Origin of the sequence: Streptomyces graminilatus (assembly GCF_001418565.1) — a bacterium.
In the GTDB taxonomy this organism is placed as follows: domain Bacteria; phylum Actinomycetota; class Actinomycetes; order Streptomycetales; family Streptomycetaceae; genus Streptomyces; species Streptomyces graminilatus.
Genome location: NZ_LIQQ01000005.1, coordinates 1 through 47,876, shown reverse-complemented (window position 1 = coordinate 47,876; position 47,876 = coordinate 1). Strand labels below are relative to the sequence as shown.

The following is a 47,876-nucleotide window of genomic DNA, read 5'->3' as shown; positions in this document are numbered from 1 at the left end:
CCGCCGACTTCGCCGCGCTGCGCGGACTCCCCGAACGCCCCCCGCAACACCGCCCCGCCGCCAGCACGGACCAGCCAGTCACCACCACCCGCACGACGCCCGGCGGAAAGGTCCACATCCCCGCCCACCACGCATGGGCCTGGTACCGCGAGTGCTCCGAACCGCCCCTGCTACCCGCCTACACACACGAGCTGACCGACGAACCGGTATCAGCACTCCCGGCGCCGACTCCTCCCACACCCGCACCTGAGCCGGAACAGATCCACGCACTCATCCATGACGCCGCGGCACAGGCACGGGCTCACCTACGCGACGCCACCCAACTGGAGTGCGCATTGCACGAAGACGCACTCCGCCTGGCCGCCGCAGTTCCCGGAGTCCTGCTTCCCGAGACGGCCGAGCGCCTGGCCATCGACATCGCCGATCTACGAGAACAGATCTCGGCGTACACACCGGCCCTGCGGCGTCACTGAACAGGAACATGTTGTACGACTGGCGTCACGCGCCCCAGTAGGGCTCATGTGTCTCAGCGCTGCAGTTGCCCGACGGTACGTTCGCCCCGGCGATCGTGGTGAACATGACCTTCTGGTCCTGCTGACCCCGCGGGTACCTGGACCAGCCCGCCGGATGATCACCCGGCGGGCTGGGACGCACTGCGAAGCCCGCGATGCCAGCGAGAGCGTGGGGTGCGCCCGCCCCACGTGCCGACGTCAGTCGTCGTTGAACATAAATAGGCCACCGAGTTCAGGGCAGACCTAGTTGATCGAAAGCTCAGTCATCGGCAGCGCCGTGGCAGTCGTAAATTCTCGCCCAGAGTGCTTGCCCCAGGGCCCGGACCTGGGGCGTGTATTCAATCCCGCACTCGCGTGCGGCTTCCCGTGCCCGGGCTTCCTTCTCCTCATCGGTGAGGGCAGGCAGGTCGACGAATGGTTCCAAGATGTCACTGAGCCGGCCGGAAGCCGCCTCTTCGGGGCGGCTGTTGTTGGCGAGTTCCCGGCGGAGCCGGCGCTTGAGATCGCCGGCTCGGGCCCGCCGAGTAGCGGCCTTGTGGATATAGGCATTGAGGGGAACCTGGAGCTCGGCCGCGTGCTCGGCGATGGCCTCCCGCTCTGCGGCGGAGAACGTCACCACAACGTCAAAGCCCGATTCTTCTGTGCCGGTCATAGCGTCCATGATGACCGGGTTCGAGGCCGGATACTCCGTCACCTGCACCCCTTCGCCGTGCTGACCGACTGAGCGGCCCGGCTAACGCTGCTCCAGGAATCGGCGCCGGGCACACCTCGGTCACCCACCCCGGCCGGTGATCCACAGAGGGCTCCGGTCAGACGGCTGTTGACCGAAGCCCCTAGTCACGGTGTTCTCAGGCGGTGTCCTTCTCCTCCTTGTCTGAAGGGCGCTTGGGGGGCTGCATCCTCGGCAGGGTGCGGGAGGGCTCGGGGGTCTGCTTGTCCGGGACTGCGCTGAGGTGGGGGCGTGAGCGCGGGACGAGTTGGACAACCTTCTCGGCGGCGTCGCGTGCGAGGCCGTCCAGGACCGCCTGGTAGATGTCGCGGGTGATGCGGGTGTCCGAGTGGCCGAGCGTTTCGCTGACGACCTTGATGTCCACCCCGGCCGCGAGCATGAGCGTGGCGGCGACGTGGCGAAGGTCGTGGAGCCGGATCGGAGGCAGGCCGGCGGCGGTGACCAGTCGCTCGAAGAGGTCGCTGACCTTGCCCGGGTGGAGCAGGGAGCCGTCCTCCTGGGTGAATATTCGTCCGGTGTCTTTCCAGCCCTCGCCCCACTGCTCGCGCTCGCGCTCCTGACGAAGTTTGTGGGCCTGGAGGACGTCGAAGGTCTCGTCGTCCAGGGCGATGAGACGGATGCCCGAGTCGGTCTTCGGGGCGCCCTCGTGAATCTCCCAGCCGTCCTGGACGAGCTGCGTGGCGATGGCCAGGGACCGCTCAGCGGCCGACAGGTCCTCCCACCGGGCACCGCACGACTCGCCGCGCCGGGTTCCTCGGAAGGAGATCAGCCGCCACAGCGGGTAGAGCCGGTCACCCGCGACGAAGTCGAGGAACTTCCCCGTCTGCTCCGGGGTCCAGACCATGACGGGCGAAGGCTTGACTCCAGTCGCCTGCCAGCGAGCAATTCGCTCGTCGGTCCAGATCAGGGCCTTCGGCTTCGTGCCAGGGAGGAGCTCGACGTGCTCGGCCGGATTGAAGGGGGACATCACCTGCTGGGCGATGGCCACGTTCAGGGCGGCCCTGAGCGTGGCTTTGATGTGCGGCTGGGTATTGAGGCTGGTGATACGACGGAACGGCGGCATCGCGTCGAGCTGGGCCCTGAACCACCCCCGACGGGCCCGGTTCTCAGCACCCTTGTTCGGGGTCGCCTTGAGTTCGGCCTGGACTGCCTTCCTCTGGGCGTTCTGCTCCTGGATCTCGATGTTGCGCTCGTTGATCGAGTCGAACATCGTATTCAGGTGGTGGACCCTGAGCTTGTCCAGCCGAATGTTGCCCAGGTGCGGCTTGAGGTGGACACGGACGTCGCACTCGTAACGCTTGTAGCCGGTCACGCGAAGGCGCTTGCGGCCCGCCAGCCAGGTGTCGAGCCACTCGCCAACGGTGATCTTCGAGTTGAGTGCCTGGCCGGTCTTGAAGCGTCGCAGGGTCTCGTCGTAGTCCGGCAGTGGCTCCTTCGCCGCCGCGCAGGCTTCGAGGAGATCGCTGATGGCGAGCTGACCGGCCGGGTCGTCCTCGTCCGGTATCGCCATGAGCGCCGCGACCTTGGAGAGCTCCGTCTTCGCGGCGGTGGCGGTTTCGAATCCGCCCCGACGGAACCGGCGGCGGGTGCCGTCCTGGCGGGGGACAAGTTCCTGGATGGCGTACCAGAGGCCATGCCGAGTGTTGGATGCCTTGGGGCATGCCGTCCCGTACGGCTTGCCTGTGGTCGGGTTCCGGCAGGCGCACCGACGGGAGGTCGTACCGTTCTTCACTCGCTGTCCTCGGGGTTGTTCTCGGGGTGGTCGACATGGGCCAGTTCTGAGGGGAGCGAGGGCGGCACCAGATCCCGATCGCGCATGCGCCCCCGGAAAGCCCGCAGCTCGGCACAGTCCTCGAAGGCGTGCTCCTCGTAGCTGCTGGCCCGCTCCAGGAGCGCGGTCCGGCGTGCCCGGTCCAAAGTGGTGCTGGCCTGGCGGCGTCTCTCCGTGGCCAGCGCGGTGGACATCAACGCGGCGGCCACCAGGTCGCCGTGGTTACGGAAGACGTCGAGTACGTCCCGGGCGGTGCCCTCGGGCGCCGGTTGGTCCATGGGAGTCTCGCCCGTGAACCACGCGAGAGCGTCCCAGGTGGACACCTCTTTGCCCGGGAGGACCTCCACGGTGGCGGAGGTACCGAGTGGGAAGAGGAGAGCCACGGGCGGGACGCCTAGGACATCGGCCAAGACGACGAAGTCGGCGACCGTGATGCTCGTCTTACGCCCGGACTCCAGGTTCTTCATGGAGTGCTCGGTGAACTCCGTCAAGCCGCGTTCAGCGCAGCCATGGGCGACTTCGCCCATGGTGAGGCCGGCGGCCTTGCGCGCCTCCCGCACCGCCTGGGCGATCCGAGCGGTGAACACTGTCGGCCATTGATCAGGTGTCATGGAGGCACTTTAGGTCGAGAAAAGGTGCTGCCGCAACTACGTGATACATCTTTGGCGGCACCACGACACCAATCACCTTCAGGAGGGCATCGTGACGGCATCTTCTTCGTCCCGTGAGACGCGAGGGCTGACGAGCGACGAGCTACTCGCTTTTCCGGCGGTCATCGACCTCGACACCGCGAACCGGGCGCTGATGATCGGCCGCTCCACCGGGTACGGGCTCGCCAAGCAAGGGGAGTACCCGGTCAAGGTGCTGCGTCTCGGCAATGCCTACCGGGTGGTCACCGCCGACCTGCTGAAGCTGCTCGGCCTGGAGCGCCAGCAGTCGGGGGACGGGAAGCCTGAAGCCAGAGCTGACGAACACCGCAGCCACCCACGCAACACGCTCGGAGGCGACCCCTCCGAGTGTCTGTCTGAACTGCTCGCTGCTTGAGCATGCCAACCATGGGGGGATTCTCAAGCGAAGAATCCGGCGAAGCCGGCAAGTAACAACGTGACGGGTACGCCGTTCCGAAGAATGGCTTCGTTGTGACTCTCGGCGTCGGGTGAAATCCGATTCGGCCGAGCCGGGTCGGTGCCGTAGAGTTCACCGTACCGACGCGGGGTGGAGCAGCTCGGTAGCTCGCTGGGCTCATAACCCAGAGGTCGCAGGTTCAAATCCTGTCCCCGCTACTCAAACGTGAAGGCCCGGTGGATACCGGGCCTTCACTGTGTCTGGCCCCGCTCGAACAGCTACGGACTACAGCCATCGCGCACCGAACCCTGGATTTGCGCATTCACTGCGCATCCTCAGCCGACATTGCGCATCGGACCGCGGACCCTACAGCCGGGGCGGGTACACGACCGGTGCGCTCGTTCTGCAGATCCCACAGTTCGCGGAACAAGCCGTCCTGCTGGGCCAGCAGCTCCTCGGGGGTGCCGTGCTGGACGACGCGGCCTTTGTCCAAAACGACGATTCGGTCGGCGATGGTCACGTTGGTGAGCCTGTGCGTGACCAGGACGACCGCGCGGTCCGCAGCAAGCCGGCGCAGCCCGGTGAAGATGCGGTGCTCGGCCCTTGGGTCCAGGGCTGCTGTCGGTTCGTCCAGGACGAGCAGTCCGGCCGGCCGGTGGAAGGCTCGGGCTAGTGCGATCCTCTGCCACTGCCCGCCGGACAGTTCCTGACCACCCCACCATTCCTTGGCCAGCAGAGTGTTCAAGCCGTTTCGCAGTCCGTCGATGACCTCGTCGGCGCCCGCGGCATGCGCTGCGGCGAGCACTGCGGCGTCCCCGTCCTCGGTGGCCTGGCCGAGCGTGATGTTCTCCCTCGCCGACAGGGGCCAGTTCGCATAGGACTGCGGTACGACGGCAACACGCGCCCAGGTGGCATGCGCGTCCAGATCCCTGGTGTCGGTGCCATCCCAGGTGACGGCTCCTTGGTCGGGCAGATACAGAGCAGACAGGATCTTGCTGAGGGTGGTCTTGCCGGAGCCGTTCTCACCCACCAGCGCGACGACTTCGCCGCGCCGAACCTCCAAGGAGACGTCGTCCAGGGCCGGGCGGTCTGCGCTCGGGTACTGGAATGTGATGTTCTCGGCGCATACGAGCGTGGGCACGGCCGGCGTCTGGGGGCCGCGGTCGATGCGGTGTCCGCCGGCTTCGTCGATGAAGTCCGCCCAGTCGTCCAAGTACATGCCGGTACGGAAGAGTTGGGCTCCGTAGCCGACGATCCCGTCCAGTCCCGCGCTGACGCGGCCCAATGCGAGGAACGCGGTGCCGAGGGCGGCGACCGAGATCTGCCCGGCGGACACCAGCAGCGCCAGGGCCACCCAGACCACGGCGTGGGCGAGACCTCCCGCGGCTCCGCCGACCAGGGAGATCCTGGCGGAGCGCCAGGTGGCCTGGTCGGTCGTCGTGTCGATCCGCACCCCGGCCGTGCGGTACTTGTCGAGCAGGAACGGCGCCATGGTGCCGGAGCGGACCTGGTCGGCGGTCTGCTTGTCGACCAGGTGCCAGCGGAGCATGCCCAGCAGCCGCCGGTCCTTCGTGGTGGCGAGCGAGGCGATGTAGCTGATGCGGGCCGCCCGCACGCTGGCCACGCCCTTCGGCAATGCCGCCAGGAGGAGCAGCGGCAGCAGCGTCCAGTGCACGGCGGTCAGGACGCACGCGGAGGCGATCAGAGAGGTGGAGGCGGCGAGAATGTACTGAGCTTGGGTAAGAAGGTCCCTGGAGACCTCCACTCCCCGGTCGGCCGCGTCCCAGCGGTCGTTGTATCCGGGGTTGTCGTATGCGGCCAGTTCCGCTTTGGTCGCCGCGTCGAGGAGTTCGAGTTCGGCCTCCCGGGCAATACGCGGCGCCAGCCGGGCCGACAGCGCGGTGGAGACGATACCCAGCAGGGCACGCAGACCGATGGCGACCGACAGGACGATAAGCGACGGTACGGCTGAGCGGAGCTGGTCGCTGCTGATGTGCTGAGAGGCGATCAGCGGCTTGATCACACCGGTGGTGGCCATCAGCCCGAACGCCTCCAGCACCCCCGACAGGAGCTGGACGCCGAGCAGGGCGATGACTGCGGTGCGGTCGACCTGCCAGCCCAGCGCGAGGGATCGGCGGATCAGCTGGGGCAGGCGCCGGGCCATCGCGCGGGTGGTGATCGCGTTGGCGGCCTCGATGCGGCGGTCGCCGGGGATGACGAACTTCAGCTCCTCATCCGATGCCTCCGCCTCGTCGGTCGCTGCGGTTGTGGCAGCGGGCTTCGGGATGGTGGTCATCAGCTCCAGCCCTCCACCGACACGCGGTGCCCGGCCGAGGTCGTGCGGAAGCCCAGCACGGGCTGGTTACGGATGAGAACCAGGTACAGGCCGATCACTCTTCGATACGCCATGGCGTCCCCCTGAATGCCGTGTGCGGTTGAGGCCGTTCCTCAACATCCTTGGAATGCCGTGCAGTTGCTAGCCGCCGGATGGTCATGAGGTGTCCTCGCTCGCCCCGAGGGCGGTGAGCTCGTCTTCGAGGCCCTCAAGGTCACCGAGCAGGCGCCGGATGGCGGTCTGACGCTCGCTCCAGTGCCGCTTCAGATCCAGCTCGGCGTCCCGAGGCAGGTCGTACTCGGCGGTGGTGGCGCCGTAGAAGCTGAACAGCATGTACAGCAAGGCGATCCGAGCGCAGGCCTGGACCTCTTGCATGGGGAGGCTGGGATGCTCCGAGCGGTAGGCACTCACCATGGCCAGGGCGCAGGCAGTCGACTCGGTGCTGGTCGCGACGGTGCGTGGGTCGAACGCCGCTCGCCCCAGTTCCCAGGCCGGCATCGCGCTTGCGCAGCGGAAGTCGATGATGCCGGTGACGGCATCGGAGAGGGTGATCAGGTTGGTGCGGGTGAGATCCGCGTGCAGTGCTTGTTCCACGAGTGTCTCGGGCAGCTGTTCCCGCAGCGCGGCAGCGTGGGTGCTTAAGTCCGTACGCCGCTGGTCGAGGTCGACTCGCAGTTGGTCGAGACGGTCGTGGCCTTGCCGTGTGGCTCTGGTCATCACGGTGTCGCACTTCGCTACCGCGTCCTCGACGGACTCTGTCCGCCAGCGGGTCTGCTGTAAGCGCTTGGGCAGCGGGTACGCGGCGAGCGCACGGTGCATGCGCCCCATGACGACGCCGATGTGTTCGGCGAGGGGGACCGTCATGGCCGACGACGTCACCTGGCCCGGGGCCTCGTCGACGACGGCCCATGCGCTGCCTTCCGCGATGGTGACCAGGTTGTCGTCGGCGTCGGGCCACACGCGTGGAACGGGGAGTTCCGCTGCCCGGCAGTATTCCGACATGTCCCACGCGTTGCGTGCCTCGTCCAGGTCGGCCATCGCCGGGTACTGCTTGACGAACAACCGCAGCCCGTCGTCGGTCAGGACTCGTCGGTTGATCGTGTCCGTGCCCATGTGCACCGGCTCGACGAGGTCGACGACGAGTCCGTACCGGTCCTCCAGCACGTCAGCGGTCAACGCCGCACCCCGCTCTGCTTCGTCCATAGGGATCACAGGCCTTCGTGTGTCGAGGGACGACGTGCCGTGAGGACGGTGAACGCGTTGTCCTCCGTGAGCACTCCTCTGTCGGCGAAGGGTGTGAGGACGTTGGCAACGGCCAGCTCGAAGTCGTCGCGGCGGTCGCCGAACAGATGCGGGGCCGCGAACGATGTTGAGTACAGGTAGCCCAGGACCTGCGAGATCTTCCAATGGCGGTGGACGGGAACGACCGTGGAGGTGACGTGTGAGAAGGCGGAAGCACGGAGTACCTCCTCGTACGGCGGCCCAGGCGTGCTGAAGGCGCAGTCGCCTGCTCTCCGTTGCCCACCGAGGAAGTGCTGGACGACCTCGCGGGCGGCCTGCTGCCACGGGCTGTCGGCGGTCCACAGACTCTGGTCGCTGAAGACCGCGACCACCCCCTCGGGGGCCACGTACTCACTGAGCCGGTCGAGGAAGCGCGGCTGGTTCAGCCAGTGGAAGACACGGCCGCAGGTGACGAGATGCGGTCGCCATCCCTCCGGTGGCAGGAAGTCCTCCGCGAGCGCGTGACGGAGTTGCAGCCGGTGGGCGGTGTCGAGCGTGGGACGGAGCATAGCTTCGGCCTCCGTGAGCATCCCCGGCTCGGCATCGACCACGAAAAGATCGTCGAAGTACGGCAAGAGCGCGTGAACAACGAGTCCCGGGCCGGTGCCGATGTCCAGAAGGCGCCGTGGGCTGTTTGTTGGCGCGGCCTGGTCGAGAAGGGCCGCGAGGGCGACGGGGATGCCTGGGCGGAAGCGTCGGTAGCAGGCGGAGAGTCCGGCGAAGGTATTCACGCGCGCCACCCGCTCCACACGCTCTTGCCAGTCTCCAGGCGCAGGTTCTCCAGCATGGTGTGGGCTTCGTCGACCAGACCGACGTCGTGATGCTGGATGCCCCAGGCCAGGGAGTCGACAGCGTCCAGGGCCCCGTACGCCCGGCATGCCGCCGCTTCCTCCTCGGTGAGGGTGCGGCCGTACCCGTGGTGGAACGCGGCGTTCAGGTCCGGGTTGTGGTGCAGGATCCGGTAGCGCAGGCGGCTGAGATCCCGGCGTGGCGCGGGCTGGAGCTCGGCGCGTTCGAAGTCGATGACCCTCAGCAGTTGCTCGGACTCGTCCCACATCCAGTTCTTCGGCATGTAGTCGCCGTGCCCGGCGACCTGGGGCAGCCGTGGGGGCGGCTCGCTCAGGAGGGCTCGTACCGTTGAGAGTTCGTGCTTGGGCACGTACGCGGTGGCAGGCACCAGGACCTTCGACACCGTCTCCTCCCACTCGACCTCGGCCGTATCCGCAGTGGGTTCGCCGCTGGCCGCCGCGTGATGGCGAGCGAGGAGTTCACCAGCCTGTTCGTAGGCCTTGCGCTTCTGCTCGGCCGGCAGCCGGAGCGAGTCGAGGCTGTGTCCGGGCACAGCGGTCACCAGGACGGTGTGTGAGACGGCCTCGGAGGCGACGAGGTCGGGCGTCCGGCCCTCGCCGAGGGAGGCCGTCCACTTGCGGTAGGCATCGACCTCGCGTCGGTGCAGCTTGGGGCCCACGTGCTGCTTGGCGAACCACCGTCGGCCCCCGGGCGCGTGGACTTCCCAGAGGGACGGCCTGATGGTGCCGGGGCGGGGGTGCTCGGCAACCACGGTGTACGTGTTGGTTACCGACTCCACCAGTTGGTGGAGTGCGCCGGGCATGTTCGTCACCTCGGTGCGCCCTTTCGTTCGCCGAGCCACCCAGCCATATGCGCGCACAGTATGTGACTGGGTGGATTCTCTAGGTATTCGCGTGTGAGTGCGTAGCCTGCCAATAGGCACTGACAACGGGCGCTGAACTGGGCGTTTCCCACTCGATAGAGCCGACCCTCTACGCGCCCGTATCCCCGGCTCAGCCGGGTCGGCGCATGGGCTGCAGCCGCACGGGCACCGTGCGGTGCCCGTTGACTAGGAGGCTCGCCACCGGTTCAAGCTCCTCGGGCGGCACGGCGAGAGCCATGTCCGGGAAACCGTCGAAGAGGGCGGGCAGCGCGGCTCGCGCTTCGGCGCGGGCCAGGGGAGCGCCGAGGCAGAAGTGAGCGCCGTGTCCGAAAGCGAGATGCTGCTTGTCCTCCCGTATGACGTCGAAGGCTCCCGCGGTGGCGCCGTGCAGGTTCGGATGGCGGCTGGCGGCGCCGTACGAGGCGAGGATCGCCTCGCCCTGGCTGATCACGATCCCGTCCGGGAGGGGGATGTCCTCGACGGCGTATCGAAGCGGCAGGTGGCTGATGGGGGCGGCGTAGCGGAGGGACTCCTCGATCACGTCGTCCCACGATGCGCGCCCCGCCCGGACGTGAGCGAGCTGCTCGGGGCGGGTGAGCAGCGCGGTGACGGCTTGATCGAGCAGGTTGACGGTCGTCTCGTAACCGGCGCTGATGATCAGGAGCAGCGTGTCCAGGAGTTCCTGCTCCGTGAGAACGGAGCCATCGCCCTCTTCGTCGCGTACGTCGATGAGCGTCGACGTGATGTCCTCGCCGGGGGTGACCCGCTTCAACGCGACCAGTTCGGTGAGGATGCCGTACAGGGCCATGGTGTTGGCGCGGGCCTCCTCGCTGCTGAGCGTGGTGTCGAAGACTCCGTCGACCACGGTCCGGAAGCGGGGCCACACGTCCTCGGTCAGACCCATGAGATCGCCGATGACCTGGATCGGCAGGGGGAAGGCGAGAGCCTCACGCAGTTCGACGACCTCGCCGGGCTGGGTCCGGGCTATCCGGTCGATGAGGCGGGCCGTGATCTGTTCGATGCGCGGCACCATCTCGGCGGTACGTCGGGCGGTGAACGCCTTGCTGACGAGACGCCTCAACCGCCGGTGGTTGTCTCCGTAGGCGGTGAACATGTTGTCCACGCCGACCCACAGGGCCAGCGGCCACTTCTCGGTGATCTCGCCGCTGATGAACGCCGGCCAGTGCCTGCTGGCGTCCTTGGACACCCGGGCGTCGTTCAGAAGGCCTTTGAGGACGGCCGCGTCGCTGACTGACCAGGCGGTCACGCCGAGGATGTCCACGAGCGTGGCGGGACCGGCGGCGTGAAGGGCGTCTTCTTCGGCCGCGCGCGCACGGCCGGTGGGGTCGAGGACGAGGGGCAGGGTGCGGTCCATGTCGGGTTCTCCCTAGCTCAGAGTGAGGCGCGGCGACGGGGGGAAGCGGACCGGCAGGCCGGTCAGGGAGCGGTGGAACGGGCCCGGGCGGTAGGTGAGGTGGTCGGCGGGGACGGCGAGTTCCATTTCGGGGAGGGCGTCGAGGATCTGCTCGATGGCCACCTGGGCGATGAGGTAGGCCAAGGGCTGGGCGGGGCAGCCATGGGGCCCGGCGCTCCACGTCAGGTGAGAGCGGTTGCCGGCCCGCTGGTCGGAGATGACCGCGGGGTCGTTGTTACAGGCGGCCATGCTGATGACGACCGGCTGGTGGGCGGGTAGGACAACGCCGTCGATCTCGACCGGACGTGGCGGATACGACACGCAGAAGTTGGCCAGCGGAGGGTCCACGAAGAGCAGCTCATCGAGAGCGTCGCGGACGCTCAGGCTCCCCCGGAGCACGTCGCCGGAGTACCGCTCGTCGCTGACGATCAGCAGAAGGGTGTTTGCGATGACGTTCTGCTCAGGCTCGATGCCGGCGCCGTAGAGGGTGACCAGCTGGTGTATCAGCTCCAGCTCGTTCAGCTGCGTCGGATGCATCAACAGGCCGGTGGTGACATCCATCCCCGGATGGCGGCGCTTGAGGTCGACAAGTTCGCTGAGAGCCTCGGAGAGCATGGCGTTGCCGGCCTCGGCGTTCACGCCTTCGAAGATCGCGGCCATCCCGCCGGCTACACGCTGGCCGATCTCCGGCGGGCAGCCGAGGATCGCGTTGAGGACCTGGAAGGCCAGAGGTTGCGCGTACTGCGTCAGCAGGTCCGCATGGCCCACCTCGCACATCTCGTTGATCAGGGGAATGGCGATCCGTTCCACCATGGCCTGCAGTTCGTGCTGGCGGACATGGTCGAGGGCGGACGTGTTCGCGGCACGGTAACGAGCGTGAGCAGGACCGGAGTTGCGCAGCGCGTTGGGGCGGTGCTCCAGCATCGGCAGGACCGGGCAGTGCGCGGGGACGCCTTGTTGCCAGACCCGCGGGTCGGCGGGGAACCGTACGGGGTCGTGAAGGATGCGGACGGCGGTCTGGTATGCGATCACCAGCGTGGCGGGCACGTCGGGGTCCAGGTAGACCGGGGCCAGTGTTCCGTGTTGCTCCCGCATCTGCGTGTAGAAGCGGGAGGGATCAGCTGCGAACTCCCGCGCGTACATCGCGAACCGCGTCTGACCGACGTGAGCGCGGTGGCCGGCTTGCGATGGTGGTGGCGGCATGGTCACGACAGGCACTCCAGTCGGCTGGATCGGTGGAGGTACTCGACGAACGCGATCAGCGCGTGGATGGAGGACACTTCGTCGCGGGCGTCGCAGGACGTGACCACCACGTCGTCGTCTAGGGCCAGGGCCCGGCGGACCTCGTCGAGGTCGAACCGTTGAGCGCCGTCCCATTCGTTTACGGCGACTCCGAACGGCAGGCCGCGTTCTTCGAAGAGCGCGAGAACCGCGTCGGAGTCCTGGAGCCGACGGGTGTCGACGAGGACCAGCGCGCCCAGCGCCCCGTGGAAGAGGTGCTCCCAAAAGGGGGTGAACCGGTTCTGTCCGGGGGTGCCGAACAGGTAGAGGGCCAGCCGGGGGCTGAGGGTGCGGCGGCCGAAGTCGAAGGCGACCGTCGTCTCCGTCTTGCTGGGCAGGCCGGCGAGGTCGTCGATGCCGGTGCTGGCTTCTGTGATCGGCTCCTCGGTCCTCAGCGGTTTGATCTCCGACACGCTGCCCACCAGCGTCGTCTTGCCTGCCCCGAAGTGGCCGGCGATCAGGATCTTCGCTGACCGGGTCACGGTGGTTGGGAGGTATTGGTGCTCAGACGAGAGCACGGAGTCCATTGAGCACTTCCTCAATAACGCTGATGTCCGGCTGCTCGGCCGGTGCCGGGGTGTTGAGGTGGCCGGTGTCGAGTAGTCCGGAGACGACGATGAGAGCGACGGTGGGAGGCAGATCGAGGAGCGAGGCGATCTCGGCGATCACGATCGGCCCGTTGCAGATCCGCAGGACCCGCCGAGCTTCGACGTCGAGGCCGTGGAGCGGGCGGTCTGCGGCGCGAACCAGGGTCGTCAGGGTCAGGCCGTCGCGGGACGGTGACGAGTGCCCTCGTGTCCGGACATACGCTCGGACCATGTCGGGATCGCGCCGCAGAGCGCTCATGGCCGAGCGCCGCCTTCGTCACCCTTGTCCCGTGCCGGGCTGGACAGTTCCGCACCGAGGCGCTCGGTCAGTCCGTTCATCCGGTAGGTGAGGATTTCGGCGTCCACCGTCTCGGTCGTCGAGACCGCCAACAACGCGTTGTGGCCGACCGTCTTGACGAACAGGAGTCCCTCGTCGAACTCGGCGACGACCTGGCGCAGGCCGTTCTTCTTGCCACCGGTGTACGGGGCCAACGCGACGCCAATGGAGTGAAAGCCGCTGGTGGACGCGGCGACCTTGTCTGCCGTGTCACGGTCCACCGATTCCGAGTAGCCCAGGGCGAGACCGTCCGTGGCCAGAAGGACGGCGTAGCTGACATCCGGCATGCTCGTGAGGTCCCCGAGCATCCAGCCGAGCCTGTTCACCTGCGTCGTCATGAGTCGAGGGGCCTTTCTTCCTGGTCCGGGTGTACGTCGGTGTCCCCGGCGCGATCCTGCGGGGGTGCGGCCGTGCCGCGAGCCTGTCTGTTTGCCTGCTGCCAGGCGCCGATGACCGCGGGCCGGGCCGGTTCGGTACTCGTACGGCGCCCGGCAGAAGCCTGTTGCTGCGCATGCACCGGTTGGCGAGACGTGCGCGTCGGCAGTCCGTTCTCCGTCAGGGCGGGGGAAGAAGGCGCAGGCGCCGCGACGCGGGCGGGCCGCGGAGCTGGTTCGAGCTCAGCCGCAGCGGTGGTGAGAAGGTCCTCGGGCAGGAAGACCGAGGCGCACATCCCGCCGTAGCGGTTGGAGTCCGTGAGCACCACCTTCATGCCGTACCGGCGAGCAAGGAGCGCGATCACCGGGAAGCCGACCCTCGGATGCGCCTCCATGGTGAGGATGTCGACCCCCTGACGGCCGTCCAGGATGCGCCGCGCGCGCTTCAACTCCTCCTCGCTCATGCGCTTGCCAGCGTCGTCGATGAGGAGAGTGATTCCGTGGTGGCCGTGCTGGGCGCTCACCTCCACGTGAGTCTGAGGCGGCGAATAGCGTGCGGCGTTGTCGAGGAGGTGGCTCAGGATGAGCTTCACCGGCCCGACCATGCGGGCGATCACTGCCCGGTCAGACGCGTACGGGTGGACCCGTGCGTAGTCGGGAATCGCTCCCTGGGCCGCCCCTACGACGTCCGTGAGCGTGCTGGCGGGCCACCGCTGCCCGAGGAGCCCTCCAGCGAGCACGACGTACGACTGTGCCTGGTGGAGCATCTGCTGGACGCCGTGATCGATCTTGGTCAGCGTCGCGAAGACGGCACTGCCGTGATGTCGCCGGAGCGCCTGGGCCACCTCGCTGCTCACGTTGATGCCGGTGCTCACCATCGCGGTGGCGAACGCCTTGACGGCTGCCTTCGCCGACTCGCGCGCCTCGGCTTCGACTTGCTGACGTGTCGAGACCGCCGTCGCGCCCTGCACTCGATGCAGGTCAGCGACATACTCCTCGCCGAGGATCCGGAGATTCTCCACGAAATCCGAACCGGCGAGACAATCAGGGACCTCGAACACCGCCGAGGCCGGCTCTGTCGACTGGAGCGAGGCCGCGACCGTTTCGAGGCCCTGCGAAAGCAGCGCGACCAGGGCCAAGTCCTGGGCAACAGCGGTCTCTTGCCAATGCACGGCCTGGGCACGGTGCTTGGCGGAGAGCCATGCGAAGTATGCGGCCAGCCCGAGCGCGACAACGAGCACCGCGGCCAGACCAACGGATGCCACGACGGCTGTTTCGTGTCTCATCGGATCTCTCACTGGGGTCGAAGTGGACTGCGACAAGGCAACAGGACCGGCAAGTTGATGGACCGCCGGGCTGGCGACAGTTCGATGGAGCCCAAGGAGGCCCGCTCATGTCGCCCAGGTCATCGGCTGGGGCCTAGAACTTGATCCCGCCGATCATGCGCGCCAGGCTCGTTGTGGCCTCTGAGATCGTTGGCGCGATCGAGGAACTGGCGAGGTAGAAGCCGAGGAGGGTGCAGACCACTGCGTGCCCGGCTTTCAGCCCGCCCTTCTTGATGAGCAGGAACGTGATGATCGCCAAGAGGACGACGGCCGAGACGCTAACCGCCATGCAGAGGCTCCCTTTTGCGCACGCCAGCCGACCGTGTCAGGGCGAGCCAGTGACGGAGCGCGGCGCTGTCGGTGCCTTCTGGATGTCCGTCAGGGGGAAGCAGCCATACCGTCGAGCAGCGCGAGTACCCGGCGACCTGTCTGTCGAGGGCGCATTCCCACAGGCGCCCCGCACGGCACACCGTCTGTGGAGCGTGCCACCGGTATGCCGTGTCCGCTTCGACCGGGATGTGGATACGCGAGTGCGCGTGGCAGCAGAGCACCGGCCCCACAGGGAGCCCCCGGCTTCGGGCACCCTCGACCGCACGCAAGCCGACGAGTAGTCCCGCCTGCACGACATCGACGGGCCCGAGTCGCGGCAGCGGGTGTGACGCGAGCTGGATCCTCCAGGGCAGTTCTGTCTGCGCGAACGGCAATGCCAACTCCGGTGAGGAGGAGTGGCGTTGCAACCGCTGCCGGCCGTCCAGCGGCACCACAGGTGCGACCGGCCGATGGGCAGCGGGCGGATCAGGGACGGCTTCAACTCGGCCTTGCGAGGCAATCACCGGGATCTCCTGTGCGTCCGGACACACTGACTGAGCCGCTTGACCAAGCAACTGCTGTCACAAGGACGTTGGCTGATCCCCAAGACTGTTTACCGAAAGGCGATTACGCACATTCCGAGGGTGATATCACTGAGGTGATGCCGGTTCCAGGAAGACCAGGAACCGGATGCGCTCGGCGAGCGTTAGGCCGCGCTCGAAAGAGCCGCTGGAAGACCACCGCCAACAGACTCTCCACAGTGGGAGCCGGCGTTGTCCTTGACAGCCTCGAAGACGTCCCACGGCTCCTGGACGCGATCGTCACAACAACCCTCGGCCGCGCCTGACGGCGGCGGCCCAGAAGTATGTCTCAACTGCCCGTATTACATGAGTGATACCGGCACGCGCGTACCCCCGCCTACGCTGTCGGGCGCAGACGAGAGACGGGGGTGCGATGCCAAGAAACCCTCGCGTATGCGCTGACTGCGGATGCCGCTTGAGCCAGTACAACGACGAAGACCGGTGTGCTACGTGCGCGCGCGTCAGGTTTCTCGACACCCGCCTTCAACGCCGGGTTCCAGACACCGTCTGGCAGCATCCGGAAGTCCACTCCGCCATCGCGGCATGGGACTTCGGGCGCGCGAGCCGCCTTATCCGCGAGCGGGCGAAGCTTCGCCAGGACGACATGGCCCGCATGACGGGGCTCAGCCAGGGTTTCCTTTCCATGCTCGAAGCAGGAACCCGCCGACTGACGAGCCTCGACAAGGTCGCGAGGTTCCTCAACGGCATGGAAACACCGGACGCCTTGCTCCCCCCACCGTTCCGTGAGCATCACGCAGCCCTCACGCCACGGCCGTTGCCGCACCCAGGACCATCCGCCGTTGATCTCCAGGTCGCGACCGGCGAGCAGGCAGTGGACCTCTATGAGCTCGCGACACAAGCCGCGGCCCAGTCGCTGCGGTTCGCGGAAGCGGTCACGAGGAGCAACGTGAGCGACATCGAGCTTGAGGGGCTGGAATCCAGGATCACCCGGATCGCGACGGACTACGTCCACGCTCCCCTGTACCCGCTCTTCCAAGACCTGCTGTCGACGAGAGATCAGCTCTTCGCGCTGCTGAGCGGCCACCAACCCCCCGGCCAAACCAGGGAGCTGTACCTCCTCGCCGGCACGAGTTGCCTGCTCCTTGCTCACGCGTCACAGAATCTCGGGGACCAGGACTCCGCTGTCGCCCAACTTCAGACGGCCGGGACCCTCGCCGAGCATGCCGACCACGACGATCTCCGGGCATGGGTCAAGGGCACAGCCGCACTGATCGCGGAGTGGTCAACTCACCGGCACGCAGCCTTCAAGTACACACAACAGGCGATCCGGTTCGCCCCCGTCGGCGAGACCCGGGTCAGAACCGCGGCGATCGGGGCCAGGGCTGCGGCACGCGTCGGAGACCGGAACACGGCCCTGGCAGCGCTCAAGGAACTTGAGCAGGCCCGCGAACAGCGAACAGACCCCAACGGGCTCACCAGATTCGGAGGCCTGCTCACTTTCCCGGAAGCCAAGCAGGAGTACTACATCGGCGGAACGTACGCCCTCCTCGGCGAACACGGGAGGGCCGAGCAGCACGCCGCCGCCGCGATCGATCTGTACGAGATGGGCCCGAAGGAGCAGCGGTCGTACGGCGACGAGGCGCTGGCGCGCCTCGACATCGTCACAGCGCGCATCGCCGCAGGAGAGATCGAGGGCGCCGGCGAGCAACTCCAGCCCATACTGGAGCTGCCGGTCGACCGCCGTATCCGACAGCTTGGCGACGCTGTGCAGGGAGTGGCTACGCTTCTTGAAGAACCACGGTTCGCCCGAAGCCAGGTTGCCCGCGAGCTCGCCGATGCCACTCGCGGCTATCAGGTGATCGACACGAGAGCGAAGGCCCTCACCTCATGACAATGACGGCCTCTCCCGAGTCCGCCGCCCGTAAGGCCTGCCAGGCGTCAGGTCTGACAGACCGCTCCCTTGTCCCGCTTCACCACCACGCCACTTCCGTGTTCCTTCTTGCTGCGGAAGGCGTTGTGGTGCGCGTCAGTCCCGCCTCGCAGCAGCAGCGCTTGGCGACCGCTGTCTCCCTCACGCGCTGGCTCGTCGCGAACGACTTCCCGGCGACAGAGCCAGTGGATGTACCCCAGCCGGTGGCATACGACCCATATGTCGTCACGTTCTGGCGGCACTACCCGCAACCTGAACACGGCGCACCTCCGCCCGGACGGTTGGGCGATCTGCTGAGAACTCTGCATTCCCTACCATCCCCGCCGGTGTCACTGCCGCAACACCAACCGCTTGCCTCACTCAAGACCGCCGTGGAGGCCAGTACCTACCTAGCGCCGAACGAACGGGCGTGGCTCATGGAGCGCAGGCAGGAACTTCTCCACGCATACGAACAGCTGGAATTCCCCTTGGGGCACGGGCACATTCACGGCGACGCATATCCGGGCAACACGCTCTGGGACGGCGAGGACGTCAGGCTCGGAGACTGGGACGAGGCGGCATTCGGCCCGCGAGAGATCGACTTGGCTAATACGTTCCAAGGAGTCCGCTTCGGGCGAAGCGTCGGACAACTGGATGATTTCAGCGAGCGGTACGGCTACGACATCCGGCAGTGGTCTGGTCAATCGGTTCTCTGTGGAATCCGAGACCTTCACACCCTCGGGTCCTTCATTCGGCGTGCGGATCAAGAAGACACTGCTGCTACCCAGCAGTTGTCGTATCGTATTGAGACGCTCAGAAACATGGATGCCCAAGCTCAATGGGGCGCCGCCTGAAAGAGCGCAGACCGGACCGGACGGGGTGGACCGAAGCTCAGGCCCGTTCGGCCTCTTCCGGTACGAGTCGGCTCGTGAAGCCGTCGCGACGCAACCGTTCGAAAGCCGCCGCCACATCGTCGGGAATCTCCTGCTCGATCATGAACCCTTGCCGTGGGTACACCATGAGCCGCTGCTGGGCCCCCACCAGCATGTCGATGACCAGCCGGGCGTCCTGGATCGAATCGACGTACTCGGAGAGCTCCATGGGCGTGGAGGCGCTCACCCACTCGACGTCCGGCCAGAGCTTTCGCGCCGTCGCGTACGCCCGTCGCTCCTCGTACGGCTTGCTGACCAGCAGGACCGACGATACGGGAACACGCTGCTCTTCGAGCAGAGCGCGGGAGAAGCGGATGTTCTGGCCCGTGTTCCGGGCCTTCGGCTCGACGATGATGGCGCTCTCAGGAACCCCTAGCGCCATGGCACGGTCCCGATAGTGTTCGGCCTCGCCTCGGGGCATCCGCTCACGCGTCGTCCGGCTGGTCGCTCCGGTGAAGACGATGAGGGGCGCCATGCTGCGGTGGTAGAGGTCCGCGGTGGTGTCGGCTACTCCCAGGTCATGGCTGCCGAGTCCGATCGCCACGGAGCAAGGGCGCAGCTCGTGACCCATCTGCTGGAAGTCCCACAGCCGCCGAGCATCCGCCCATGCCTGCGTTGAGATCACTTGCTCTCGCCCTCCGTCTTCGCCGAGGACCTACTCCCCGCCGTTGCCTCCGCTGGGGTCAGCCTACGTTCCAGATCACAGGCACCCTCAGATGACGGTTCGCCTGTTCCCGCACACTCACGCCGTGTGAAACTCAATCGAGCAGGCTGAGGGGAGCAGGCCAATGCGAGGAATGACCGACCATCTTCCGTTCGGCAAGCGAGTCCGGTTCTACCGGAAACGCCGAGGTCTGAGCCAGCGGCAGCTCGGCGAACTTCTGGGACGCTCCGAGGACTGGGTGTACCGGGTCGAGTCCGAACGCCTACCGGTGAACAACGTGAAGATGCTCGCGGACCTGGCACACGCACTGCGAGTGCACGTTGAGGACCTTCAGGGAACGCCGACGCTCTTGGACGACCACGGTCGTCACGCGGCCAGCATCCCGGCGATTCGCACCGCACTCATGCAGTCGCGGCGGCTGGCGGGCTCGCTGTACGACGGCCGCGAAACCGTGCGCCTCGAACGCCTCTCCTTCGCAGTCGACGAAGCCTGGCGGCTCTTTCAGGATTGCCGGTTCGCGCGCCTGGGAGAGTGCCTGCCCGGGCTACTCGCGGACGCCCGGCTGGCAACACAGGAGCGCACGGCCGGCGCCGAACACGCCGAAGCACTCCGGTTGTTCGCACTGACCTGCCACGTGGCAGCGGTACTTCTCCGAAAGTTGGGTGAGACCAACTTGGCCTGGACCGCTGTAGACCAGGGCGACATGGCGGCTGCGGAGTCCGAAGACCCCGCCACGATGCTGGCGTTGCGCCGAGGTGTCGCGCATGTTCAACTCGGCGCCGGCATGGCAGCGGAGGCAGTGAACGTCACCCTTGACGCGGCGGACGATCTCGAACCCGGTTGGTGGCGCTCCACGCCGGCTTCTCTTTCCCTGTACGGGACCCTGTTCCTCAACGGAGCCGTCGCAGCGGCCCGCATGCGGAACCGGGCGCTGGCAGACCACATGATGGGTAAGGCCCACGAGGCAGCGAACCTGCTCGGCGGCGACTCCAACGCGATGTGGACCTCCTTCGGCCCCGGCAACGTAGAGATCCACCGGCTGGCGCTCGCCCTGGAATTCGAGGACGTCCAACTGGCCGTGGACGTAGCCCCGAGAGTCAGAGCGGCAGGACTGCCGGTAGAACGACGTGGGCGGGCGCGACTGGATGTTGCCCGTGCCTATGCTGAGGCCGGGCGGACGGATGAGGCGATAGACCACCTCAAGCGCGCCTACCGAACCGCTCCCGAACAGATCAAGGCACATGAGTTCGCGCGGGACCTAGCTCGTCGGCTCCACAAACGATCCCGTCGTCAGGATGTCCAGGACCTGGCCATGCGGCTCGGCGCTATCAAGTAGCGCTTGTTGTAGAGAGGTTCGTTGGCGGACCCGGAGAAATCCTCCGGGTCCGCCTCCCCGTCGGCTTCTACGGTCGTTGCGACCAAGCCACTTGTACGGGGAGGCATCGCAGTGCCTGTGACCTACCAGCCGGATGATGGCGTCGGCCCCAAGAGCAGAAGCGCGGTGGTGCTCCGCTGGAGTCGCCATCCGCGCTGCGTCGGCCTTGCGCGTCGTGAACTCCGTAAGGCGCTGGACGGTTGGGGCCTCTCAAGTATTAAAGACCCAGCTGTCCTCGTTCTCTCGGAGCTCTTAACCGACGCAGTACGCCACGGTAATGCGCGGCCAGGCGCAGAGATCGAGACTCGGTATCTGCGAGTCGGAATTGGCCTGCGCATCGAGGTGTCTGACACAGTCCACGAATTCCTCCAGTTGGCGGTAGGTTCCTCGGAGCCGGATAGAAATACCCGGCTGAGGCTCGTAGACGCATTGGCCGACCGGTGGAAAATGAACGACCCTATCGGGCTTGGCGCATCGGCGTGGGCAGAGATCTGCTTCCCGCCGCAGACCGGTGCCCCCGATGTCGACTGATGCCCGCCATCGCTTTCCGCTCGCCTTAGCAGTAGGCGAGGAAACCCGCAGGACCCCGACACTCGCAGGCGCAACGATGGTTGAGACGGAGATTCGGGAAGGAAGCCCTTCGTCCTTGTCCGAGACGGATGCCACTGAACGGCATGGACGCCAGTGTCGATGGTGTCGACGCCCCCTGAGTCGATACAACAATGAGCCGTTCTGCAGCGCTTGTTCGCGACATGTACCAGCTACCTCTTCGCCACCGCCCCAGGTGGAGCCAGAGGTTTGGCAGCGAGCGGACGTCCGGGAAGCTCTCTGGGCCCGTGACTTTGGCCGAGTGTGCCACCTTGTGCGAATCGGAAGCTCACTACGCCAGAGTGATATGGCGGAGCTCACGGGTCTGAGCCAGGCCTTCCTGTCCATGCTGGAGTCAGGAGTACGAAGACTTACCAACATCGACAAGATCGTCGAACTGCTTGCGGGACTCAACACTCCGGCGGAACTCACCGGCCCCATGCTCCAACCGCCGACAGCGGAAGGCCGACCGTGCGGCCCGTCACTCACAGGGAAGAAGGGGGGATGGCCGGCGTGACGCTCGGCCCGGTAGACCACTCCAACGACATCGAGAGGGTGCTGTTCGCGTAGAAGGGAAGGAGGGCCTTTTGGCCACTTCCGTGGCCAGAACCGTCGGAAGACCCGAGCGGTTGGCTATTGCACCAGGCATCCGAGGATTCAAACGAGATCGACGAAGATAGCTGATAAGCCAGCCGGTCAGATCGCACTGTCTTACGGCTCGCCGAGTCAGGCATCGATACCTTGCAAGACCCGTATGGGGACGTGGTCAGGTGCCCCGGACGATTAGATCGACGTGCGGGCCAGTGTGTCAGCAGTCGACGGATTGCAACTTAGCGTACTCACGTGATCCCGCGAATATCACCTCCGTGATATCACCCCCGAGATGTGCTCGCCCCGTGAATCCGGAGCACCCTCATGAGGGGCCCGAACTCCAGGCCTGCACAGCACGACATCAGATCCGAAATACGCCGCGCCAGCGACAGGAGATGAGTGCCATGCCGACACCACGACGAAACAAGAACGATCACCTGCTCTACGCCGACGTCGTCGATTCCAAGCAGAAGGCCGGAGTCTGGATGGGCGAGCGTGACGCCTTCCAGGCCAAGCAGGCCGAGATCCTGGAAGCGGTGAAGGACCAGGCGGACTGGGTCCCGGTCGAGAACGCCATCCTGGTGGTCAGCACCGAGCCCGCCGGCATCACGGTCATCGCCCCGAACCCGACCCTCCCCGGCGTGATCGTCCTCGCCGACGGCGGCTCGCCGGAGGCCTCAGCACAGCTGCAGGCCGCCGGCGAGGAGCTCGTCCGCAAGGTCATGGCCGAGCGCGGCATCCTCGAAGAGGAAGCCGCGTAACACAGGTGGTCACCTCACAGCTCCTGTGGGGGAAGTACATCCAGTACGTCCGGGATGGCGAGGGCGCCCTCCTCGACCCGGTCACGCTGGACAGTGTGTACCTCAACCGCGGGGAGGTCACTGACCTCTCCGCGGTTCCCCCGACCGCGACCCACAAAGCTCTCGCCGAGCTCGGCTTCACACCTGACAGCCCTCGCGCTGATCAGCGTGAAGCACTCCATAACCGGCTCCACCAACTCGACCTGAATCCCGTCCCCGTACGGATCAGCGGCTTACGTGTCGTCCTCACCGACGCCTGCAACATGAAGTGCAGCTACTGCTTCGTCGAGACCAACACCGGTAGTCCGGACATGACCGAGCAGGAAATCGCCGACGGCCTGACCTACCTCTTCGAGACGAACGCCGGTCGCGACGAGGTAGCCATCCAGTGGTTCGGCGGCGAACCGACGACCCGGTTCGACCTGATGCAGCACGGGGACACCCTCGCGGACTCTCTCGCCGCGCGGTACAACGTCAAACGGGTCCGCCGAACAGTCGTCACCAACGGGGCCCGCATCACCGACGCCATGATCGAGCACTTCGCCCGGTACGAGTACGGCGTCGGGATCTCGATCGACGGACCGCCCGCCATCAACGCCGAACATCGGCGGCTCCTGGGCGGGCAACCGGCCGACGACCGGATTCGGCGCAACGTCCGCCGACTCCTCGACGCAGGCGGCATCCACGTGGGCTGCAACCTCACCCCCACACCCGCGAACATCGGCCGCCTGGCCGAAACCGTCACCTGGATCATCGACGATCTCGGGTTGAAGTTCATCTACGCCAACACCCCGATACCCACCAGCGGACGCTGGACGGTCAAGGGCAAGGATCTGGCCAGGGAGCTGTACCAAGCACGCCTCGTCGCTCTCGGGCGGGGCGGGATGATGTTCTCCGTCCTCGACCGGGCATTCCAGGCCCTCGACCGGCGCCGCCCCATGCTCTTCGACCACATTCAGAGCGACCGGACCCTGAACGTTGCCCTGCTGCCCGGCAACCGAGTCAGCCTCTGCGACATCAACTTCACCGCACCCTCCTTCCTGCACACCCTCGACGAACTGCGTGCGGACCCGAACCTGCTGGGCGGCATCGCCAAGAACGTCGCCCCCATCCCTGAATGTGGCCAGTGCCCGGCTCTGGCGATCTGCGGGGGGCCCTCGCGCAACGAACAGCTCCTGATTCGCGGAGACCGGCCGGACCCGCAGATGTGCGACTTCTACGAGAGCACCGTGGAGATCGCCGTATGGGACAGCACGGGGGTGCAGTGAACACCGTCACCCGCCCCGAGCACCCTCCCTCGCCGGCCCGGCAGCGGTTCCGCTCCGCACTCATCAGCACCGCCGGCCACTGCAGGATCGCCTGCGGATTCTGCTTCCGAGCAGACCGGGCCCACGGCTTCCTCGACATCCCCACGTACACCCGGGCACTTTCCCGGCTGAAGGAGACGGGTGTCGAAGCGATCTGCCTGACCGGCGGCGAACCCACGCACCACCCCCAACTCCGCCAGCTCATACGGCTCGCCCACCAGTTCGGGATTCCCGTGTCGATCGTCACCTCGGCCCGAGACCCCGAAGACGTGGACCGGTTAGCTGGCAGCGCGCGCCTGCTCGCGAACGTCACCGTGTCCGCCGACTCGGCCGGTGCCATGGAACTCGGACGCACGACCCGCTCCGTGGCGTCGGCGATCGCGACGCTCGATCACGTCCCCACGGCAGAGAGAGTTCTCCACCTCACGTACTGGAAGCTCACAGCCCAGGAGTGCCAGGACATCTACAAGCGCGTCGACAAGTCAGGAGTCCAGATCCAGCTCAGCCCTGTGGCGCTCGACGACACGGCACTACAGCGGGCCGGCTCCACCTTCTACGGCTACCTTGCCCAGCAGAGGGAGGACGCCGATCTCCTCGGCCGCTACTTTCAGCTCACCCCGCGGTTCCGGGAGCACCTCACCGCCCTGCGAGCCATGCAGTTGTACCCGTGGCGACGCCCCTTCTGCGCGTCCGCGACGCTGTACGTGTCTGCAAGCGGCGAGATCCGCCGCTGCCCGTACGGCAAAACGGGGGTGAGCGTCCGCGCGCCTCGCGCGGAGATCAGTCGCTTCCTCGACGCCGAACCACAGGACCGGACCACCCCAGAGTGCGCGGCCATCTGCCGCGCCGACGACACCCCGTGAGTGGACGATGACGACCCCAGTCACCACACCAGAAGAGTTCATCGAACGGTGGCGGACCCCTCCCAACAAGCGTGTCAACAACGCCCTCACCGCCACCGGCTTCAGCTTCCCGCCCGCCCTTGAGGTCCTCGACGCCGTCCGACAGGACGAGGAAGCGCGCTTCACCATCCTCGGAGACGAGGACTGGTCCGTACGCATGGAACGTACGTCGGCCTTCCGCACAGCCCCGGTCGAAGAAGTGGCCACCTGGACGTTCCGCCTCGTCCACTTCAACCTCACCCGCTTCTACGACGGACTCCTCAGCGGATTCCAGGAGCAGGTCATGGTCCCCTGGCGTACCCAGTTGTCGAGCTGGGGGTTCACGTGGCAACGGTGCGCGCCGCTGCTGTTCATCTCCACGGGCGGTGCCTCGTCGACGTACCACAACGACAACTCGCACGGGCTCGTGTGGCAGGTCGAGGGCACGAAGACCTTCCACAGCTACAGGGACCCCGACCAGCACCTCACGGCCGAGGCCGCTGTGGTGGGCGAGACCACCGCAGAAGAACCGCCCGAACACGACCCAGCCGACCGCGAGTCCGTACGGATGGGGCCCGGTGACCGGCTGTGGAGCCACGCTCTGACCCCGCACTGGGTGACCACCGAGTCCCCGCTCGCGATGAGCGTCACCCTCTCCCACGGCGGCCTATGCCGCGAAGGCCGCTTCGCGGAGCGCGAATTGGCACTCCGCGCTTACTGGGACCAGCACCCAGACGAGGCGTGGAAGCTCGATCTGCGTAACGTCCGCTACTGACCGGGCCGGGGCCGCTGCACCCTTCAGAGGGTGCAGCGGCCCCGGCCTTTGGCGGTGACTACGGGGTGAGCCGGTTAGGACCACGGAACAGGAAGGTGGCCTCCCGGATCGACTCAAGGCCGAGCATCACCATCAGGACCCGCCCGAGCCCCATGCCCAGACCGCCGTGCGGCGGGCACCCGTACCGGAACGCGTTCAGGTAGTCCTGCAACGACTCGGTGCCCATACCCTTCTCCGCAGCCTGCTTCAGGAGCACGTCGTAGCGGTGCTCGCGCTGCGCTCCGGTTGTGACCTCCAGGCCCTTCCACAGCAGGTCGAAGCTGAGCGTCACACCCGGGTCGTCCGCCGGCCGCATGTGGTAGAAGGGCCGGATGCTTGTCGGATAGTGGGTAATGAACACCCACTCGTGGCCGGTCTGTTCTTTGATGTGCGCTGCGATCCCGCGCTCGCCCTCCGGGTCCAGGTCCTCCTTCACTCCCGCCGGGTCCCAGCCTTTGGATCGAAGGATCTCCTGTGTCTCAGCCATCGTGATCCGCGGGAACGGCGTCGTCGGCACCGTGACCTCGACACCGAACGTCTCCTGGATCGCCTCACCGTGTGCGTCGGCGACCTTGGCGATGGCATGAGTAAGCATCTGCTCCTCGAACACCATCACGTCCTCGACCCCGTCGATCCACGCCAACTCCACGTCCACGCCAGTGAATTCGGTGGCGTGCCGGGAGGTGAACGACGGCTCGGCGCGGAAGACGGGCCCGATCTCGAAGACCTTGTCGATACCGGCCGAGATCGCCATCTGCTTGAAGAACTGAGGCGACTGAGCCAGGTAGGCGGAGCGGTCGAAGTAGCCGAGCTTGAACACCTCAGCGCCGGACTCCGAGGCGGTGCCCATCAGCTTCGGGGTGTGCATCTCGGTGCACCCCTGCCGATAGGCGTACTCGCGCATCCCCTGCTCGAACGTGGTCTGCACGGCGAACAGCAACTGTGCCTGGGGCCGACGTCGTACGTCCAGGAACCGCCAGTCCAGGCGATGTTCGAGTCCGGTCTGGTCGTCGATGGGTAGTGGTGTCTCTGCCCGGTTCAGAACTTCGACTGATTCCGGGAGGATCTCCAGGCCGGCGAGTTTCACGATCGGGTTGTCCACCACGCGACCGGTGATTCGGACCGCAGACTCAGGTGTCAGCCCCTCCAGCGCGGCCTCGACCTCGTCGCCTTCGCCGCCGCGTTTGTGGGTTACCTGAACCATGCCGGTGTGGTCGCGCACTACGACGAATTGCATTTTGCGCTGCAGGCGGAGCGTGTTCACCCAGCCCGATACGGAAACGGTCTGTCCGACATGTTCTCGCAGGTCGGACACCAGTACACGGTTAGTCGTGTGGATCATCGCAGCCCTCCAAGGGGCGTCGTCATGATCCCTTGGGGGCGCGGACGAGAAGGGTACTCGCGGTGCCACCGCGCCTTTACCGCAGCTCAAAGAGCTACAGCCTCATTCATGCCCGATGACGGGGGCCAGCCGGCGGGGCATTAGGCCTTCCATGGGCCGTTCCTCCCCGCGCTCAGGAGGGTCTTCACCTCGGGACGCAAGGCCGCCTTCCCAGCTACCGGCGGCTCTCTCTGCTTGCGTGATCCCGCAGCTACTTGTCTCCTTCAACGCATTGGTGTTGAGCATAGCCGGGCAGGCGGGGATACGACAGCAAGATCACGCGAACGAGGCAGCCTGACACTAATCGGCCACCTTCGAGGGCCCATCCCGCACCCTTTGCTACGCCAGGCCCGCAGGAGTGGCGTACAGCCGTGACAGGGGCCCGCTGCCTTCCAGGATCTTCACGAGCCGTCGCTCCACGCCATCGTCACGGATCGAGTCCGGGGGTTCCTGGCGAGCCGACCGGGCCCTGGACTGCATCCCTTGACCAGGACGCCCCGCCCCCAGGGCCGCGACATTCCAGTCATCCGGCAGGCCACGCACCATCCTTGCCGCAGGTCTCACCATGCCGGCAGATCCGCGGACCTTTTCGCCAAGGATTTCTTGGGAGATATCACGGGAGTGATTTTTGGCAGATGTAATCGAGCTCTACGCTGTGTTGGTCAGGTTCTCGCACGAATTCTCCTCCCCCAGGGAGAGGGCGATCTCGGATGTGACTGCGATCTGTGCGACTCGGCATACGTTATTGCCCAGGCTAATATCGATCTGCTCTCGCGATAACGATCCTACGCACTCATAAATGATCGGCGAATGTGAACACCGGGTGCGAACTGTCGTCCCGACTTTTCATCGCCGACCCTGCATGAGTGAATCAGCGAAAGGAGCCCTCACGATGGAAGGAATATCCGCGCCCGAGAATTCGGTTGAGGTAGTCTCAACCTTGAAATCGGAAGCGCCCGACCGCAGTATCAAGTACGTTTTCAAGACGTCGGATAGGGCTACCTTCGAAGCCGTGCAGCTCTGGGAGGGAGAGCACCAAGCCTATTCAGTATGCATGTCGGCCCAAGCAGGATGCAGGTATGGCTGCACGCACTGCGCCACTACCTTCGCCCGCACGCCCTTCGTTCGAAATCTACAGGCGGAAGAGATCACCTCTGCGGTGGAGCAGTTGGACGACGAGGTGCGGACTGAGCAAGGCCCCCTCGCATGGGTTGATTTCGCCGGGGTCGGGGATGCTGCCGCCAACTGGACTCACGTCACTGCCGCCGCGAGAACGATCGTCGGCCGCGAGTTGGCGCGGGAGGTGAAGGTGACCAGCATCGCGCCGCAGGCTTGGGTGCGTAATCTCCTGAAGCCCAACGCTTGGCTCCCGGAGCGCTTCATGTTCTCGCTGCACGGTGCCGATGCTGCTCAGCGCAGGATAGTCATCCCACGCGCGGACGACCCTTCCACCGTCTTGCCTCTGTGGGCGGCCGTGGCTGAGATGCGTCCGGTGCGGCTGAACTACGTTCTTTGCGAGCACAACACGCGACCCGAGGATGAGGCGGCGCTGATCGATCTACTCGCTCCCTACGCCGGACGCTTCCTCCTGTTGCGGCTCTCCAGTTTCAACCCGGTACACGGCAGCCCCCTGCGCCCAAGCCCGCGAGAAGAAGCATTCATCACCGCTCTCTCCCATGGTTTGACCGGCTGGACGGTCTCCCACCACTTGTCTGCCGGCCGGGAGTCGGCGGCTGCCTGTGGGCAGCTTCGTTCAGACATCCTGGAACTCGCTCCGCCAGCTAGGCGCCCAGAGCTGTAACTACGACGAACACCATGACCTCATGCGCGATCAGGCAGCAGGCGATCCTGGGTAGGCCTCTTGCCTGTTCAGAGCCGCCTCTCACCCGCACGTGAGCACGGTCGCCGTCGGCTCGCCCGCCCTGGCCATTCACATTCGCCCAGTTGAGGTCAGCATGCGCCGGTGACCACTCCCTGATCGTTGCCGTCGAGGATTGGTGATCAGTATGTTCTTCTCGCCGAAGGTTGGGACGGCAGGGCCTCAGGGGGTTTGATGCTGGACACGCTTGTGACTACGGCCGCTGGTGCGCTTTCCGCCACAGCGGGTGTGCTGGTCGGCGGTATCGTCACGCGCCGTGCTCAAGATCGTCAGTGGACACGGGATCACCAGCTTGCCGCCTACCAGGAACTGTTCAACCACTACGCCAAGTTCACGATGGAGCTCAGGCGAGCGCATGGTGACCGGCGCGGCTGGGATTACGACTGGGGCGAGTGGAGCGCGGCCTTGATACGCGTAAGCCTGGTCGCCCCCGCGGAAGTTGCGGCCGAAGTCGACAACTTCGGCCGCGCCATCAACTCCTTCCTGGACCAGGTGGAGCGAGGCGAACGCACTCCGCTGCGTAACCCGCTGAGTCTAGAGGAGTTCGAACAGGCCAGGCAGGCACCCGCCAAGGCACAGGCGAAGCTGGTCAACGTCATACGACGTTCACTGCGCAATGATCACAAAGGGCTGTCCTTCGGAATCGGTGGGTAATACAACGTCTGCAGCTTGGTTGGCGGATCGCAGGGCTTACGCAGACTCGAACTCGGACTCTGCAGTTCGCTGGCCAGGGGGCGCTGTCGGGGCCTTGGGGCCACGAAGGATTGGGCCCGTGAGTTCGATCGGCACATCGAGGCCGTCGAGGAGCAGGACGATCTTGTCGATGTTGGTGAGTCTACGCACTCCGGATTCCAGCATCGATAGGAAGGCCTGGCTCAGGCCGGTCAGTGTGGCCAGATCATCTTGCCGGAGCGAACCGAGTCTTCGGACAAGTAAGCAGACGGTCCCGAAGTCTCTCTCCTGGAGGGCTAATTGGATGTCACTTGACTCCCAGACGTGCTCCGGTACACACGGTTGAGCCCCCGGGGCTTCCCCCCACGCTAGCCGGAGGCATGCATTGCAGTGTGCGTCGTCGTTGTATCTACTCAGGTGGCACCCGCAACCGTGACAGCGACGCGGATGTCCCGTCATCCCGGGCGCCTGGGCAGTGCGGAGTGCCGACACGGAGATCTTCTCCTTGGTGAACCGAGATACCGATGGGGGCGATGGGCCGCGTTCGCGCTGTCCCCGGCCGACGTTGTCCGTGAACAGTGGGAGCGTCGCCTTACTGGGGCGTTGGGCGGCACCGGCGGCGAGGTTGTTCCTGATCCGAACGTGCGCGGTCTACGAGGCTGGGTCTTCCGCGGACCCACGGCGCTCTCTGCGCGCTTTACTCAGGGCTCGACGCAACGCGGCGGGTTGCGTCAGAGCCCTGGGTGAGCTGGGCAACCTGTGCCAGTGGAGACCGGGAGGCTCGGTCTTGCCCGCTGGCGGGACGATAACGTGGCACTTCAGGCCAAGGGCGACCGTCCCAGGCTCTTCCCAGTCCGCGGCGGCACCCGCGGGGACGAGGAAGTAGAGACGAGGCTCCGGGTCTTCAGGCGCGAGAACCACTGGGCCCATGGGTTCGCCGGCGTCGGTGAGGATGTCCATCGCTCGGAGGCCGATGGCCTCGACTGCGCGAATGGCGTCCCACCACTGCCCTGCGGCACACAGTTCGGGCTCCTCGCCGATGGGCATCCATCGAGGCGGAGGGGCGGATGCTCTCGGGTCAGCATCAGACATCATGCGAATGGTCTCCCCACAACTGGTTGTGAGAAGACCATTCCATTCTGCAAGCTCCGTGAGCGGACAGACTGTCCGGGGGATCCCTCCGCGAACCCCCTTGACGTACCGTCAGGCTGTGGTAAGTCCCGCCCAACTCCCGAAGGCAGAAAGTTCGTTGGAAGGATGCGTCTCCAAGCGCAGCAGGGCAGACGTCGTCTCGCGGACAGACGGGTGGAACCTGACGTGGTTCGGTGCCACCTTGCGCGCCCGCTGAAGGTCAGCGAACGCCCCTGCCCTGTCCCCTGTCGTGAGCTTCGCCGAAGCCACGTCGATGAAGTGGTGGCTTGACCGCTCGCCAACCGTCGTTGAGGGCGGCATCCACTCCCCGCCAGAGGTGGGGGCCCACTCTCCAAGCCGCGCCAGAGCCTGCTCCGTGTCACCCATGTCGATCATCGCGTGCACTTCATGGATGCGGATGTTCGTCGGCCCGAACGACATCTCGTACGCGAGGGAATCACGGTCGCCGGCCATCCTGGACACCTGCTCCGCCTCCCGCAGGTACTCGCTCGCACGATCGGGGTTGTTCTCCCGCGCTTCGAGCACAGCGAGCTTGAGCAGGAGAGCGCCGTCCACTGCGAGCGCGTCCTCCGTGTACGAGCGTTCCGGCTGAATTCGCTCAAGCTCGCGTCGCAGCGCCAGCAGCTTGCGGCGAGCGGAACTGTAGGCGCCCTGGCGAAGCATCGCGCCGGTAACCAGGTAGGCGGCAGTGACCTGCATCAACGGGTCACGGGACTGGTCCGCGGCCCAACGGACGCGCTCCAACGCGGTGGTGGAGAGATCGTGATGGCCCAACTTGTGCGCCAGAGAGTTGACCGCCCGGTAGGCGCGGGCGAGATGCCAGAAAGCAGATCGTTCCTCATCACCCTGGGCACTGAGCGCCACATGCGTCAGCTCGGTGATGATCGGTGCCAGGAGCGGCCCCATAGGGGCGTAACGCGCATCACGGCGCAGAGCCGCGATCTGGTCCACTTCCGAAGCGAGCACCGGCAATCCGCGGGGAGCGATATCCAGCTCATCGGGTGTGTCGTAGCACAGCATGATCCGCCGGAGCTCCGGGATCACCGCGTGAACGCCGTCCTCGGCCTCCGGCTCACCGTAGTACGGCTGCCCCGTGAGAACCTCGACGCCGAAGTGCAGGGCCTTCGCGAGCGCCAGAACCAACGAGAGCGGCGCCTTTCGCTTCCCGGATTCAAGCTTTTCGATGTAGCTCGGTGATACGGCGACTTTCTGGGCGAGTTGAGCGACAGACAGTCTCCGAACCTTGCGGGCTATCCGGAGCCGGTCGCCCAGCGTCACGTTCTCAGCCATGGGCGGATCAATCCCTTCTCGACGGAGCACTCAGTTCAGGGTACGGACAAGGCCCCTCCTGGCGAGCCGCGTCGCCAAGTGTTTACGAGGGGGCCGCCGGTTGCCGGTGATCTTGGGAGTGATGTGTGGGCAGTAGCCGTCGCCAACAGCCCAATCTGCCAACCGACTGGCGTACCAGGAACGGAACTAACCGGCCCATTTAAGGCATTTGGGCTGGATCCAGTCGGGATGAACTGGCCTCGCGTCAAGTGCTGGAGCGCAGAAACCCACGGACAGATTGTCCGGTCTCGCTCACTACTCAGTGGCATCGTAGCTTCGCGCTCAGTTGCTGATTGAGGTTGAGGGCGACGTCTCCTCCCCCCAGGTCACGAGCTCATCCAGCTGACCGGCGAATCGAAGACAGCATCTCTTCACGCTGGCCGGAAACGCCTACTTGGCAATGCCGCCCCCCACTTCCACACTGCCCACCAGATTCACCACCGGGGGAAGGGGATCCGATGCCCAAGCGGAAGGGACGCCGCACCAAGGCGCAGCGGCAGCGAGAACTACGCCAACGGGCAGGCATAGCGGCGGCCGGGCTCGCGGCAGTGCTCTTCGTCCTTTGGCAGTCGCCGTGGCTCCTGCTGGGCCTCGCCGGAACAGGGACCGCGGGTGTCGCCGCCTGGCTTCTGTGGAAGGCCCACAAACGAGAGCGTGCCGGCGACCGCACGTGGCGCGAACAGGACCGGCGCATGGAACTGGAACGCTCCATGACCACCATCGACGCCATGACCTGGCAGGACTTCGAACACTACGTGGCCGAGTTGTGCCGCCGAGACGGTTGCACCAACGTCGCCGTGGTCGGCGGCTCAGGGGACCTTGCCGCAGACATCCTCGGTAACATGCCCGACGGGCGGCGCTTGGTCGTACAGGTCAAGCATTACGCGCCCCACCGCACGGTTCCCAGTGGCGACATGCAGAAGTTCGTCGGCATGGCCTTCAACGAACACCACGCGGACGTCGCCCTGTTCGTTGCCACCTGCGAGTACGGCAAAGCTGCACGAGGCCTCGCGATCAAGCACCAAATCGTAGCTCTGAACCGCAACTTGTTCGGCTCCTGGAATAGCGGAGCGCCACTGGAATCGCTCCTGTCCTTGAGCGGGACCGGCGGCGGTGTGCCCCGCCGACGGTCGGCAAGAAGACGCCCGGAAGAGGCTTCCTGATCTCTCCACGAGTGTGTCTGCAGCCTCCGCTGTCTGCCGTGGAGATCGCTTGCGGGGTGGTGGCCCCCACTGGGTGGATCGGGAGGGACGGACACCGGAACTCGGTGGCGCCAGAGACCGCAATTCCCTCACGCTGAGGGAATGCCGAACACGATCACCCCGCGCCTCCAGTACAGCTCCACAGCCGTACGCCCGCGCTGGGCCGACCTGCCACGGGACGTCCGTCGGCTTGTCTCCCGACGCCTGGGCGGCACGGTGGATGCCGGGCCGAGCGCCGGAAGCGGGTTCACCAGCGGCTTCGCCGCCGTGCTCCATGGCGCCAACGGGTCCGAGTTCGTCAAGGCGGCCAACGCCCTGGACAACACCGTGATTGCCGACTGCTACCGGCAGGAGGCGCTGATCAACACGGCGCTCCCCGCAGAGGTTCCGGCGCCCCGCCTGCGGTGGATCGAGGAACAGGCAGACGGGTGGATCGTCCTGGGATTCGATGCGGTCAATGGAGGCCGCATGCCCAGCGCGCCGTGGAACGCTGACGAACTCGCAGCGACGCTTGACGCCTACACGGTCACGGCTGAAGCACTCTCCACGCCCTCCGAGACACTCCAGCAGGTCGGCCTCAAGTCGATCGGTGACGGCAACGACTTCGCCGACTGGCGCGGCCTCGTCAGCGGCACTTCCAGTGTGGAAGCCCTGCCGGCATGGGTGCCGACCAACCGGCTGGAAACCTTGGCTGCCTTGGAAACCCAATGGCGACAGGCTGTGGCTGGCGATGCAGTCCTCCACCACGACCTGCGCCAGGACAACGTCCTGCTCGACACGAACGGAGCTGCGTGGATCTGCGACTGGAACTGGCCGTGCCTCGGGGCGAGTTGGTTTGACCTCGTGCTCCTCCTGGCCACAGCGCACGCCGACGGACACGATGCCACGGCCCTCTTCACGAGCCACCCCACGGCCCGAGAAGTCGACGATCAGCAGCTCGATGCGGCCCTGGCCGCACTCTCAGGCTTCTTCCTGGTCTCCGGAGCACAACCCCCAGCGGACTGGTCCCCGTACATTCGCCAGCACCAGACCTGGTGCGGCGAGGTCACGCTGCGATGGCTGGCCAACCGTCGCAGCTGGACGTTCTGACCGGCAAAATTCGTCCAGGGGCCAGGATCAGTCACGCCGTTCCGCTGCGCCGATAGCCGACCCACAAACGCCCGCCTGCCTGTGCCAGGACCTCGTCCACCACATCGACAAGGTCCTCACACCGCCCATCCAATGCCTCACGGACTGCGTCATGCACGCGCGCGTCGAGCCCTGGCACAGTGATCTCAAGACGGCGGGCCAGCCACTTTCCGCCGCCACTCCACGCCCCGCCAAGTGCCAACGCCAGCTCGCCGGTCCGGCGCGCCAGTTCTGTGGCGATAAACAGCCGCTCGCCCTGATCGACGCCTCCAGCAAGATCGTCCAGGAGATCCGTGATCGCATAGCGGTAATCCTCAAGCTCCTCGACAGTCACAGCGGGTGGCCCTGCGGCGGCCAACATCCGTGCCTCGGAGGCGAGACGCTCGCCAACACCGTCCCTGTCGAAGAGCAGCAGTCCGTCCGCGCACATCCACAGCAGCGGCGACCGGCGCTTCCGTACCTCCCGCTCCACGAAGGCGTGCCACGTCTCCTCGGTATGCACGAACAACTCCACCGGCCATTCGCCATGCTGAAGGCTCTCCCGGTAAGGAGCCGGCGCTCCGTGCAACAAGACCACGATGTCGAGGTCAGACGTCGCCGTGCGGCGCTCCGTGACGACACTGCCCCCGAGGAACGCTGCCCGAGCGGCAGGATGACGTTCCTCTACAACAGCGCGTGCTGCGGCAACCGGATCCATGCAGCCACTATCCGTACTTCCTGCGTAGGGTGCACGCGGATTCTTCGACGGGACCGGAACACTGTCCATCGACAGGGGGCCGTCCGGGTGAGCGGTCATTTCAGGTGGCTATGCCAGAGCGGCCTGGTCGTAAGCCGCTCAGGCCGCTTGATGCTCAACTCGCGGACGTACATCGGCTATTGGTACGGCTTCCGCTACAGCCAGGTGGGCGCTGCCGGCACAGGTGACGATCGCCCTCTCTGCAGGCACGTCGCCCTGCGAGGACGTCAAGGTTGCGGCCTGCTTCGTAGAGGTGGGGATCGCCAGTTCGAACCAAGTGATCTTCCCCGCTGTGCATGGGTTCGACCCCCACTCCGTTGCCAATGCGGCGACGAGGAATAGGCCGCGGCCATGCTCGTCCGTGGACAGTGCCTGTGCCGGAGTCACCGGAGTGGGATCGGCGTCAGTGACTTCCACGCGGAGCCGCTCTCCTGCCCACCGTACGCACACCACGCACGCGGCTTTCGTGTGCGTGACCGAGTTCGCGACCAGTTCCCCGGTGAGCAGCTTCAAGTCGTGGATCAGTTCCTCGCCCAGACTCAGCCCAAGCCGCCGAGCGCGGTCCGCAACACGGTCCCGTGCTGCTGGCACCGCTTCGACCAGAGGCGGGACGGTGAACGCGTAGGGCGATTCTTCGAGCGGGCGAGACATAGCTGGAACCTCTCGATGGGCAGGGGCTAGGGCGCCAACGCGATCTCCTATAAGTGAACGGATCGCTCGCCGACCTCACCGGGCAGCCCCGAAGGGCAACCGGGAGATCCGGAAAGAGCCCGGCAAGTGGCGGATGACCACCATCGGGCACAGGCAGCCCGACTCCCTATTCCTCTGGTGATATCACCAGAGGAATGTCAACGAGACTGCGCCAGCCGCTCACCTAAGGGCTGGCCCGTGACCAGCAGTTACGGGTCAGCCCTAGGTAAGGATGGGAAGCGCGGTCTACCGACAGCCTCGAACTGGTCGACATCCACGCCCTGGCCACCACCGTCACCCGGATCGCAGATGTCCTCATCGACGGCATCGCCCTCCAGGGACACGCCGACCTGGTGCGCGACTTCGCGGCCCAACTGCCCATGCAGGTGCTGTTCGAGATGTTCGGCAGCCCACCTGACATCGGTCGGCGCATCGTGCAGGCCCTGGTCCAGCTGTTCGACACCGCGCAGGACGCCGTCCAGGCCAATGCCGAGCTGTGGGGGCCGCCTGCCTGGAACTGGCGCACCTCAAGCGCCGTCAGCCCGGGGCGGACGTCACCTCCTGGCTGCTGGCCCACCCGGCCCGGCTGACCGACGCCGAGATGATCCAGCAAATCCTGCTCGTCATCGGCGCTGGCACCGAACCGAGCACCAACCTGCTGTCGAACGCCCTGCTGTAGACCGCTGGGCAACGCCGCGTCCTATCGCCCTACTTGCCGGGATCCGGACCGCCGGCAGCCCGCACCAATACGACGTTCGACTTGGTGCGGTGATGGCCGACGCCGGAGATCCGTACAGCGCGCTCGGGTGCGGGATCTGAAGAACGAAGTCAGGGTTCGCTAATTAGCTGTTGTCGTTCCGATCTTGAGGGGTGTGTGTCGAACGGGAGTCTCGATCGGGTGGTTGCCGCCGGCTGCGGGCATGAAGGCAGGGCCTCTTGGTAGCTCGGGGTTGCGAAGCCAACCGAGATCCAGGAGACCCTGTTGCCGCAGTTCTACGTGCTCACGCCGGTGGAGTTCAACTCGGCTGCACTGACGTGTGATTGTGTCGCTCACCGGTTCGGAAACGCGGCCGATCACCCGGAACGTGTTCGGCGGTATCCCTCGGACATGACGGACGCGGAGTGGGCCGTGGTCCGACCGCTGCTGCCGGTGCCGGGCTGGCTGCGGGGCCGGGGAGGGCAGCCGGAGGCGTACTGCCACCGGGCAATACTCGATGCAATCCGCTACCTCGCCGACAACGGCATCAAGTGGCGGGCGATGCCCGCCGACTTCCCGCCGTGGGACCGCGTCTACGCGTTCTTCCGCCGCTGGCGCGATCACCTGCTGGTCAAGGAGTTCCACGACCGGCTGCGCGCCAAGGTCCGCGAGAGGGTGGGCCGAGACGTGGAGCCGACGGCCGGGGTGATCGACTCGCAGTCCGTCAAGGCGGACGCCGTCGTCGGCTCCGACAGCCGCGGCTTCGACGGCGGAAAGCTGGTCAACGGGCGCAAGCGGCACGTCGTGGTCGACACGCTCGGCCTGCTGCTGGGCGTGATGGTCACCGCCGCGGACACCGGCGACCGCGCCGCCGCACAGGTCCTGCTGCGGCAAGTCGCCGACGCGCACCACCGGTTGGAACTGATCTGGGCCGACGGCGGCTACACCGGCAGCCTCGTCGCCCACTGCCTCACCGTGCTCGCCCTGGTCCTGGCGATCGTCAAACGCAGCGACGACATGCGCGGCTTCGTGGTCCTGCCCAAGCGGTGGATCGTCGAGCGCCTCTTCGCCCACCTGATGCGCACCCGCCGCCTGGCGCGCGACTACGAGCGCCGCACCACCAGTGCCGAAGCGATGATCTACTGGTCGATGATCCTGCTCATGACCCGCCGCCTGGCCCGGCCACACCCGCAGTGAGCGTGAACCGGCCCGGCTCCCGCTCGGCCAGCCAGCCCCGCGCGACCAGGCGTTTCGCCTTCGACCGCAATGCCTCCACCCGCGCCGGCACCACGTCCATGCCGAACACCGCGGCCATCTCCTGGCAGGTCAGCGGACCTTGATGGAGCCGGTCCCGGTCTGCGAGCGCGGTGAGGATGCGCTGATAGTCCACCGACAGCACCGCCCAGGCCAGCCCCTCACACCACACCGGCACCTGCGACTTCGACTTCGCCGCGGTCGGCGCTGACGATGTCTCCTCGGCCTGTCCCATGGCCGGCGCTGTCCCATCGGTCTGGGCGTGGCTTTGCCCGGGCTCGTCCACGGGGGCCAGTACCTCGCCGACCCGCGAGCGGGCGATGGCCCACTCCTGCCATTCCCGCTCGGCCACAGCCAGTTCGGCCTGGATGCGGTCGGCCTCCTCCCTCAGCCCATCCACGCGACGGCGGGCGGCGACCTCGCGCTGTTCCAGCAACCCCACGACCGACGGCATCCACGACCTCCACCGCAGCGACGACACGACATGCCACCACTCCCACGGGAACGCCCGCCCTATGCCCGACCAGCGAAAACGCAGTCCTCAAGCCCGGAAAGACAACAGCTACTAAGGCTCTCTTCCTTCCGCGCCTTTAGAGGTGCCCCCGCAGCGACCGAAATGGACCTGACAAGGCAGGCTGGCCCCGCCTCCCCTCAGAGGCATTCAAAGATCAATTAAGGGCCGTCGCTCAATTTCGATCTTGGTGCCCAGTTTGTGGTCTATCGCATGGGTGACCTTCGCTACATGTCCCTCCCGTGTGGATCACGGTTTCGTCCTTGTAGAGTCAGGCGCAGACAGGCGTGCTGGCCGACCGCCACGCACCCCAAGGCGCAAGTTCCTGGCTACCAGCGCCTCGCGTACGAGTATCGGGATTGAGCTGGCGGCAAATATCGGTGGTATTTCTAGGGAGCGACTATGCGTTGGCGTCGAGGCCCTTCACAGCGTGCCTTCATGAAGGAATGCGAAAGACTGCTCGTGGGCCTCCCTATCCCCACGCCTTTCAGCGTTGAGGCCCTGGTGCGGAATATGGAAGTCCTGCTGGGTCGCCAGATTCGGCTAGTGCCACTGGGTGACCCCGACGAAGGTCTGGGCGCAGCGTGCGGTCTTCGGGTCAAAGCGCCGGAGTTCACGATCATTCTCTATCGTCGCCGCTCAAGTCGAAATCAAACCGAGCACATAATTCTCCATGAGCTCGTACACGAATGGCTGGATCACGGGACTTGCCTGACGGCTGTCGAGATCGAGCGATACGTCCCTGAACGAATTCGCCAGGAAGTCCTTCGACGTTTTCCGTCGACCCTGGTCCAAGGGCGCGTCGATTTCGATAGCCCCGAAGAGAAGCAAGCCGAGCTTTCGGCCTCGTTGATAAAGCGATTGGCGCGCCGACAGTCGGTCACAGGAGATGACATGGTAAGCCTTCTAGAGAATTCGCTTGCTCACCCAGTCGCTCCTCCACGGCGTCGAATCTAGCCGCGAGCACTTGGCGAGGACCTAGGCATATTTCCGGCCTCGCGACCTCCGCCGCGCCCCCGCAGTCCGCTTACTGGCAATCACGTCTGCACTCAACCGACCTTGCGGGTCGACAAAATGCAGCCCGCGTAGAGATCCACTGGTTCCGTGTACGAATACTTTCAATATCTGACTGCGGCAGTCATGACCGTTATCGCCATCTGGCGATTTCCTGCAGTTCGGTACGGTGACTCTCACCGCAGGGCGCTCTGGGGCGGCTATGCGGGATTCGCCATAGCCCTGTGCCTCTACACGCCAGCAGCAATGAATGCGGTGGACCGCATTCCCGTGGTGGACCTGAGCGCCCTCCTCAGGCACTTTGCCAGTACGGCTGCGATCATGGCAGCCCTGACTTACGTCGCCACCAGCTACGGAAAGAGCACGGAGGCAGTCGTGCCTCGGCATGTCGCGGTCTCCCGCTGGATTGCCCGCGCATCGTATAAGGCGGGGGCGATAGGCGTCATTCTGCTCACGGTCCTGTTCTTCACCGTGGTGGATCGCGACACGCCAAGCAAAAATTTCCTCATCGACCATGCGGGAGAATGGGGAGCTGCGGTCTACATGACCGTCTTCTACTTCTTCCCGCTTATCACGACCGCGGTTTGCGGTTACCAGTGGACGAGAGCTGCGCGACAGGCCGAGAGCACGAGCATGCGCGTCGGGCTGGGTTTGATGGGAATTTCGATGTGGATGGGGCTGGTCCATACAGCGGCCCGTATCACCATCCTTTGGGTTGAGGTGGCCTTCCCCCTAAGCCTCTCCACAGTTCAGTTCCTTGTGGATGCCACATCGATATGGATGGACCTGCTCTTCCTGATCGTTGCCGCAGGGGCGAGCATTCCCACCACCCGCGCGGCAGTAGCCCGGTGGAAGACATGGAAAACTCTCTACAGGACTTATCCGCTCTGGTTTGACCTGGTGCAGGCTTTTCCTGGGACGAGCCTGTATCCACCTGGGCGGCGCATTGCGGAACTCGTGCATATACACGTCCCCATCGACGTCCGCCTGGACCGATGGACTCAGGATATTGCCGACGCTTGCGAGAAGCTGCGCCATTATGCTCCACGAAACCTGATGTTCGCCGCAGAGGACATTACCGCCTCAAACTCTGACCCTGAGCCGACCGCAGAAGCGTATTGGATTAAGGCGGCACTCCTGGCCGCTGACATCACACCAATCCGTCAGCATGCTGCTGCGCCTCTGAGAGATAAGCCGTTCGTTGACACCGACAGTGAAGCAGCGTGGCTCGTGCGGGTCAGCACGGCGTACTCGCACATCACCACGGATCAGGCGCAGAGGCTTCTCCTGCGCTCCGAAAGAGTGGAATCCGAAGTGGATCAATAGCTTGCAATAGACCAACTGCCCGGAACTCGGGGTCAATCGGGATATTGATCTTGAGTGGCAGGCTTGTGAGTGAGATTCGGCACCCTCGACTGCACGAACTGGACTGGTACCGTGGGTTGAACGGACTGATAGGCCCTGTTCCGCCCAGTAAGTGATGAATGGACTCTGGCCTCGTGACGCACAGTGTTGTCGTCGCCATATACAGCCGAGTCTGTGACGCTGTCCGCAGTCTGGATGGACGTCCGAAATCCCAGCAATGGAGTTCCCGCATGTCCAACCGCTGCACTGGCCTCATCCTCGATTTCGGAGGCGTGCTCACCACCCCCCTGTTGCCTGCAGTGCTTGCCTTCGAGCAGCGCGAGGGACTTCCGCAGGGCGCCTGCCTAAGGGCCCTGTACAGGGACGACGAAGGCGTCCGGATCACCAGCGACCTTGAGCGCGGAGCCGTCTCCCAGACGGAGTGGAACGCGTTCGCCGGCAAGATGCTTGGTGTGGACCCCGATGGTCTGATGGGTCGCATCTTCGGTGACCTTCGCCCTGAGCCGCTGCTGATCAACGCGGCTGCCGCGGCGAGGCGAGCCGGGATCAAGGTGGCCATCCTGTCCAACAGCGTGGGGCTGGCTCCGTGGGACCTGTACGAGGGCTACGAGCTTGAGCGGCTGTACGACGTCGTGGTGATCTCCGAGCAGCACCTGATGCGCAAGCCTGACCCGAGCCTCTTCGAGATCACGCTCAAGCTCATGGATCTGCCGGCCGAGCAGTGCATCTTCGTCGATGACACCGAAGCGTACGTTCAGGCAGCAGAGCAGCTCGGCCTCGCAGGGGTGCACAACCAGGACCCCAAGCAGACGGTAGCCACTCTCTCCGAGCTGCTCGGCGTGGACCTCGCCGGGTCGTAGCTAGACGGGCGTCCTGTGCCCAGAGGTCATAGCCACAGCTAAGGGACTACGGCGTCGCCCATCCTGGGGCGACGCCGTAGTCCCTTAGCTGTGTCGGCACCAGTCCGGCTGTGACGTAGCTCGTGCCGACTTGCTCCACGCTCGGACGACGGCCCGCAGCAGACGCGCAGCCTGCAGAGCGGAACGTCTCGGATGCGCAAGCTCGCGGGTGCCGTCACTCCCCGTCCTGCACCTCTGGCAGCTTGTGCTTCAGCTCTCCGACGAGTTCGTTGATGTTGGCCATCATCCCGGCCGACAGGCCCCCGCTGTTGCCGCGGGCAGCCAGGCCGAGGATCTGCCCTCGGTGAATCGAGCTAAGGAAGCGGATCGCCTCCAGGAGTTCGCGGGCCGCAGGGTCGACCTCGGCGTCGTCCTGGAAGAGAGCGGCGTCGACCTGGAGCGCCTCGGCTAGGCCGGCACGCACTGCGTCGGAAGCCTCGGTTGTGGCACCCGTGCGAAGGGCGACGATGTCGTCGGTTGTGACAGCTGTCACGCCTGCGTGATCATTGACGACCCGCGCGATTTCCTCGTCAGAGGGCGCTTCCTGGCCCACGTACCCGTACTGCAGGAGATAGTTGATCTTTTCTCCGATCGTGCGGAGGGGTGCGGGTGCCTGGTCGTCGCGCGAGGTCCTGGAGCGAAGGTCGAACGAGCAGTCCTGGGCGGCCAGCAAATCCGCTTCGGTCACCCCGTACGCCTCTGCGAGCGGCTGCACGTAAGCATCGCTCAGCCTGCGTCGGCCGGATTCGGCATTGTTCACTGGGACGCGGCTTGTACCGATGATCGCAGCGGCTTGCGCCACGCTGAGACCGGCGTCGCACCTTAGGAGCTGGAGGTCCGGCGGGCCGTCGTGGGGGAAGAGAACATCGAGCGGCTGACTGAGCGCCGCTGCAATCGCTGGGAGCTTCTCGCCCTTGGGGAAGTCCTGGCCGCTCTCCCACCGCGCGACAGTCGGGCCGCTGACACCTACCTTGGCCGCCAACTCCTTCTGGCCAAGGTCCTTGCCCCGCCGGACGGCACGCACGCGACTGCCGTCGAACTGACGTGGGGTCACATGAACTCCTGCAGCGTGGCGGTCAGGCTGGTCGGGGCGGCGTTTGTGGCAACTGTAATCCAGGCTTGATACATTCGCGCAACTAACGTACGTTCCTGTATCGCACCTGTTGATCGGGCCCCGAGCATCAAGTGTGCCAGCCCCTGGAGGACCTCTATGCATGTTGCGTTGTCGTGGCTACTTGCGCAACGCGCCGTCGCATTCGGTACCCAGTCGTTGTCGACCGATCGCGGGAGCACCTTCCCCGATACCCGCTGTCGCCAGCCCTGTGCGACGGGTTAGGGCCAGGGATGGACTTGTTCGCGGGTGTCTACATATGTTCGTCGTCCCCCGCCGGGCAGCGACCCGGGGAGGGGCGGAACGAGCAGATGGAAGGCAGGGAGGAAGGGGGTGGTGCGAATGCGAGCGCACGGTCCGTGACGTAGCGCACCAAAGAAAACCGGCGCCCGGGAGCTACCAACTCCCAAGCGCCGGGCCGGTACCCCCCCAAGGGCACCGATTCACATCTCGCGGGCGGCGGGGCTTTTGCACGAGAACCGCCGCACCGCACTCCTACGAACAACGGAGTATCGCATGCTCGCCACGCCGAGCGGAACTCTGGCATGCCCGGACAAGGCCCGCCAGCACCGCCTCGCGGCACAGCTCGCCGACATGATCCCCGGGGCGGCGACCATCCGCGTCAGCCTCACCGACCCGAAGCAGACGTGGCCCCACCCGCACGCCATCGCCAAGGACGCGGACGGGGAGACGATCGAGCTGAGCCGGACGACCGCAAGGATCACGGCCCGATGGGTCCTGCGGGTCTGGCCGGACGCGGACTGGACCCGGCCCCACACCTTCGACCTCGCCGCCGCGACCCTCACCCGCAGCGACCTCGCCGCTGTCAGTCGGGGCCTCTGACATGGCGCGGATCCGAACCATCAAGCCGGAGGCGTTCGTCTCCGAGTCGCTCGCCGAGGTGAACGTCGAGGCCGAGCGGACCTTCTTCGGCCTCCTCACCCAGGCCGACGACCACGGCCGCCACCGCGACAACGCCGCGATCATCGCGGGGCTGCTCTGGCCCCTGCGGGCCGAGCACACCTCAGTCCACGTCGAGGACGACCTCCAGCAACTCGCCAACGCGGGCCTGATCTGCCGGTACACCGGCTGCGACGGCCGCCGGTACCTCCACATCGTGACCTGGTCCGAGCACCAGAAGATCGACAAACCCAGCCAGTCCCGACTGCCCTCCTGCCCGCAGCACCACGCCACTGACCGGTGCGGCCCCTGCAAGGGGACCTGCACGAGGCGTACCGAGGCGTCGCCCACCCCTACCCGAGGGCTCGCCGAGGCTTCGCCGAACGCTCCCCGAGCCCTCGATCTGCCCGCGCGGCCCGCTCCGATGCCTTCCGCCGCCCGACGCGAGGGCCCGACCGCACAACAGGACGCCCTCGTCGGCCTCGCTGGCACCCCTGACCGTCCCGGCGCGAAACCCGCAGGTCAGACGGCATTCCCCGAGGACTCTCCGAAGCCTCCCCGAAACCTCGGAGAGGGCTCGGCGCCTGGATCTAGGATCTTGGATCCTGGATCTTCATTCCCTACGGGGCGCACAGCGCCCGACGCCACCGTCTCGGCCAACGACCTGATCGGCGAGTACGTCGCAGCGTGCGACGAGCGACCGCCCAGCGACGTGATCGGACACCTCGGGCGCATCGCCAAGAAGCTCCTCGGCGAGGGCATCGCCCCGGAGCACGTCCGCGCCGGACTGCGGCGCTTCGCGGAGATCCAGGGCCACCCCAGCCGCCTGCCGAGCCTCGTGAACGACGCCATGAACGCACGGTCCGCCGGTTTGGCGCGGCCGGGAATCCGGCCTACCGTGCCCGCTCACCAGGCGTGGACCAACCCGGTCGACGCTGCCGCCGCCTACGCCGAGGAGCTGTGATGCGCACCCACACCCGCGACCCGCAGACCCTCGGCGGCGCAGGCACCCTGGACCGGATGGCCCGGATCCTGGCCGCCCGCAACATCGACCCCGTAGCCGTCGCCGCCCTGGCCGACGAGCCCGAGCCCTACTCCCCGCTGGACGCCCTGTTGGCCGCGATGCCCCCGCGCTACCAAGGCGCGGTCGCCGACCACCCGCAGGTCCTGGACTGGGCCCGGGACGTCGCCCAGCAGGCCGTTGCCCCGAGCATCGGAGCCCGCCGGCAGGTCACCACCGGCCCGAGCCTGCTGATGGCCGGGGTAGTCGGCGCGGGCAAGACCCACCAGGCGTACGGCGCGGTCCGACAGCTGGTGAAGACCGGAGTGGGCGTGCGCTGGCGCGCGACCACCGCCGCCGACCTGTACGCCGACCTCCGCCCCCGGCCAGGAGCCGACAGCGAGCGGGAGCTGGCGGCCGTCAGCCGGTGCCCGCTGCTGATCATCGACGACCTCGGCGCTGCCAAGGCGTCCGAGTGGGTCGAGGAAGTGACGTACCGGCTGATCAACCGCCGGTACAACCACATGCTCCCGACCCTGATCACCACCAACCTGGCGATCAAGGACCTCCGGGCCTACCTCGGCGACCGCGTCACCTCCCGACTCGCGCAGATGACCACCCGGGTCGAGTTCGAGCCGGTCGACCGCAGACGCCACCACCCCGCCGCCTGATCCACCGCAGGCCGCCACGCCGGGCCGCGCCTTCAGCGCGCCGCCCCATGCACCTCCCGACCCAGCGCACTCCTCCGCCGACGCCACTGCACGCGGAGAGCGATCGGAGCAACCCGCATGACCACCACGACGATCAGCCCTGCCCGCCACCGGTCGCTCGGTGACCACACCTGGCAGGACCAGGCCGTCTGCCAGAGCACCGAGCACAACCCGGTGGACCCCGAAATCTTCTTCCCGGAGCCCGACGAGACCGACAGGATCACCGCCGCGAAGTCGCTGTGCGGCCAGTGCCCGGTCCGCCGCACCTGCCTGGACGCCGCCCTGGAGAGCGGCGACACCAACGGCATCCGGGGCGGACTGACCGAGGAGGAGCGCGGGCCGCTGCACGCGAAGCTCTCCCACCGCCTCGACTACAGCCGCGTCAACGCCACCGTCGCCGGGCGCGACGTCCACCTCACCAAGGACGAGCGCCGCGCGGTCGTCCACGCCGCATACCACCACGGCCTCACCGAACAGCGCCTCGCCTGGCTCCTGAAGATCACCGAGGAACACGCCCAGAAGCTGTACCGCGAAACCCGCCGAGCCATCCGCAACCGAGACCTGGAGCAGACCACGAAGACCACCCCGCCGCCCGAGACCGATGGCGAGCGCCTGGGCCGCGATGACTTCGGGACGGCGGCGTGAGCATCGTGAGCGCGCCGAGCACGGCGCACGTCACCGGGTGGGACCGCGCGGTCGTCATCGCCCTCGGCGGTGCGGGATGCGCCCTGTCGTACGACGCCCTGCAGCAGATGGCCGTCGCCATCCACGTCCGGGGCCTGCTGACCTACCTCTTCCCCTTGGTGATCGACGGGTTCATCGCCTACGGCATCCGCGCCTTGCTGGTCCTGCGCGAAGCACCGCTGCGAGCCCGGCTCTACGTCTGGACCCTCTTTGGCACGGCCACCGCCGCCAGCATCTGGGCCAACGCGCTGCACGCGGTCAGGCTCAACGAAGAGAACGCCTCGGCCAACGGGCTGCGTCTCGGCGACACGGTGGTCGCCGTCCTGTCCACCATCGCTCCGCTCGCACTGGCCGGAGCGGTCCACCTGTACATCCTCATCGCCCGGGGGCCGGTCAAGGACAGTGACCGAAGTGACCGCGACGACCTCGGTCAGGCCGGTCACCCCGGTCAGCCCGAGCGCATTGCGGTCACTCGGGCTGACCGGGCTGGCCAGCCGCAGCCACATCCCGGTCAGGTCGACGCCGGACAGCCGGTCACTGCCCTGACGGACCGGCCCCGCCTGTCCCTGGACAAGCAGACCCCGGACGCCCCCCGGACACTGACCGGGGACAGCGCCCCGGAGGACAGCAACGACCCGGACACCGGTCACCGCGACCGGGAGCTCAACACCACTGACCTGGGCGGACAGCCGGACACCGCCCCGGCGGTCACTGACCGACAGCCCGTCAACGAGCCGGTCACCGGTCGCCCGGACAACCTCCCGCCGGTCACTGGTCGGCCGGTCGCTCCGCCACCGGTCACTGACTCGGACACCCGGCCAACCGGTGACCGGCGACCTGACCCGGACACCGAGGAGCTCCTGGAGATAGCCCGGTCAGCGGTCAGGGCCGAGGACAAGCTGACCCGCAAGGTGGTCGCCCAGGCGATCCGCGGTCAGCAGATCCCGCTGTCCAGCGACACGCTGACCGCCCTGATGGTCCAGCTTCGCCAGCAGCACGGACAGTCGGTCACCACCTCCCGGAACTGACCGCACACCACATGGGGCGCGTGACCAGCCGGACACCTCGGCCGGTCACCCGCCCCTGGACACGCGCCCCACGACCTCCTGAAGGAACCGGAGAGCACCGCCATGCGTACGAACCCCGCCACACCGTCAGAGGTGGACTCCTGGCTAACCGTCCTGCACCAGCGTGGCCACCTCCACCGTGCCGAATCCGGTCCCGACAGCACCTGGACCGTGCAACGACACCGACACAGCCGCCCCTGGACCCTGCACCACCCGGTCCTGGCCATGGACTGGATCGAGGAAGTCGTCCGCGGCATCCACCAGCAGGACGCGGAGACGGGCCGGTGACCGCCAACGACCCGGTGGCCACCACGTCCGGACCGCAGCGTGACCCCAACACGGCTCCTGGCGGAGCAAGTTGTCGCATACGACGGTCCTACGGCCCGTCGTATGCACTTGCCCCCGCCCAGGGGGGCGGGGGAAGTCCGGCTGGTCCCCGAGCGAGGGCGCACGGGGACCAGCCGGACTCCCGGCACCAGGGGGCGCCGGCCGTGGGAGGAGAAGCAGACGACCGCCCCCCGCGCGAGCAACAGAGCACGAGCCAACCCGCGTTCCCCGACCGCAAGCCGCGCCGACGCACCCGCAACCCGAGCCAGCGCACCCACAAGACGACCACCCGCCTGTCACACACCGAGAAGACCGAGATCACCGCCGCCGCCAAGCAGCGCGCCGTCACCGTCGCCCGTTTCCTCGCCGTCGCCGGCCTCGCCGTCGCCCGCGGTTCGACCACCGCGCACACCAACGAACAGGTCGACGCCGCCATCGACGAGCTCGCCGCCCTGCGCACCGCCATCTCCCGTGTCGGCAACAACATCAACCAGATCGCCTTCGTCTACAACGCCGGAGGACAGCCCCGCCCCGGCGAACTCGACCACGCCCTCACGACCTTGACCCGCATCCTGGCCCACGTAGACGACGCAGCCGACACCCTGGTGAAGAAGCGCCTCTGATGGTCCCCAAGATCCGACGCGGCTCGCGCACCCACGGCCTGCTCGTCTACCTGTATGGCCCCGGCAAACGCGACGAGCACACCGACCCCCACCTCGTCGGCAGTTGGGACGGCTTCGCCCCCGACCCCGGCCGCGACACCAGCCCCGAC

The 47,876-nt window shown here is 66.4% G+C and carries 46 protein-coding genes, 1 tRNA gene and 1 pseudogene; 26 read left to right on the top strand and 22 right to left on the bottom strand.

All coding sequences use genetic code 11. The features are described 5' to 3' along the window. Positions 1-473 (top strand): annotated as a pseudogene (locus tag AOK08_RS46815) (hypothetical protein); the annotation flags it as partial. Between the two features lie 298 nt (positions 474-771). Here AOK08_RS46815 and AOK08_RS00555 read toward each other — a convergent pair. The 3 genes from AOK08_RS00555 to AOK08_RS00545 form a co-directional block, all read right to left on the bottom strand. Next, positions 772-1,206 (bottom strand): hypothetical protein, encoded by a 435-nt coding sequence (locus AOK08_RS00555; RefSeq protein WP_157876504.1) that lies wholly within the window; start codon positions 1,204-1,206, stop codon positions 772-774. A gap of 154 nt (positions 1,207-1,360) precedes the next feature. Next, positions 1,361-2,974: a site-specific integrase gene (locus AOK08_RS00550; RefSeq protein WP_055522497.1), complete on the bottom strand. Its 1,614-nt coding sequence runs from the start codon at positions 2,972-2,974 to the stop codon at positions 1,361-1,363. Further along, complete coding sequence (locus tag AOK08_RS00545) at positions 2,971-3,624, bottom strand: helix-turn-helix domain-containing protein (RefSeq protein ID WP_046707963.1); 654 nt, start codon at positions 3,622-3,624, stop codon at positions 2,971-2,973. The genes AOK08_RS00550 and AOK08_RS00545 overlap by 4 nt, the downstream gene beginning before the upstream one ends. A gap of 91 nt (positions 3,625-3,715) precedes the next feature. Between AOK08_RS00545 and AOK08_RS42495 the strand changes: the two genes are divergently transcribed. Continuing rightward, positions 3,716-4,057 (top strand): hypothetical protein, encoded by a 342-nt coding sequence (locus AOK08_RS42495; RefSeq protein WP_078935616.1) that lies wholly within the window; start codon positions 3,716-3,718, stop codon positions 4,055-4,057. Between the two features lie 165 nt (positions 4,058-4,222). After that, a tRNA-Met gene (locus AOK08_RS00535) sits at positions 4,223-4,296 on the top strand. 104 nt (positions 4,297-4,400) lie between these two features. Here the strand turns inward: AOK08_RS00535 and AOK08_RS00530 are convergent. The 11 genes from AOK08_RS00530 to AOK08_RS00480 form a co-directional block, all read right to left on the bottom strand. Further along, positions 4,401-6,374, bottom strand: a complete 1,974-nt coding sequence (locus AOK08_RS00530; RefSeq protein ID WP_198539061.1) for an ABC transporter ATP-binding protein — start codon at positions 6,372-6,374, stop codon at positions 4,401-4,403. A gap of 195 nt (positions 6,375-6,569) precedes the next feature. Further along, entirely contained in the window at positions 6,570-7,589 is a 1,020-nt protein-coding gene (locus tag AOK08_RS00525) for a phosphotransferase enzyme family protein (protein WP_241826745.1), read from the bottom strand. Positions 7,590-7,621: 32 nt separating this feature from the next. After that, the gene (locus AOK08_RS00520; protein ID WP_055522511.1) at positions 7,622-8,425 is read right to left on the bottom strand and encodes a class I SAM-dependent methyltransferase; all 804 of its coding nucleotides are present in this window, start codon (positions 8,423-8,425) and stop codon (positions 7,622-7,624) included. After that, complete coding sequence (locus tag AOK08_RS00515; RefSeq protein WP_241826744.1) at positions 8,422-9,306, bottom strand: phosphotransferase enzyme family protein; 885 nt, start codon at positions 9,304-9,306, stop codon at positions 8,422-8,424. The genes AOK08_RS00520 and AOK08_RS00515 overlap by 4 nt, the downstream gene beginning before the upstream one ends. 190 nt (positions 9,307-9,496) lie before the next feature. Further along, the gene (locus AOK08_RS00510) at positions 9,497-10,741 is read right to left on the bottom strand and encodes a cytochrome P450 family protein (protein ID WP_055522492.1); all 1,245 of its coding nucleotides are present in this window, start codon (positions 10,739-10,741) and stop codon (positions 9,497-9,499) included. A gap of 12 nt (positions 10,742-10,753) precedes the next feature. Then, positions 10,754-11,983, bottom strand: coding sequence for a cytochrome P450 family protein (locus AOK08_RS00505; protein WP_055522510.1), 1,230 nt, complete (start codon positions 11,981-11,983; stop codon positions 10,754-10,756). A 2-nt stretch (positions 11,984-11,985) separates the two neighbouring features. Further along, a complete protein-coding gene (locus AOK08_RS00500) occupies positions 11,986-12,588 on the bottom strand; it encodes a GTP-binding protein (RefSeq protein ID WP_055522490.1) in 603 nt (200 codons plus the stop codon). Beyond that, entirely contained in the window at positions 12,566-12,907 is a 342-nt protein-coding gene (locus AOK08_RS00495; RefSeq protein WP_055522488.1) for a DUF742 domain-containing protein, read from the bottom strand. The genes AOK08_RS00500 and AOK08_RS00495 overlap by 23 nt, the downstream gene beginning before the upstream one ends. Next, positions 12,904-13,323 (bottom strand): roadblock/LC7 domain-containing protein, encoded by a 420-nt coding sequence (locus AOK08_RS00490; RefSeq protein WP_055522486.1) that lies wholly within the window; start codon positions 13,321-13,323, stop codon positions 12,904-12,906. The genes AOK08_RS00495 and AOK08_RS00490 overlap by 4 nt, the downstream gene beginning before the upstream one ends. Further along, the gene (locus tag AOK08_RS00485) at positions 13,320-14,624 is read right to left on the bottom strand and encodes an ATP-binding protein (RefSeq protein WP_055522485.1); all 1,305 of its coding nucleotides are present in this window, start codon (positions 14,622-14,624) and stop codon (positions 13,320-13,322) included. Before AOK08_RS00485 ends, AOK08_RS00490 begins: the two co-directional genes overlap by 4 nt. 154 nt (positions 14,625-14,778) lie before the next feature. After that, the gene (locus AOK08_RS00480) at positions 14,779-14,973 is read right to left on the bottom strand and encodes a hypothetical protein (RefSeq protein ID WP_046707970.1); all 195 of its coding nucleotides are present in this window, start codon (positions 14,971-14,973) and stop codon (positions 14,779-14,781) included. A gap of 1,016 nt (positions 14,974-15,989) precedes the next feature. Between AOK08_RS00480 and AOK08_RS00475 the strand changes: the two genes are divergently transcribed. Next, on the top strand, positions 15,990-17,426 hold the full coding sequence (locus AOK08_RS00475; protein WP_241826743.1) for a helix-turn-helix domain-containing protein: 1,437 nt from the start codon (positions 15,990-15,992) through the stop codon (positions 17,424-17,426). Between the two features lie 98 nt (positions 17,427-17,524). Beyond that, the gene (locus AOK08_RS00470; protein ID WP_241826742.1) at positions 17,525-18,298 is read left to right on the top strand and encodes a phosphotransferase family protein; all 774 of its coding nucleotides are present in this window, start codon (positions 17,525-17,527) and stop codon (positions 18,296-18,298) included. A gap of 37 nt (positions 18,299-18,335) precedes the next feature. On the opposite strand, the gene AOK08_RS00465 is transcribed toward AOK08_RS00470, so the two are convergent. Further along, positions 18,336-19,001: a YdcF family protein gene (locus tag AOK08_RS00465; protein ID WP_046707973.1), complete on the bottom strand. Its 666-nt coding sequence runs from the start codon at positions 18,999-19,001 to the stop codon at positions 18,336-18,338. 172 nt (positions 19,002-19,173) lie between these two features. On the opposite strand from AOK08_RS00465, the gene AOK08_RS00460 reads away from it, so the two are divergent. The 6 genes from AOK08_RS00460 (at position 19,174) to AOK08_RS00440 (ending at position 25,357) form a co-directional block, all read left to right on the top strand. Continuing rightward, entirely contained in the window at positions 19,174-20,376 is a 1,203-nt protein-coding gene (locus AOK08_RS00460) for a helix-turn-helix domain-containing protein (RefSeq protein ID WP_173531636.1), read from the top strand. Between the two features lie 559 nt (positions 20,377-20,935). Next, a complete protein-coding gene (locus AOK08_RS48340; RefSeq protein ID WP_338400105.1) occupies positions 20,936-21,520 on the top strand; it encodes a helix-turn-helix domain-containing protein in 585 nt (194 codons plus the stop codon). Between the two features lie 478 nt (positions 21,521-21,998). After that, on the top strand, positions 21,999-22,355 hold the full coding sequence (locus tag AOK08_RS00455) for a hypothetical protein (RefSeq protein ID WP_046707975.1): 357 nt from the start codon (positions 21,999-22,001) through the stop codon (positions 22,353-22,355). A gap of 5 nt (positions 22,356-22,360) precedes the next feature. After that, positions 22,361-23,662 (top strand): radical SAM protein, encoded by a 1,302-nt coding sequence (locus AOK08_RS00450; RefSeq protein WP_241826741.1) that lies wholly within the window; start codon positions 22,361-22,363, stop codon positions 23,660-23,662. Then, the gene (locus tag AOK08_RS00445; RefSeq protein WP_055522481.1) at positions 23,659-24,564 is read left to right on the top strand and encodes a radical SAM protein; all 906 of its coding nucleotides are present in this window, start codon (positions 23,659-23,661) and stop codon (positions 24,562-24,564) included. The genes AOK08_RS00450 and AOK08_RS00445 overlap by 4 nt, the downstream gene beginning before the upstream one ends. Before the next feature lie 7 nt (positions 24,565-24,571). Continuing rightward, on the top strand, positions 24,572-25,357 hold the full coding sequence (locus tag AOK08_RS00440) for a hypothetical protein (RefSeq protein WP_055522479.1): 786 nt from the start codon (positions 24,572-24,574) through the stop codon (positions 25,355-25,357). 58 nt (positions 25,358-25,415) lie between these two features. Here the strand turns inward: AOK08_RS00440 and aspS are convergent, their stop codons facing one another. Beyond that, a complete protein-coding gene (gene aspS / locus AOK08_RS00435; protein WP_055522477.1) occupies positions 25,416-26,738 on the bottom strand; it encodes an aspartate--tRNA(Asn) ligase in 1,323 nt (440 codons plus the stop codon). A 931-nt stretch (positions 26,739-27,669) separates the two neighbouring features. On the opposite strand from aspS, the gene AOK08_RS00430 reads away from it, so the two are divergent. Together AOK08_RS00430 and AOK08_RS00425 are read left to right on the top strand one after the other, a co-directional pair. Then, a complete protein-coding gene (locus AOK08_RS00430) occupies positions 27,670-28,578 on the top strand; it encodes a hypothetical protein (protein WP_157876503.1) in 909 nt (302 codons plus the stop codon). A 252-nt stretch (positions 28,579-28,830) separates the two neighbouring features. Beyond that, on the top strand, positions 28,831-29,310 hold the full coding sequence (locus AOK08_RS00425; RefSeq protein ID WP_046703855.1) for a hypothetical protein: 480 nt from the start codon (positions 28,831-28,833) through the stop codon (positions 29,308-29,310). 36 nt (positions 29,311-29,346) lie between these two features. On the opposite strand, the gene AOK08_RS00420 is transcribed toward AOK08_RS00425, so the two are convergent. Together AOK08_RS00420 and AOK08_RS00415 are read right to left on the bottom strand one after the other, a co-directional pair. After that, positions 29,347-29,787 (bottom strand): helix-turn-helix domain-containing protein, encoded by a 441-nt coding sequence (locus AOK08_RS00420; RefSeq protein WP_079053724.1) that lies wholly within the window; start codon positions 29,785-29,787, stop codon positions 29,347-29,349. A gap of 744 nt (positions 29,788-30,531) precedes the next feature. Beyond that, entirely contained in the window at positions 30,532-31,770 is a 1,239-nt protein-coding gene (locus AOK08_RS00415) for a helix-turn-helix transcriptional regulator (protein ID WP_046703854.1), read from the bottom strand. A 497-nt stretch (positions 31,771-32,267) separates the two neighbouring features. Between AOK08_RS00415 and AOK08_RS00410 the strand changes: the two genes are divergently transcribed. Both AOK08_RS00410 and AOK08_RS00405 read left to right on the top strand, forming a co-directional pair. Continuing rightward, positions 32,268-32,972 (top strand): restriction endonuclease, encoded by a 705-nt coding sequence (locus AOK08_RS00410; RefSeq protein WP_052769546.1) that lies wholly within the window; start codon positions 32,268-32,270, stop codon positions 32,970-32,972. Between the two features lie 141 nt (positions 32,973-33,113). Next, a complete protein-coding gene (locus tag AOK08_RS00405) occupies positions 33,114-34,100 on the top strand; it encodes a phosphotransferase family protein (RefSeq protein WP_046703853.1) in 987 nt (328 codons plus the stop codon). A 31-nt stretch (positions 34,101-34,131) separates the two neighbouring features. Here AOK08_RS00405 and AOK08_RS00400 read toward each other — a convergent pair whose 3' ends face one another. Continuing rightward, positions 34,132-34,836, bottom strand: a complete 705-nt coding sequence (locus AOK08_RS00400; RefSeq protein WP_046703852.1) for a nucleotidyltransferase domain-containing protein — start codon at positions 34,834-34,836, stop codon at positions 34,132-34,134. Positions 34,837-34,974: 138 nt separating this feature from the next. Continuing rightward, a complete protein-coding gene (locus tag AOK08_RS42475; RefSeq protein ID WP_078935252.1) occupies positions 34,975-35,526 on the bottom strand; it encodes an ATP-binding protein in 552 nt (183 codons plus the stop codon). Between the two features lie 535 nt (positions 35,527-36,061). On the opposite strand from AOK08_RS42475, the gene AOK08_RS00395 reads away from it, so the two are divergent. Both AOK08_RS00395 and AOK08_RS00390 read left to right on the top strand, forming a co-directional pair. Next, on the top strand, positions 36,062-36,244 hold the full coding sequence (locus AOK08_RS00395; protein ID WP_055522473.1) for a hypothetical protein: 183 nt from the start codon (positions 36,062-36,064) through the stop codon (positions 36,242-36,244). A 429-nt stretch (positions 36,245-36,673) separates the two neighbouring features. Beyond that, positions 36,674-37,459 (top strand): IS5 family transposase, encoded by a 786-nt coding sequence (locus AOK08_RS00390; RefSeq protein WP_079053723.1) that lies wholly within the window; start codon positions 36,674-36,676, stop codon positions 37,457-37,459. On the opposite strand, the gene AOK08_RS00385 is transcribed toward AOK08_RS00390, so the two are convergent. Next, positions 37,422-37,970 (bottom strand): hypothetical protein, encoded by a 549-nt coding sequence (locus tag AOK08_RS00385; protein ID WP_055522471.1) that lies wholly within the window; start codon positions 37,968-37,970, stop codon positions 37,422-37,424. The two genes, AOK08_RS00390 and AOK08_RS00385, sit on opposite strands and share 38 nt — an antisense overlap. Positions 37,971-39,131: 1,161 nt before the next feature. Here AOK08_RS00385 and AOK08_RS00375 point away from each other — a divergent pair. Together AOK08_RS00375 and AOK08_RS00370 are read left to right on the top strand one after the other, a co-directional pair. Then, positions 39,132-40,367 carry an MAB_1171c family putative transporter gene (locus AOK08_RS00375; RefSeq protein WP_052769544.1) on the top strand — a complete coding sequence of 412 codons (1,236 nt, stop codon included), beginning with the start codon at positions 39,132-39,134 and terminating at the stop codon, positions 40,365-40,367. A 269-nt stretch (positions 40,368-40,636) separates the two neighbouring features. Next, entirely contained in the window at positions 40,637-41,266 is a 630-nt protein-coding gene (locus tag AOK08_RS00370) for an HAD-IA family hydrolase (protein WP_055522467.1), read from the top strand. A 214-nt stretch (positions 41,267-41,480) separates the two neighbouring features. Here the strand turns inward: AOK08_RS00370 and AOK08_RS00365 are convergent, their stop codons facing one another. Continuing rightward, a complete protein-coding gene (locus tag AOK08_RS00365) occupies positions 41,481-42,359 on the bottom strand; it encodes a helix-turn-helix domain-containing protein (protein ID WP_046703848.1) in 879 nt (292 codons plus the stop codon). 573 nt (positions 42,360-42,932) lie between these two features. Here AOK08_RS00365 and AOK08_RS00360 point away from each other — a divergent pair. From AOK08_RS00360 to AOK08_RS00330, 7 genes are all read left to right on the top strand, one after another. After that, positions 42,933-43,259, top strand: a complete 327-nt coding sequence (locus AOK08_RS00360) for a hypothetical protein (protein ID WP_055522464.1) — start codon at positions 42,933-42,935, stop codon at positions 43,257-43,259. Position 43,260: 1 nt separating this feature from the next. Continuing rightward, complete coding sequence (locus AOK08_RS00355) at positions 43,261-44,280, top strand: hypothetical protein (RefSeq protein ID WP_055522462.1); 1,020 nt, start codon at positions 43,261-43,263, stop codon at positions 44,278-44,280. Beyond that, positions 44,280-44,987 (top strand): ATP-binding protein, encoded by a 708-nt coding sequence (locus AOK08_RS00350; RefSeq protein WP_055522460.1) that lies wholly within the window; start codon positions 44,280-44,282, stop codon positions 44,985-44,987. Before AOK08_RS00355 ends, AOK08_RS00350 begins: the two co-directional genes overlap by 1 nt. 117 nt (positions 44,988-45,104) lie before the next feature. After that, entirely contained in the window at positions 45,105-45,671 is a 567-nt protein-coding gene (locus AOK08_RS00345; protein ID WP_055522458.1) for a WhiB family transcriptional regulator, read from the top strand. Next, on the top strand, positions 45,668-46,738 hold the full coding sequence (locus AOK08_RS00340) for a DUF2637 domain-containing protein (protein WP_055522455.1): 1,071 nt from the start codon (positions 45,668-45,670) through the stop codon (positions 46,736-46,738). The genes AOK08_RS00345 and AOK08_RS00340 overlap by 4 nt, the downstream gene beginning before the upstream one ends. Positions 46,739-46,840: 102 nt before the next feature. Then, the gene (locus tag AOK08_RS00335) at positions 46,841-47,065 is read left to right on the top strand and encodes a hypothetical protein (RefSeq protein WP_055522453.1); all 225 of its coding nucleotides are present in this window, start codon (positions 46,841-46,843) and stop codon (positions 47,063-47,065) included. A 203-nt stretch (positions 47,066-47,268) separates the two neighbouring features. Next, a complete protein-coding gene (locus AOK08_RS00330) occupies positions 47,269-47,727 on the top strand; it encodes a plasmid mobilization protein (RefSeq protein WP_241826740.1) in 459 nt (152 codons plus the stop codon). Positions 47,728-47,876 lie beyond the last annotated feature (149 nt).

Excerpts from the sequence above, each read along its gene's own strand:
- AOK08_RS00545 (WP_046707963.1), bottom strand. The coding sequence starts at position 3,624 with ATGACACCTGATCAATGGCCGACAGTGTTCACCGCTCGGATCGCCCAG.
- AOK08_RS00530 (WP_198539061.1), bottom strand. The coding sequence starts at position 6,374 with ATGACCACCATCCCGAAGCCCGCTGCCACAACCGCAGCGACCGACGAG.
- AOK08_RS00515 (WP_241826744.1), bottom strand. The coding sequence starts at position 9,306 with ATGCCCGGCGCACTCCACCAACTGGTGGAGTCGGTAACCAACACGTAC.
- AOK08_RS00510 (WP_055522492.1), bottom strand. The coding sequence starts at position 10,741 with ATGGACCGCACCCTGCCCCTCGTCCTCGACCCCACCGGCCGTGCGCGC.
- AOK08_RS00505 (WP_055522510.1), bottom strand. The coding sequence starts at position 11,983 with ATGCCGCCACCACCATCGCAAGCCGGCCACCGCGCTCACGTCGGTCAG.
- AOK08_RS00500 (WP_055522490.1), bottom strand. The coding sequence starts at position 12,588 with ATGGACTCCGTGCTCTCGTCTGAGCACCAATACCTCCCAACCACCGTG.
- AOK08_RS00495 (WP_055522488.1), bottom strand. The coding sequence starts at position 12,907 with ATGAGCGCTCTGCGGCGCGATCCCGACATGGTCCGAGCGTATGTCCGG.
- AOK08_RS00490 (WP_055522486.1), bottom strand. The coding sequence starts at position 13,323 with ATGACGACGCAGGTGAACAGGCTCGGCTGGATGCTCGGGGACCTCACG.
- AOK08_RS00480 (WP_046707970.1), bottom strand. The coding sequence starts at position 14,973 with ATGGCGGTTAGCGTCTCGGCCGTCGTCCTCTTGGCGATCATCACGTTC.
- AOK08_RS00460 (WP_173531636.1), top strand. The coding sequence starts at position 19,174 with ATGACCGACCATCTTCCGTTCGGCAAGCGAGTCCGGTTCTACCGGAAA.
- AOK08_RS48340 (WP_338400105.1), top strand. The coding sequence starts at position 20,936 with ATGTCGACTGATGCCCGCCATCGCTTTCCGCTCGCCTTAGCAGTAGGC.
- AOK08_RS00455 (WP_046707975.1), top strand. The coding sequence starts at position 21,999 with ATGCCGACACCACGACGAAACAAGAACGATCACCTGCTCTACGCCGAC.
- AOK08_RS00440 (WP_055522479.1), top strand. The coding sequence starts at position 24,572 with ATGACGACCCCAGTCACCACACCAGAAGAGTTCATCGAACGGTGGCGG.
- aspS (WP_055522477.1), bottom strand. The coding sequence starts at position 26,738 with ATGATCCACACGACTAACCGTGTACTGGTGTCCGACCTGCGAGAACAT.
- AOK08_RS00430 (WP_157876503.1), top strand. The coding sequence starts at position 27,670 with ATGGAAGGAATATCCGCGCCCGAGAATTCGGTTGAGGTAGTCTCAACC.
- AOK08_RS00425 (WP_046703855.1), top strand. The coding sequence starts at position 28,831 with ATGCTGGACACGCTTGTGACTACGGCCGCTGGTGCGCTTTCCGCCACA.
- AOK08_RS00420 (WP_079053724.1), bottom strand. The coding sequence starts at position 29,787 with ATGACGGGACATCCGCGTCGCTGTCACGGTTGCGGGTGCCACCTGAGT.
- AOK08_RS00415 (WP_046703854.1), bottom strand. The coding sequence starts at position 31,770 with ATGGCTGAGAACGTGACGCTGGGCGACCGGCTCCGGATAGCCCGCAAG.
- AOK08_RS00410 (WP_052769546.1), top strand. The coding sequence starts at position 32,268 with ATGCCCAAGCGGAAGGGACGCCGCACCAAGGCGCAGCGGCAGCGAGAA.
- AOK08_RS00405 (WP_046703853.1), top strand. The coding sequence starts at position 33,114 with ATGCCGAACACGATCACCCCGCGCCTCCAGTACAGCTCCACAGCCGTA.
- AOK08_RS00400 (WP_046703852.1), bottom strand. The coding sequence starts at position 34,836 with ATGGATCCGGTTGCCGCAGCACGCGCTGTTGTAGAGGAACGTCATCCT.
- AOK08_RS42475 (WP_078935252.1), bottom strand. The coding sequence starts at position 35,526 with ATGTCTCGCCCGCTCGAAGAATCGCCCTACGCGTTCACCGTCCCGCCT.
- AOK08_RS00390 (WP_079053723.1), top strand. The coding sequence starts at position 36,674 with ATGACGGACGCGGAGTGGGCCGTGGTCCGACCGCTGCTGCCGGTGCCG.
- AOK08_RS00385 (WP_055522471.1), bottom strand. The coding sequence starts at position 37,970 with ATGCCGTCGGTCGTGGGGTTGCTGGAACAGCGCGAGGTCGCCGCCCGC.
- AOK08_RS00370 (WP_055522467.1), top strand. The coding sequence starts at position 40,637 with ATGTCCAACCGCTGCACTGGCCTCATCCTCGATTTCGGAGGCGTGCTC.
- AOK08_RS00360 (WP_055522464.1), top strand. The coding sequence starts at position 42,933 with ATGCTCGCCACGCCGAGCGGAACTCTGGCATGCCCGGACAAGGCCCGC.
- AOK08_RS00355 (WP_055522462.1), top strand. The coding sequence starts at position 43,261 with ATGGCGCGGATCCGAACCATCAAGCCGGAGGCGTTCGTCTCCGAGTCG.
- AOK08_RS00350 (WP_055522460.1), top strand. The coding sequence starts at position 44,280 with ATGCGCACCCACACCCGCGACCCGCAGACCCTCGGCGGCGCAGGCACC.
- AOK08_RS00345 (WP_055522458.1), top strand. The coding sequence starts at position 45,105 with ATGACCACCACGACGATCAGCCCTGCCCGCCACCGGTCGCTCGGTGAC.
- AOK08_RS00335 (WP_055522453.1), top strand. The coding sequence starts at position 46,841 with ATGCGTACGAACCCCGCCACACCGTCAGAGGTGGACTCCTGGCTAACC.